This is a genomic window from Balneicella halophila, from assembly GCF_003096835.1.
In the GTDB taxonomy this organism is placed as follows: domain Bacteria; phylum Bacteroidota; class Bacteroidia; order Bacteroidales; family Balneicellaceae; genus Balneicella; species Balneicella halophila.
The window spans coordinates 1-54775 of record NZ_QENZ01000006.1; the positions used below are offsets into that span (position 1 = coordinate 1).

Consider the following 54775-nt stretch of genomic DNA (forward strand, 5'->3'; position numbering starts at 1 on the left):
AGCGCCGATGGTACTGCAGCAATGTGGGAGAGTAGGACGACGCCCTATTTTCAGCGAGGCTAATTCCAATTAGGAGTTAGCCTCGCTTTGTTTTTATACAAATACCGAAATATGTAGGTTTTACAACACAGTTTTATTATCATTTTTTGTACAGTAGATAAGTTTTATTTACTATCTTCGTGTCCGTTTTGAGAATGGTATATTTAGTTGTATTTTATTTATAATAATGTAATGAAAACATTTAAAAAAGGGAAGTGGAATACTTCAATTGATGTTAGAGATTTTGTGTTCAATAACGTAACTCCTTATGATGGAGACGCTAATTTTCTTAGTGAGGCTACAGATAGAACCAAGAAGCTTTGGGATATATGTCTAAATGCTATAAAAGAAGAGCGCGCAAACGGTGGAGTACGATCTATTGATACTGAAACAGTTTCTTTAATTACTAGTTTCGATGCAGGCTACATTGATAAAGACTTGGAGCTTATTGTTGGTTTGCAAACTGATGAATTATTGCGTAGAGCAATGAAGCCTTATGGAGGAATAAAGGTTGTTGAAAAAGCCTGTCAAGAACATGGATTAGAAGTTTCAGATAGAGTAAAAGACATCTTCAACAATTATGCAAAGACACATAATGATGGTGTTTTTGATGTATACACTGATGAAATAAGAAAATTCCGTTCATTGGGTTTTCTAACTGGATTACCAGATAACTACGCTAGAGGACGTATTATCGGTGATTATAGACGTTTAGCTCTATATGGAATTGATAAACTTGTTGAAGCAAAGAAAGAAGACTTAGCAAAGCTTTTAGGGCCTATGACTGATGAGCGTATTCGTTTACGTGAAGAGGTTCAGGAACAAATTAAAGCTTTAAAAGAAATAAAAGTTTTAGGTGATAAATATGGCTTAGATCTTTCTAAGCCCGCAGAAAGTGCTCAAGAAGCGGTACAATGGGTATATATGGCTTACTTGGCAGCAGTGAAAGAGCAAGATGGTGCAGCTATGTCATTAGGTAATGTGTCTTCTTTCCTTGATATTTATATAGAATACGACCTTAATGAAGGTAAAATAAGTGAAGAGTTTGCTCAAGAGTTAATAGATCAGTTTGTGATGAAGTTGCGCGTAGTTCGTCATCTTCGCATGAATGCTTATGATGAGATTTTTGCAGGTGATCCTACTTGGGTAACAGAGTCAATTGGTGGTCGCTTAATGGATGGTCGTCATAAAGTAACGAAAACTTCATTCCGATTTCTACAAACGCTTTATAACTTAGGTCCATCACCCGAACCTAATATGACTGTACTTTGGTCAAGTACTTTACCTGAAGGATTTAAAGAGTTTTGCTCTAAAGTGTCTATAGACACTTCATCTATTCAATATGAAAATGATGAGTTGATGCGTGAAAGCAGAAAATCTGATGATTATGGTATCGCTTGTTGTGTTTCTTATCAAGAGATTGGTAAGCAGATTCAATTTTTTGGTGCACGATGCAATCTGGCTAAAACTCTTCTATTGGCAATTAACGAAGGTCGTTGTGAGATGACTGGTAAGAAAATTATTGATGGAATTCCTGCTCTGAAGAGTGATGTGTTAGATTATGACGAAGTGATGGCTAATTATAAACTGTGTATGAAAGAGATGGCACGAGTTTATAATGAATCTATGAACATCATTCATTATATGCACGATAAGTACTATTATGAAAAAGCTCAAATGGCTTTCATAGACACTGATCATCAAATCAACTTAGCGTATGGTGTTGCAGGACTTTCAATAGTTGCCGATTCTTTATCAGCAATAAAAAATGCTAAAGTTACAGTTGTTCGAAATGAGATGGGAGTTTCTGATACTTTTAATATTGAAGGTGAATTTCCTTGCTATGGAAATGATGATGATAGAGTTGATTACTTTGCTGTAGAAGTACCTCGTTACTTTAATGAGCAATTGTCTAAACATCCTGTTTATAAAAATGCTGAACCTACACTTTCGATATTAACCATCACCTCTAATGTTGTTTACGGACATAAAACCGGAGCTACTCCAGATGGTCGAGCAAAAGGAATTCCATTTGCACCAGGTGCCAATCCAATGCACGGAAGGGATACTAAAGGAGCGATTGCTTCGTTGAGTTCAGTAGCTAAATTAGATTATACTGCATCTCAAGATGGTATTTCAAATACATTCTCTATAGTACCAAAATCATTAGGTCCTAACGAGGAAGAGAGAATTGAAAACTTATCTACGTTATTGGATGCATATTTTGGTAAGGGAGCACATCATCTAAATGTAAACGTATTGAACAGAGAGCTTCTAGAAGATGCTATGAAACGTCCTGAAGAATATCCTCAATTAACAATAAGGGTTTCAGGATATGCAGTTAATTTTGTAAGACTGACTAAGGAGCAACAAATGGAAGTTATCTCTAGAAGCTTCTTTGATAGTATGTAAAAAATATCTTTATAAGATTATTATATTTAAAAAAAAACTTGCTTGCTTTCATTACTTGAATGTGAGCAAGTTTTTATGATTTTTAATTATGCTAAGAGTACATTCTATAGAATCACTAGGCACCTATGATGGTCCAGGTATCAGATTAATTGTTTTTCTGCAAGGATGTAATTTTAAGTGTAGCTACTGTGCCAATGTTGATACTATACCTTTAGTAGGTGGTGATTTAATGCAAATAGAAGATATAGTAGCCATGGCTATCAACCAAAAACCATTTTTCGGGAAAAAGGGTGGTGTTACTATTTCCGGAGGAGAACCGCTATTGCAAGCAAAAGAACTCATTCCTCTCTTCAAACGCTTAAGAGAAGAAAATATCAATACATGTATAGATACAAATGGCAGTGTTTTCAATGACTCCGTAAAAGAACTCTTAGAATATACAGATCTTGTGCTACTGGATATTAAACATATCAATGAGAAAGATCATGTAAAGATTACAAGTAAGAAAAATCAGCCAACTCTAGAATTAGCTGAATATTTAAAATCTAAGGGTAAAAGAACTTGGCTTAGATACGTACTGGTGCCAACATTAACTGATAATGAAGAGGATTTGAATAAACTTGGTAAGCATTTTGAAAATTTTTCGAATATTGAAAAATTAGAAATACAGCCTTATCATAGCTTAGGTGTGCATAAATATGAACATATGGGATTGAACTACACGTTGAAGGATATCAAGAAAAATACACCTGAGCAATTAAATAAAGCACAAAATATATTGGAACAATATTTTAAAAATATTATTGTAAACTAAAAAATATGAATTTTTATAATTCAAAAGAAATAGTACAACAAGTCAACCAAGTTGCTACATCCAAAGCAAATACTCATTGGAGGAAGACATTTGTAGCCTCCTTGCTTGCAGGGGGATATATTGCCATGGGTAGTTTCTTGGCTCTAATGATTGGCGGAGCGATACCAGAGATTGCACAAACGAACCCAGGTTTACAAAAGCTAGTTTTCGGAGGCGTTTTCCCTCTGGGACTTATTCTAGTAGCTGTAGCCGGTGCAGACTTATTTACTGGAAATACCGCCTATTTTGTTCCTTCTGTGTTCTCTAAAAGAATGTCTTTCAAAGTACCTCTAAAGAACTGGGGCATTGTTTACATTGGTAATTTCATAGGTTCATTAGTCGTTGCCTGGCTATTTGCTTATTATACGGGAATGCTGAAAGATTCCATTACTTTAGAATCTACAATTGCTATTGGTGAAAAAAAAGTAGCTTATCCATTTATGGTTACGCTGGTAAAAGGAATTGTTTGTAATTGGATGGTTGCTTTGGCTATGTGGATGGCTTTTGCATCAAAGGACGTTGTAAGTAAAATCGTGGCAATATGGTTTCCAATTATGGCTTTTGTTGCTATGGGCTTTGAACACTGTGTTGCCAATATGTTTTTTATTCCTACTGCGATTTTTTATGGAGCAGATATCACTTGGACACAGTTTTTTATTGACAATTTAATTCCTGTAACTATCGGAAATATTATAGGTGGAGCCTTTTTTGTAGGTACTGCTTACTGGTATTTGTATGATAAAGAATAAAGCATATCATACTTTTTTCCTACTTTTAGGAAAGATATTGTAAAAGCGCTTGATATGGATTATTTTGAATCAAACTATGATTTCATACCATTAGAAGGTTATGAAGATTTTGAAGCTACTACTCAGTTAATTATTAAAGAACTGCTTAATAGAGATATTGAGTTTGAAGTCTTGAGTACTGCTCAGAATTTAATTGTAGTTTATCATGAAAATAAAGAATTTATCATTAAAGAAGGTACTATTTCTGATGCAAACTCACTGATATCCTTTTGGATTTCAAATGATAAATGGTTAACAAAGTTATTTTTAAAAAGGGCTGGAGTAAATGTAGCTGAAGGACAGCTAATAACTGACGAAAAATCTTTTGATAATTGTTCAATCGAATTTCCAGTTGTGGTAAAACCTAAAGATACTGACCACGGAATTGGTATTACAACTAATATTACAGACAAGGAGTCTTTTGAAAGAGCTGTTGCTAAAGCATTTCAATATGCTAATCAAGTTATTGTTGAAAGATATTTCACAGGAAGAGAATACCGCTTTTTAGTTGTTGAAAATGTGGTGAGGGCTGTTGCATATCGTATACCAGCTAATGTCGTAGGAGATGGTGAAAAGAACATTGGCGAACTTATAAAACAGAAAAATAAAAATAGAGGAAACGACTATCGCACTCCATTATTAAAATTAGAGGTTGATGATGAAGTGGAACGAGTACTGAAATCACAAAATTTGAATTTACATTCTATTCCTGATAAAAATACACTTGTTTCACTTCGAAATAATTCAAATCTAAGTACAGGAGGGGACAGTATTGACGTCACTGATGAAATGTCAGATTTCTATAAAGAGATTGCTGTTAAAGCAACTCAAGCTTCTGGTTTGAAAATAGCAGGAGTAGATATTATTATACAGAATATAGACGCAGAACCTTCTAAAACGAATCATATTGTTGTGGAATTGAATGCACCCGCGATGCTCTCTATGCATTCCTATCCTTACAAAGGGAAAAATAGACAAGTAGAAAAATACGTGTTGGATGCAATCCTAAATTCAAAATAGTCGGTTAGGAATAATCTTTGTTATGTACGATAGAAAAGAAGTTAATGAGCATATTGTCTAAAGAACAGTTGGTTTCCTACTTTGAAGAAGGGTGTACTCCAAAAGAAGCGTGGAAGGTTGGTGTAGAACACGAGAAGTTTTTATTTTATAAAGACAATCTTAAACGAGTTCAATATTATGGTGAGGATGGCATTGAGATGTTGTTGAAGAAGTTTATTGAAAATGGATGGAAAGGTAAATATGAAATGGGTAATTTGCTGTCTGTTTCTAAAGGCAATAGTAATATTACCCTAGAGCCTGGAGGACAGTTTGAGTTATCCGGAGCACCATTGACGACTGTTCATGATATTTCTCAGGAAACAAGGTCGCATTTTACCGAATTGAGCCAACTAGCATCATCGCTCAATATGCAACCACTATGCTTAGGTTTTGATCCTATTTCTACAAGAGATGATATTTCATGGATTCCTAAGCAACGCTACAATATTATGAGAAAACATATGGCTAACAAGGATATTCATGGATTGGATATGATGGGTCGTACTGCAACTATCCAAGTCAATCTGGATTATTCTAGTGAAGAGGATATGCGTAAAAAAATGTACGTAGGTCAGTTCTTACAGCCACTTGTTATGGCACTCTTTGCCAATTCCCCATTTGTCGAAGGAAAAGATAGTAGATTTTATTCCTATCGATCGCACGTATGGAACTACACAGATATAGATCGTTGTGGATGTTTACCATTTGTGTTAGAGAAAGATTTTTCGTTTGAACGCTGGGTTGATTATTTACTTCAAGTCCCCATGCTTTTTGTTACAAAAGATGATGTAACACAGCCAATTGACATGATGACTTTTGATGAATTTAGAAAAGGAAAATCTAAATTTGATCCGACTATGGAAGACTGGGAAACGCATATCTCTACCGTTTTCCCTGATATTAGATTAAAGCGGTATATTGAAATGCGTGGTGCCGACGGTGGATGTTCTTGTTTTGTTACTGCCTTAGCTGCGTTTTGGGTGGGTTTATTGTATGATGAGGATGCTTTGGAAGAAATATATCAATATGTTAACGGTTTTGCCAATGAGGAATTTTTAGAATTGAGAGATTTAGTCGCTAAGAAAGCAATTCATTCAAAAATTAAAGGCAATTTACTTATTGAGGTTGCGAAACTTGTATTGGCAATTTCAAAAAGAGGATTAACCAATAGAGCAAAACAATTGAATATTGAGAGCGAGGCAGTATATTTAAAACCTTTGGAAGAAATAGTTGACACAGCGAAGACTCGTGCACAAGTACTTGTAGAGCAATTCAATAGCACTTGGAAGAATAATATTCAAAAAGTGTTTGACTCTTGCCAATGTAAGATGATATAAATAATTTTGAGATTTTTCGCTCAGATTTTCTGTAAAAAACGATAGTTTTATTATCTTTGCAGTCGCATTTATAAAAGAATGGGGTCCAGTAGCTCAGTTGGATTAGAGCAGCAGCCTTCTAAGCTGCGGGTCACAGGTTCGAGCCCTGTCTGGATCACTCAAAAAGCCGTATCAATTTAAGGATACGGCTTTTTATTTATCCAAAGTTTTGAAGAATGAATGTTGATAGGGTAGTTATTCAAATAATTACCTGGTATTTTATTTGATAATTTTTTTACACCTTTAAAGACCGTTTAACTTTAGAGGTGTAAAAAATGCGTATTAAATTGACTATCGATCATCTACCTAATCAAAAAATCCCCATTAATTATCAATACAGCCATTGCAGTGGCTTCTGATCCTGTAGCTATGGCTAAGGCGTTTGAGCAAGCCGTAATCGCTGGTAGAACAGCCTTTATTGCCCAATTAGCACCCGTGAGAGAGAAAGCAGAAGCAAGTAGTCCACTAACTTCATTCTTAAAATAACGAATTATGGAAACATTTTCAGCAATTCATAAAGAATATGATTGGGAAGGGGAGCGAAAGCGAATCTATGCTAAAACGGAAGCAGATGTGCTTACTGCACTTGCCAAAAAAAGAAAGAATTTAGATGATTTTCAAGCTTTAATTTCTCCCGCAGAACAGCCTTATTTGGAAGCTATGGCACAGCAAAGTGCTCTTTTGACCAAAAAACGCTTTGGGAATACGGTGCAGATTTATGCTCCGATGTATTTGAGTAATATTTGTACAAACCAATGTACTTATTGCGGTTTTAGTATTCAAAATAAAATTCCTCGTAAGATTTTATCCGAAGAAGAAGTTCGTATAGAGATGGAATACTTAAAGGCGAAAGGTTACGAACATATTTTATTGGTGACGGGAGAGGCAAATAAAATAGCGGGAGTAGATTATCTGGAGAAAACGATAGAAATAGCAAGAGCGTTATTTGCTAATGTAAGTATCGAAGTGCAACCCTTGGAGACCAATGAATATAAAAGATTGGTCGATGCGGGTTTGTATGCCGTGATGGTGTATCAAGAGACCTATAATAAACACGAATATCCTAAGTATCATTTGCGAGGCAAGAAAAGTGATTTTCATTATCGTTTGGAAGCTCCTGATAGAATGGGAATGGCTGGAATGCACAAAATAGGATTGGGAGCTTTGTTTGGCTTGGAAGATTGGCGAGCAGACAGTTTTTTTACCGCTTTGCATTTTAAATATTTACAGAAAAAATATTGGCAGACGAAGTTCTCGATGTCTTTTCCACGGTTGAGACCTCACGAAGGCGATGTGCAACCAAAGGTAGAAATGATGGATGCTGATTTAGTTCAGTTGATTTGTGCTTATCGTTTGCTGGACGAAGATTTGGAACTATCTATTTCAACACGCGAGAGTGCAGATTTTAGAAATCACATCGTGCAGATGGGCGTTACGACTTTTAGTGCCGAATCTCGTACAAATCCTGGAGGCTATGCCGTAGCACCGGAGTCGCTAGAACAATTTTCTATAAATGATACACGTACAACTGCTGAGGTTAAGGAAACCTTGAAAACGCTTGGTAAAGAAGTCGTTTGGAAAGACTGGGAACATTTTCAACGTTGGTAAGTTATGACAGTAGTAGAAAAAGAACGCTATTCTCGACAGATAGTGCTCTCTGAAATAGGAGAACAATGGCAACTAAAATTGAAAAATGCTAAAGTTTTAGTTATAGGAGCAGGGGGATTAGGATGTCCTGTTTTGCAATACATAGTTGGTGCAGGAGTAGGAATTGTCGGCATTGTGGATAATGATGTAGTAAGTTTGAGCAATCTACCTCGGCAGATTCTTTACGGAAGCGATGATATCGGAAAACCAAAAGTGGAGGTTGCTACAAAAAAACTCAAAGCCAATAATCCAAATTGTAAAATAATACCCTACATTGGTTTATTGAATGAAGAAAATGCAGATAAGCTTTTTTTTAAATACGATATGATTGTCGATTGTACTGATAATTTTACTGCAAGATATTTAATTGATAAAACCGCATTAAAGCATAAAAAGATTTGGATTTATGGCTCTATTTTAGAATATGCTGGACAAGTTAGTGTGTTTGCCGGAGCAAAAGGGCAATCGTACCGAGCCTTGTTTCCGGAGGAAGATGGCGTAAGACCTTCGGCAAGCAACTATGGAGTGTTAGGGGTTTTGCCAGGAATTATTGGTTGCTTACAGGCAAATGAAGTCTTGAAATGGATATTAGGATCAGAGAATAGTCTCTCAGGCAAATTGCTTACTTATAATTTGAGAACGAATCAACAGCAAATTTTTGAGATATAAATACATTGATTTTACTCAATTAAAGACAAAAAAGCTTCTGATTCCTCAGAAGCTTTTTCTCTTTGTTGGCGGTCTGGACGAGACTCGAACTCGCGACCCCATGCGTGACAGGCATGTATTCTAACCAACTGAACTACCAGACCGTTTTGCTTAAATGCGTTGCAAATATAGGCGTTTTTTTTTTACCTGCAAATACTTTGATGAAAAAAATGCATTTTATTCAAAAAAACTGAAGTAAACACTGCCTCTTTTTACGATCCTTTCAAAGTGTGGGTGCTTTGAAAAGTCTTTATCTTCAGAGTGTTCAAATATGAAAATTCCATCAGTATTTAAAAGTGAATGATGGAAAATTAAATCAGGAAGTTTTATCGTTTCTTCCATATCAAAAGGAGGATCTGCAAATATGATATCAAATTTTTGATTGATTTTAGGGAGATAGGAGAATACATTTGCTTTAATCGTATTAATGCTATCTCCGAATCCTAAGGCTTCACTATTTTTTCGTATATATTCATAATGTTTGATATTTTGTTCAATCGAAAAAATAGGATTGGCACCACGTGATGCAAATTCGTAACTGATACCTCCTGTGCCACTGAAAAGGTCTAAGACAGCCAAATCAGTAAATTCATATAAATTTTGAAGGACATTAAATAATGTTTCTTTAGCAAAATCAGTGGTAGGACGTGCTTTGAATTTGCTGCCTACTTGAAAACGTCTGCCTTTATGGGTGCCACTGATGATTCTCATAAGTTAACTGTTTGATAGCAATAAATTGCCCATTGGAATTTTTGAAGTTAACCCACAGGCTGGTTCCATTATACGGATATCATTATGATATCTGGTTAATTCATTTTTCAGTAAAGGGAGATAGTCACGATTTCCAAAAAGTTGAATACTGCTGTTTGTCACAGGAATATCTAAATTGTCAAAAGTATAAAGCATATAAAAAAGTAAATCATCTTTTGTTAGGAATTGGAAACTGTTACACAATTGCACTTTATCATCTTTTATGACAATGATATGTAGCTTTTGATAAAGGATAACCACTCCGATATTCCATATTGTGCTTGTGTCGAGCATTTCTAATAAGAGAGTAGGGGTAGTTTTGACCTTTAACTTTGGAAAGTAATCTTTCACTAAATTATAATAGTCGCTAGTGATAGCAGACAGCATAGTGTAATTACCAACCATTTCAGATTCTATCATTTCTGTTTCCTCGAGCGGGAAAGTTAAAGAGAACAGTTCTTTTAGCTTTTTCTCTTCAATGAATACTGTTGGAACAAGGGTAAATTTCTCAGGAGTGTACAGTAAGTTAATGCTTTCATACTTTCTCCTCAATATCTCTTCCTTAGCTAGTTTTACTTTTAGCCAGTCATAGAACTTTTCTTGCTCTGTATATCTCACCTCCTTTTCTAGCTCAATAGAGTTCTTGTTCCTATTGTATAATAGAAAAGAAAATCCATCCAGAGCTAACTGAATGGATAGACTATATGTTGTATTATTGTTGGCTGTCATATACAGCTATTACTCCCAGTTTCCAGCACCGTCGTTTGCTTCCTCTAGGCTACCAATTTTCAGACCTATATATTTATTCAAACGGACTAGCTCCATAGTATCAGCACGATATTCTTCATTATACTCGCCTTCTCTTAAGTCTTGGAAAAGCTTGTCATAATGAACCTTTACCTCATATACCGGTACTAACAATCCAGACTCAGTAGGAAGTTCTTTAGCTGCCATATCGAAAGTTTCTTTCTTATCAGGGATAGGAAGATACTTCATATTCTCTACCTTAAAGTTTGGTCTTTTACCAAAAAGGCTATCCATCACTGGAACTTTTATTGTATCAATTTGAATTAAACCTTTTTTGATGGCTTTTTCTTCATTGATACCATCTGCAAGCATTTCATCAGTTAGTACACCTGTACGCTTAATCAAAGGAATATTTCCTGTTCTTATGAAATTCTCTAAAGAATCAAAACTACCTGTATATTTTCCATGAGACAATACATAGGCTCTTTGTGCTTCACGAATATCTTTTAATTTCGCAATGACTTCTCTATCTCGCTTATTTTTTATTTTCTCAAACTGCATAGGTACATTTATGCTTTGAAAAACCATATAGCCCAAGAAGACTATTGCTACTGCCAGTACAATCTGTAAAACAATTCTCATAGTTATAATATTTTTTTAATTTTATGTTTTCGGTTTATAAGATTAAATTAGCACCCGCTAACAGGTCGCTAATATAAAAAAAAATGTTGAATAAATATATTTCAGAATCAATAAAAAAGTTTTTCCCGCATACTCCAACTGACCTGCAATTAGATTTTTTTGATCGTATAAGTAACTATTTGCTAGACCGAAACTCCAATAAAGTATTCATTCTCAAAGGATATGCGGGGACAGGAAAAACTTCAGCAGTAGCAGCTCTGGTAAAAGCAATGAAGAAACAGAAAATGAAAATTATTTTGTTAGCTCCAACAGGTAGAGCAGCAAAGGTATTTTCTGGCTTTGCTAATACACCGACATGGACTATACACAAGCATATTTATAGACAAAAATCTGATGAAGATGGAATGGGAGACTTTGTCTTGAACTTTAATAAAGCGAGAAATACACTTTTTATTATAGATGAGGCGTCTATGCTTTCCGATGAAGATACCTATTCACCGTTTGGAAGCGGACGTCTTTTGACGGATGTTTTTCGATTTATATTTGAAACAGGAAACAATAACAAATTATTATTAGTAGGTGATACAGCTCAGTTGCCACCAGTCGGACTAGAATTAGGACATGCTTTAGATGCTTCTTATATTTATGAAACTTTTCATTATAGTGTGGAGGAAATAACGCTAAAAGAAGTCATTCGACAAGAATTTGATTCTGGGATTTTGGAGAATGCTACATCTTTACGTAAAAAACTCACTGCTAATGAGACCGATACGTTAAAACTGTCAGAATCTTTTGACGTAATGCACATAACCGGAGGAGAGTTGATAGAGAGGTTGTCAGATTCTTACAGTAAAGAAGGCGTTGAGGAAACGATTGTAATAACCCGTTCAAATAAAAGGGCTAACGGATATAATGAAGGCATTCGCAAAACAATTTTATATAGAGAGGACGAAGTCGCTGTTGGGGACTACCTGATGGTGGTAAAGAATAATTATTATTGGAAAGATGATGAGGCTAAGCTGGAGTTTATAGCCAATGGTGAGATTGCTGAAATAACAGCATTCAAAAGAATTGAAGAATTGTATGGATTTCGTTTTGCAGAAGTAAGTTTGCGCTTTGTCAATTATGATATTGAAATTGAGACTAAGATTTTGTTAGATACATTGACATCACAATCACCAGCATTGTCTCGAGAAGAAAACAAACAATTGTATTTGAATGTCCTTGAAGATTATGCCGATTTAACAAATAAGAAGAAACGCCAAAAGGCTATGCGTGAAAATCCGTATTTTAATGCATTACAGGTAAAATTTGCCTATGCTATTACCTGCCATAAATCGCAGGGCGGACAATGGGATGTGGTATTTGTAGATCAAGGATACTTGACAGATGATATGTTAGGTGATGATTATTATCGATGGCTTTATACAGCGGTGACTCGTGCTAAAAAGAAGTTGTTTTTTGTAAATTTTCAAGAAAAATACAGGACAACCACTGCCTCTTAACAGCATTTAATGAATAGGAAGTCTGTTTTCGGCTAAAAAACTGTAATTTTGTAAAAAATACGATTTATGATTCGCAATATTTTAGGAGCTCTTCTCTGCATGTTTTTTATAATATCTTGCAATAATGATTGTGAGGATAATCCTCCTGAACCCTTATCTTTTAAAATACAGTGGGTAGATTCTTTAGGCAATGATATGTTCGAAAAAAAAGGAGGTTTTGATGCTGACAGTATAGTTTCATTTTATAATAAAAACAGAGGTACAGTGCCGGTAGATGTTGAAGTTATAAGAGAGAAGGTAGATAGTAATTTATATTATAATTATATCGATGCAATGCCATTAGTTCGCAAGGCTTTCGAATTGCAACTAGACAGTGTGTTTTTAGGACCTGACAGTTTAGATATTGATACAATTACTCTAAAAGTTATAAGAGAAAAGAACGATTGTTTTTCTACCGTTTATCAATTTGTAAAATTGAAGTACAACGGAAAAACATTAACTGGTGTAGATTCGCTATACGTAATAGAAAAATAGAAAAGAACAGATGATGACGATAGAACAAAAAATAGAAGAGGCTGTAGTAGCCATTGTGAAAGAAAAGTACGGAGTAGAATTACCCGTAAGCCAAGTTCAATTACAAAAAACAAAAAAAGAGTTTGATGGAGATATTACGTTGGTAGTTTTTCCCCTATTACGTCATTCTAAGAAAAATCCGGAAACTACTGCTGAGGAAATTGGCGAAATACTGAAAGCACAACTTTCGGAAATCTCAGGATATAATGTTGTAAAAGGCTTTCTGAATCTTTCTGTTGCTTCGTCATATTGGTTGGGTGAGTTGTTGAAAGTTTCGGAAAATGAACACTATGGCATTGAAAAGGCAACTGATGATAGTGAACTTGTAATGATAGAATATTCTTCACCTAATACCAACAAACCTTTGCACTTAGGGCATATTCGCAATAACTTATTAGGATATTCTTTAAGTAAGATTTTTGAGGCGAATGGTTATAAAGTTGTTAAAACGAATATTGTAAATGACAGAGGGATTCACATCTGCAAATCGATGTATGCTTGGCAACGCTGGGGTAATGGAGAAACTCCTGAAAGTACAGGACAAAAAGGAGACAAATTGGTTGGAGATTATTATGTAAAGTTTGATCAAGAATACAAAAAAGAGCTTGCGGAGCTGCAAGAAAAAGGATTGAGCAAAGCAGAAGCTGAAGCACAGTCGCAAATAATGAAAGATGTGCGTGAAATGTTGCTGAAGTGGGAAGCGAAGGATAAAGAGGTTCGTGAGTTGTGGGAGAAGATGAACAACTGGGTTTATGATGGATTTGATGTCACCTATAAGCAGTTAGGAGTTGATTTTGACAAAATTTATTACGAATCGGATACTTACCTTGTAGGACGCGATGAAGTCTTAAGAGGACTAAATGAAGGCTTCTTCTTCAAAAAGGAAGACGGATCTGTTTGGGCTGATTTGACTGAAGAAGGTTTAGACGAAAAAATATTGTTGCGTGCTGATGGAACATCAGTCTATATGACACAAGACATAGGAACAGCACAATTGCGTTTCAAAGATTACGATATTGATAAAATGATCTATGTGGTTGGTAATGAGCAAAATTATCATTTTAAAGTGCTTTCTATTATCTTGGATAAATTAGGATTTGATTGGGGAAAAGAATTACAGCATTTTTCATACGGAATGGTGGAATTGCCAGAAGGAAAGATGAAATCAAGAGAAGGAACTGTAGTTGATGCCGATGACCTAATGGCTGACATGATAGATACCGCACGTAAAATGTCCGAAGAACTGGGTAAATTGGAAGACTATAGCCAACAAGAGGCAGAGAAAGTATATGAAACTATTGCACTGGGAGCATTAAAATACTTTATGCTCAAAGTTGATCCTCGGAAAAATATGACTTTCAACCCTAAAGAGTCCATTGATTTTAATGGAAATACAGGACCATTTATACAATATACCTATGCTCGTATTCAGTCTTTGTTGAGAAAAGCAAAGGAAGAAGGTATTGATTTGTCAATTGATTCAGACTCAATATCTCCTGACGAAAGAGAATTGCATCTAGTGCAAGAAGTGTTAGATTTTAAGACTATTGTAAAGAGTGCCTGCACTGAAAGCAGTCCTGCATTGATTGCAAATTATGTATATTCTTTAGCCAAGGAATTTAACCAGTTCTATCATGAATTTCCTATTTTAAAAGATGTAGAAGAACACCCTATGAAGTTTAGGTTATTACTTTCAGAGCAAGTTGGAAAAGTGATAAAGGAAGGAATGGGATTATTAGGCGCAGGTGTTCCTGATAGAATGTAAGTATATCATCGTTTCCCGATTTTTGTAGAAATTAAAGCAGTAGTTTTTGCTTTGATGTTTGGTCTAGGAGGAAGAGAGGCAACGGGAAACATGTAGCACATATTTTAGAAAAATTTGGAAGAGAAAAATAAGAGCATGTAGCTTATAAATTGTTATAAAGGTGAGGCTATTTCTTGTCTCACCTTTTTTGTACAAGAAAAAATTAGATATGGAAAATGATTTATTATTATCCTTGGTAGATAAATATGATAGTCCGCTCTATGTATATGATGCTGATAAAATTGAAGAGAAGTACAATATACTGATTGATGGATTCTCAAATGTTGAGAAATTGAAATTGAATTATGCGATGAAAGCATTATCTAATATTTCAATATTAAAAATCTTCAAAAAGTTGGGTGCAGGACTCGACACGGTTTCTATACAAGAAGTAAAATTAGGAATGAAAGCAGGATTTGCTCCTGAGGAAATTATTTTTACGCCCAATGGAGTAGGATTTGAAGAATTAGAACAGGCGGTAGAGCTAGGCGTACAAATCAATATTGATAATATTTCAATATTGGAACTTTTTGGTCAGAAATACCCAGAAGTCCCCGTTTGTATACGCATCAATCCGCACGTGATGGGTGGTGGCAATCGTAAAATTTCTGTAGGTCATATTGATTCAAAATTTGGGATATCTATCCATCAATTACCTCTGATGTTGAGGGTAGTAGAAAATACAAAGATGAGAATTAATGGAATCCATATGCATACAGGCTCGGATATATTGGATATTGATACTTTCATTATAGCTTCGAACATTTTATTTAATGCAGCTACTTCATTTAAAAACCTGGAGTTTATAGACCTAGGCAGTGGTTTTAAGGTTGCCTATAAAGACGGAGATATCAAAACGGACATAAAGCAGTTGGGCGAACAACTTTCAACTAGGTTTAATAAATTTTGCGAAGATTACGGTCGCTCGCTTACGCTGATGTTTGAACCAGGTAAATTTCTCGTAAGTGAGTCTGGGAAATTCTTGGCGAAAGTAAATGTGATTAAGCAAACAACATCAAGTGTTTTTGCGGGTGTAAACACGGGCTTTAATCACCTAATTCGTCCGATGTTTTACGATGCATACCATCACATTACCAATATTTCACATCCTAATGGGCGTAAACGATTCTACTCCGTAGTAGGATATATCTGTGAGACTGATACTTTTGCATCCAATAGACAAATTTCAGAAATTTCAGAAGGAGATATATTATGTTTTCATAATGCAGGAGCCTATTGTTTTTCTATGTCTTCTAATTTTAATTCCAGATACAAGCCTGCAGAGGTTTTACTTTACAAAGGGAAAGACTATTTAATTAGAGAAAGAGAAACATTTGAAGATTTATTAGCGAAACAAATTGAGATAGACTTAGATTAATTAATGAAGTATTTTAATTATCTTTGCAATAATCAGTTAATATGATGTCTAGTCTGTTTATGATAGAGGGAGAAGATTTTTATTGGAGTGAAGAAGGATATAAAATATTTACAGAAAAATATCTATTAAAAAGGGGATATTGTTGTCTCAATGGTTGCAAGCATTGCCCTTATGGATATGATGTAAAAACAGGAGAAGTTAAAACTACAAAAGAAAACTCTCACAAAGAATAACTAAATAGCAATAGAAAATGGAGCCTACATTTGATGATATAAGACCTTTTCGCACTGAGGAAGAAGTACAGCAAGCGATACAAAGATTGAAAGATGATCAATTTTTCTTTCAAATTGCTAACCAAGTTTTTAAAGGAAAAACTTTAGAAAAGAAGGTCTCAGAACTTTCTAAAGTAAAAACTACTGATGATTTTCAGGCAAATATTGCAAAACCACTCTTAAAGAAGCTGATTAAAAAAACCTCAGATGGCTTTACCATCACAGGCTTAGACAACTTGGAAAAAGATAAGGCTTATCTTTTTATGTCTAATCATCGTGATATAATCATGGATCCTGCATTACTAAGTTATGGATTGATGAAAAATGGATTCCTTACTACAGAAATTGCTATCGGGAGTAATCTTTTATTGCAACAGTGGATTATTGATTTGGTAAAGTTAAATAAGAGCTTTGTTGTGAAAAGAGGTGACCTCGGCATTAAAGAACAGCTTGTAAGTTCAAAAGCCCTTTCATCTTATATCTATGATTCGATAACTCGGAGAAATGCATCCATTTGGATTGCACAACGTGAAGGGCGTACAAAAAATGGCTATGATGAAACCCAACTTAGTTTACTGAAAATGCTCAATTTAGCAGGAAATGGTAACACTAGAAAGATATTCAAGGAGTTGAATATCGTACCAGTATCAATTTCATACGAATACGAGCCTTCTGATGGTCTAAAAACACGAGAGCTTTATATGAGAGATACACCTGAAGGATTTGTAAAAACTCCTCAAGATGATTTAGACAGTATGTTCTTAAGTTTGAAACAACCAAAAGGAAGAATTCATTTTGCCATAGGGGAGCCAATCGGAGAGGATGTAATTGATAGATTTGGTGAAGAACTTACAGATGCAGAAATTATTGAAAGATTAGCTCATCATATTGATAAACATATTGTTACAAACTATCGTTTGTTTCCTGATAATTATATAGCCTTAGATATGCTTAAAGGTTCACAGAAGTATAAAAACTACTATACCACAGCAGAGAAAGAGCAATTTATTAAGCACATGGAATTAAAGCTAGAGTCTATCAATGGCACAACGGGAATCCACCGAGAGTTGTTTCTAAAGATTTATGCAAATCCAATTTTACATAAAGAAGAGTACAAAAAAATTCAAGAATAGACTTTCAAAATTCTAAGCTTTTTAGGATTTTGATGATTAATAACAGAAGACAAAAAGAAATGAAAACAACAAAGAGCATAATTATTTTAGCAGCCTTTCTAATAATGGCAGCCGTAGTGGTCGATTTATATTTTTTATTAGATGTTGATACTCCAAATAAATACGTAGGAGCATATATCGGTATTGCAGCTATTGCTACTTTATTTATTCCACTGGTTTTAATACCTAGAACAGAGCAAAAAATCCGTAGACTAAAACAAAAAATTGAGGAAAAAGATCAAGAAATAGGACGACTCCAAAAGTCTTTAGAACAGAGTAATGAGGTTATCAATATTGTACCTAATAAAGGTAATGATGTAGAAATGTAACAAAGAATTTTGTGAATTAGAGAATTATTATTTTCTTTGGACTAATGAAAAATATGACAAACATAAATCGTTGGTGGTAATTGCACAATAATTAGATTGGCGCAGCGATGTTTGTTTGAAAGAAATATAAAGACAAAAATGGATAAGACCTACTGCGTAGCAGTAGGTCTTTTTTTCTTTAAAAGAAATCGTAAAAAAAACATGAATTTAGCAGTAATAGATAATTATGATTCGTTTACCTATAACTTAGTAGAATACCTGCATAAGATTGGGCAGAGTACTATTTCCGTTTTTCGTAATGATGAAGTTGAAACAAACGAATTAGCAAACTTTGATGCTATTATTTTGTCACCCGGACCTGGGCTTCCCAGCGAGGCAGGTATTTTAATGGAGGTAATTGAAACCTATAAAAAAGATAAAAAAATACTCGGTATTTGTTTAGGACATCAAGCAATTGTAGAGGTCTATGGAGGTAGCCTGAAAAATGCAGAGAATGTACAGCATGGTATTACTACATTAGCTACAAGAACAGCCACAAATAGAGGGTGTTTACACAATCTTCCTCGGCATTTTGAAATTGGACATTACCATTCCTGGCATGTTTGTAAGCAAGACTTACCATCTTGTCTAGAGGTAAGCTGTTATGATGAAAATGGAGTTATCATGGGAGTTTTACATAAAGAAGATAGGGTAGAAGGGTTACAGTTTCATCCAGAATCTGTTCTAACACCCTTAGGATTACAAATGTTAGAAAACTGGATACACAACAAATAAAAACAATCAATAAAAAAAAACACACTATGAAAAATTATCAAATTGACAGCAAAGGGTATTATGGAGAATTTGGAGGAGCCCTTATTCCATATGTTTTAAGTGGACCTATTAATAAGCTTGCTGAGGATTACAAGGAGATTCTGGAAAGTGATTCTTTCAAAAAAGAATATGAAGCTTTGCTGAAAGAGTATGTAGGTCGACCTTCACCACTATATCATGCTGCCAATCTTTCAGAAAAGTATGGTGCAAATATTTATCTGAAGCGTGAAGACTTGAACCATACAGGAGCACACAAAATCAACAATACATTAGGTCAAATATTATTAGCCAAACAGCTAGGTAAATCCAATGTAATAGCAGAGACAGGTGCAGGACAGCATGGTGTAGCTACAGCTACGGTATGTGCAAAGTTTGGAATGAAATGCACCATATTTATGGGAGCTCTTGATGTGAAAAGGCAAGCACCAAACGTAGGCAGGATTAAGTTTCTTGGAGCTGATGTAGTTACTGTCGAATCTGGCGGTGGAGCTTTGACCAGTGCAGTGGATGCTGCATTGGGTTACTGGATTGAAAATCCGGACTCTTATTTCCTTATTGGGTCTGCAGTTGGACCGCATCCCTATCCTGATATGGTTGCAAGATTGCAATCAATTATATCGAAAGAATTAAAAGTGCAAGTACCAAGACAGCCGGATTATATCATAGCATCAGTTGGTGGAGGGAGTAACGCCACAGGAGCATTTTATCATTTTTTTGACGATGAACAAGTAAAGCTTGTAGCTGCTGAGGCAGAAGGTAAAGGTATAGAAACCGGAAAGCATGCTGCAACTCTTACTGCGGGTAAAGAAGGCGTTTTGCATGGTAGTCGCACACTGGTTATTCAAGATGAAAAAGGAGAAGTTGTAGAACCTTATTCCATATCATCAGGTTTAGATTATCCGGGAGTAGGACCTTTGTATGCACATCTGCTGTCTATTGGTAGAATAGAAGCTCTTGCCATAAAAGATGATGAAGCATTAAATGCTGCGAAATTATTGTCTCAAAAAGAAGGTATTATTCCAGCTTTGGAATCTGCACACGCTTTGGCAGCTTTAGAAAAGATAAATTTTAAGAAAGATGATATAGTCGTAGTTAATCTCTCTGGAAGAGGAGACAAGGATATGAATACTTATTTGAATTATTTTAACTATTAAAAAGAACTCAGAAAATAGTTTATATGTATTAATATTCGTATTTTTGAAAATAGATTTATAATTAAAATAATTAACACTATGTTGAGAGACTTCAAAAAATTCCTATTAAAAGGTGATATCGTAGCTTTAGCAACTGCGGTAATCATTGGTGGTGCATTTAGCAAAATTATTGGCTCATTAGTCGCTGATGTTTTCATGCCAATCATTGGTTTATTAATGGGTGGTAAAAATGTAAATGACCTATTTATAACTTTAGATGGTAGCCACTATGAAACATTGGCAGCTGCACAAGAAGCTGGTGCTGCGGTTATGTCTTATGGTAACTTCATACAAGCTATTATTGACTTTATCCTTATAGGTTTAGTTGTATATTTAATATTGAAAGCATACGACAAAACTAAGAAAAAGGAAGAGGCTGTTCCTGTAGCACCGCCCAAAGAGGAAATTCTTCTTACCGAAATTAGAGATTTACTAAAGAAATAAATCTTGTATAAGAATTCAAATAATTTTAGTGCTTCATTCAAATAAGAATGAGGCACTTTTTTTATCCATTTGAAATATCCATAAGAAGTTCCCGATAAACAGAAAACATCTTTGATTTTGATACAAAACCATTATATTTCCCCCGGTCAACAACCGGTAAATTCCATGCATTTGAACGTTGAAACTTATCCATAACCGTTTGCATAGTGTCTTCTATGAAGATTAGTTCATCGGGCATGGTTGTAATAGACTGTATAGTCGTGGAGTCATAGAGACTACTATCAAACATAATCTCTCTGATATCATCTATATAAACTACCCCTTTAAATTGTTCTTCTTCATCCACCACAGGAAATAGGTTGCGTGAGGAGTGCTCAATCGCATTGATGACATCGCGCAGTGTGCCATCATAATTGACTGTGATAAAATTTGTTTCTAGAACCTTATCCATTTGCATAAACATCAGAACGACTTTGTCCTTATTGTGTGTTATTAGCTTGCCTTGTAATCCTAATTCTACTGTATATACTGAGTATTTTAAGAAATACTTTGTAAAGCTAAATGAAATGGCAGCTGTTATCATTAGAGGTATGAATAAATTATAACCACCAGTGAGCTCAGCAATCAAGAAAATAGCGGTAAGTGGTGCATGGAGAACTCCTGCTAGTAAACCACTCATCCCAACTAGAGTAAAACAGCTCTCCGATACATGCATTTTCAAAAAAGGAAAGTTATTAATAATCTTGGCTAAAATATTTCCCATGATACTTCCCATAAACAGTGTAGGAGCAAAAATTCCACCAACGCCACCTGCACCAAAAGTAATAGATGTAGCTATTACTTTAAAGAATACAAGTCCTGACAGGATAGCAATAACCAGCCAAATATTTTCAATATCAGCATCAAAAAATGGAGACATTAATGCGGTAGCAGTTTCTCCTTTTATTAAATCATTGATGGTTTGAAACCCCTCACCATAGAGTGGGGGCATTATATACACTAGCGCTCCCAAGGCTAAGCCTCCAATGATAAGTCTCTCGATTTGAGTATTTATACGACGAAACATTTTATGTAACGTGTCATATGCTTTTGCAAAATAAATAGAGCAAAGTCCTGCAATAATACCCAGAGCAATATAAAATGGAATCTCAGACACGAGAAATTCTTGACCAATGTAATAAGGCATAATACGCTCTGAACCAAAAAAGAAGTAAGAAGTTATGATTGCAGACACAGAAGCTAAAATTAAGGGTATCATAGAGACAAATGTAAGGTCAAGACTGAACACCTCAATAGCAAACAGGATACCCGCAATAGGTGCCTTGAAAATAGAAGACATTGTACCTGCTGCTGCACAACCTATCAATAATATTCGCGTGGATTGTTTTGTGTGAAATAGGCGCGCTAAGTTGGATCCTACAGCAGCCCCAGTTGCACAAGTGGGTCCCTCTAAACCCACTGAACCGCCAAAACCCACAGTTATAGGAGCGGTAAGCATACTCCCATACATTTGAAACTTATCCATAATTCCTTTTTTCTGAGATATAGCATACAGAGTAGAGGGAATACCATGACTTACTTTTTTCTTTATGATATATTTTAGAATTAAATAGACAATAAAACACCCAATCAACGGGAAGATGAAGTAAAAACCAATATAATAATTCTGAATAATACCCTCTCGTAATCGGGTTTGAATAAAAAAAGTAAGGTTCTTTAGAATAACAGCTACCATTCCAGAAGTAAACCCAACAACGATACTAAGAATAAGAACATACTGATGTTCTGTGAGGTGTTTTTGTCTTAGGTGAATAATCTGATCTATTATTCTTCTAAAAAAGCGTAGCATATTTGAGTCTAAATTATGTTGCCTTAAAGAATGTACTTAAAATCAAAGATACTATTTTTTAGCAACTTTCAATAATGGTAACAATCGACTGATTGTGCCACTTACCAGCCGACATTTGTTTGACCAGCTTTAATTAGTCGTTAGTAATATCTACGAGAAGTTTTCGGTAAACAGATAACATTTTAGATTTTGAAACAAAACCCACATATTTACCCATATCCACAACAGGAAGATTCCATGCATCAGAACGTTGAAACTTATCCATAACCGTGGGCATGCTATCATCATAATAAATAATCTCTCCTGGCATAGTTGTCAGTGATGCAACAGTTGTTTTGTCATAGAGCTTACTATCAAACATCATTTCACGAACGTCATCTAAGAAAATAACTCCTTTAAATTTATTATCATCATCAACTACGGGATAAATATTACGTGATGAGTGTGCGATTACTTCCACTAAATCTCCTAACATAGCATCATAATTGATAGTGACAAAGTTCTTTTCTATTACCTTGTCCAGTTGCATAAACATTAATACTACTTTATCCTTATTGTGAGTTACTAACTTCCCTTGTAGCCCAAGCTCAGCAGTATATACAGAATAATTGAGATAATATTTAGTGAGGCTGTAAGAGATTGCAGCAGTGAGCATTAGTGGTATAAATAAATTGTAGCCTCCTGTGAGTTCTGCAATAAGGAAGATTGCTGTAAGAGGTGCATGAAGGACACCTGCCATAAGACCACCCATACCTACAAGTGTAAAACTGCTTTCGTGCACACTAAGGTTTAGATACGGAATATTGTTTATAATTTTTGCTATAGTATTTCCCATAATACTGCCCATAAAGAGCACAGGAGCAAAAATACCACCCACACCACCGGCACCAAAGGTGATAGATGTTGCAATAATTTTCACAAAAACCAATCCTGAAAGCAACGCAATAACCACCCATACATTTTCTAGGTTGAAATTAAATATTGGGGCAACTAGTGCTACTTCTGGATTTCCTTTTATGAGACTATTTATCATATTGAAGCCCTCACCATATAACGGTGGCATGAAATAAACAATCACGCCTAATGCAAGCCCACCAATAATAAATCTTTCGACTGGCGTATTTATTCGGTTAAATATTCTATGTGTATAATCATAGACTTTCGCAAAATATATAGAAACAAAGCCTGCTATTATTCCCAAAACTACGTAGTAGGGAAGATCTGCAACCATAAAATTCTCCTCTATATGAAAGGGAATGATTCGTTCTGATCCAAAAAACATGAAAGAGGTAATAATGGCAGAAAGTGAGGCTAATAACAAAGGTACTAAAGACATCAGAGTTAGGTCTAAACTAAAAACCTCAATAGCAAATACGATAGCAGCTACCGGTGCCTTAAAAATAGATGAGAGCGCGCCGGCTGCGGCACATCCAATCAATAATGTGCGTGTATTTTGTTTGATTCTAAAAGCACTTGCCAAATTTGAACCAATGGCAGCTCCGGTAGCTACAGTAGGTCCCTCTAGCCCCACGGAACCGCCAAAACCAATAGTTACTGGTGCCGTAAGAATACTACCATACATCTGGAATTTTTTCATTATACCTTTACGTTGCGAAATAGCATATAGTGTGGAAGGAATTCCGTGACTTACTTTATGTTTGATGATGTATTTCATTATGAGATAAACCAGAAACAGACCTATAAGAGGAAATACAAAGTAAAAACCGATGTAATAATCTTGAATAATCCCTTCACGTAGACGGTATTGAATAAAGTGAGTAAAATTTTTGAGAACAACAGCACCAAGTCCAGAAGTTAATCCCACCACAATACTGAGAATATAGATAAATTGACGTTCAGTCAAATTCTTCTGTCTCCATTCAATAAAAAATTCTAATAGCTTACTTAGTTTCTGTAGCATATTATAAAATAAATTTTATCTCTAAATGAAAAGATTTTTTGTGACTACAAAGAAAGTCATTTTTTACGTGATTTTTTATTCCATCCGAGTTTTTCTTTATATCGTTGTATGAGTTCTTTAAATGTATTAAACTCTTCATTATAAACAATACCTACACCTTGTATATTTCTTTTGTTCTCATAATAATATAGATTGTCTTTTGCATGTGAAAATGCACGTAATTTAAGATTACCCTTTTTATTGAGTTTTATATCAAAGTCAATATCTCCAATAAAGTCATTAAATCTATTGGCTTCATCTTGAGACGAAAAACCGAAATTTCCAGAAATAATAACCCTGTCTTGCAATAATTCTGTAGAAATTGCTAATCCAAGTTCTTCTTGAGTCATGTCATCACCAGGCTTGTAGATGAATCCAATATTAACGTCATCACTAAATTGAGACAATATATTACTTATCTGCTGTGATAGAAGCTCGCTAGTTGTTGATGCTAATGCATTTGTATTGTTGTTTCCAGAGGCATTTGGATTATATTCAGGTACAGTGAATCTATTAAATATCAATAATGACAGCACCTGTTTTGTTATATCAGTAGTCTGGAGTGTAGCTTGTATATTCCCTTTTGTTGTATTGTCAAGATTTGGAAAATCAATCTCGAAGGTAAGTTTCGGATCTTCGAGCTGTCCTGTTATATGAGTTTTACAAACGACCAGTGTTTGTCGTTGTTTTACAGAATTATTATCTTGATTGAGTAGGGGTTGTAGGGATGTTTTTAGTTGATAAACTGCATCTAAATTCACGAAGGCTTTTTCTGGAGCACCATTCCACTGTATAGTACCACCTTCGTTCAGAATAAATTTTTTATTTACGATTCCCTCTAACGAGTAGTAAAAACTACCTTGAGAAACCGTGTATTGTCCCATTACATATTGTTTGCCCTCTCTGTCCCTTCTTACGAATAAGTCTGCACTACCTTGTGATTTTAAAGTACTACCATTATTGGCTTCTAAAACTACTTGAATTTCGGAAGTTGGGTCTATACTGAAATCAACATTGAAAGAAATAGGACTTTTGGCTCCAGTTGGAATGAAAAGGATGTCGTTGCTTTCTAGGTATTTGATGCTGTCTGCCGGATTTATAAATGTAATAAATTCATTGTCAGATACTTCACTAGCACTTCCATAAGGGACTATAATTTTCGATCTGCTGTCGGTTGATACGTCTCCTCTTACAGAGATATGTGAAAAATCACCAGTAATATTCAAATCTGAAGTTATTTTAGCATCACCGTAGGCTAGAGGCTGATAGGAATCTCTTAGTACTCTAAAGTTTTCAGTAGTTAATTTTAGATCTATTTCAGAGTTATTATTCATACCTAGTAAGACTTTACCATTTAGGGTAGCTGTTTTCTCACGTTCGTCAAATATTTTAAAATTTTCGAATAGCATTTGACTATTGTTTACCGTTATCGTTTCGTTCAGGTGATATGGTACACCTGTTTCAGTTATGGTAATGTTTGGAATATCAAAATTTAGTTTGCCATCAATAATAGGATTTTCTACGTTGCCTTTAGATGTAAGTTTCCCGTTTATTGTTCCCTCTATATTCGAAAGAAAATCATTAGTAAAAACTGAAAATAGTTTCAAGTCGAAATCATCTAAATTGAGAGCGTAATTTAGAGAATTATCATTCATTCCATATAGCCCATTTATAGTAAGTAGCTCCTTTTCTGCCAAGGTTAATGATCCTACAGTTTGTAGCGCTTGCTTTTCTCGAATCCAATCGGAATTGACATTTAGCATTCCAAAATTCTGATTCTCTACAATGAGCTTTGGAATACGTAAATCGGAATCTAATGTATAGGCATCATCGTTTTGTTGGTATTTTACGTAGCCAGACATTTTTGCCGAGAGCTTTATATCATCACTGACAAACATATTCCAAAGATATCCTGTTTCAAAAGCTTTGAGGTTAACATTCAGATAATCAGTCTTATTTTTAGACCAAAGTCCATCTACTTCAATTGATTCTTTCTTATTTTTAATTTTAAATTCTTTGATTGCTATATTTGTACTATCTATTACTAGCTTAGATTCAGTGATAGACCATTTTTTATTATTTAAAGTAAATTTTGTTGGTGCTATCTTATTTTCAACCGAAATTTGTTTGTTATCTATTTCTTTTAATATAGATGATAAAGATATGCTCCCATCGTAGGGTAATCTTTTATCTCCCCAATGTATGTTTGTTGTCATTTGATTGTTTGCAACATTATTATCAAGAGTGAAAAATAGAATATTATAATCATCCGTGAGGTTTATTCTGCTTATTGTAAGTTTATTATTGAGTGTATGATCACCAGTAGCACTGAAATTTATTTTGTGAAAGGCTTTATCGCCGAATTTCAAATAATCAGCGTTAAAATTCAACTGCATTTTAGTAGAGTTTCCAAGTGTATAATATGCTGATAATATCGCATTTTCACTTAGTGCATAATCGTCATAAAACAAATTCAGGACTGGATTTATATTTTTAAAATTAATTTTCACTTCACTGCTTTCGTCAATGTGTAGACTGTCAGCTAAATTTAAATACCCTACGTCAATGTAATTTGAAAGCAATCGCATGGGCAATGTTGGAATTTCTGTTGTTTTAAAGTCGCCACTAAGATGAGCTTCAATGTACTCAGAATTGAGATATAATGTGCGATTATTTTCATTTAAGGATGAAACAATACTGATAGTATCAGCTTGGAGTTTCCCTTTACTGTTTGCATAGGCAAAGTCATAAATGCGTATATCCCCTGTGGCATTATCAATATTTCCGCCATCTATATGAGATGTCACATTGAAGCTAACTGTAGCTAAACTGTCATGTGAAAGTCTGTTTAAGTTGAGTTTTGAAAGTCTTGCATGATCCAGAGCCAAGGAAAAGTTCATTTTGGGAATATCTTCATGGAGGTCTATATTCCCTTTGAAATCAAAAGTGATATGTTCATCATTCATTTTTACATTTCCATCGAATATTTTATCAGCTAAAAGTCCATCAATCTTTATATTCTCATAACTATAATTATTGACCTCCAATTTATTGACGGTTCCTTCAATTTCCGCATAGCTATTATAATTTTCATTAGCCATTGCATTGACGATATCTACGTTTAGTGAAATATCACCTAACATCTTATTTTCTAATAAATCGCCTATCTTGTAGTCTTCAGTGATTATTTTTCCACTCAGTTCCAACTGCTTAGTTTTTGCAGTGGGCTTGATAGAAATATCCGTTTTAACGTTGCCATACGAACTGAAAAGCTGACCATAGAAAACGAAATCAGAAAGAAAGCCTGTATATCGACCCTTAGCGGTAATAAGCCCCAATTTCTTAAATTTATCAGAAAAGGAAAGATGTCCATTTTCATAGTTGGGAATACTGATTTTTTCTAAATCATTTAAAGTGGTCTGTAAGTGATTGATTTTGGCGTCAACAAAAGTTTCATCTACATTTGGCAAGCCGTTCATCGACAATTCTCCAACGAATTCGGTATTCTCATAAGTTTTTAGATGTAAGTCTTCACAGAGCATATTTTCCACAGTCCCTGTTATATGACCTGAACCAATGAGGGTTTCATGATAGCCTTTCAAATTTTCGTTAAATATTGATATTTCATGTAGGTTAACTTTACTGTGATTAATCTTATAATCAATCATTACCGCACGAATAAAATTCTTCCAAGCCTTTGTCCCTGGAGTGTATGAGAAATTTAAGTACTCAGCGTCTAAACTGCTTTTTTGAGTGGCAATCTGCACATTATCCAGCCTAAGCAGATCATTAGCTACCGTAAGTTCTGTAGTTGTTTCATAAACTCGAAACCCACTTTTCTCTTCACCAACTAAAGAGTCTATATTCATTTTGATGACACCGCCTATTGTTCTTAGCCCATTAATAGCAGCATTGATATTAAAAAAATCGAGATCGTCGTAGTTCATTCCATAGGGGACATCCTGCTTTGCAATATCATAATACACAAACCGACCACTGTTGATAGTTGCGGTTCCAGAAGAAAAGAAGTAAGAAGTTGATACTTCCGTAGAATCGTGCTCATCATTTTCCAAAGCATCTAAAAAAGTGAATAAGTTCATCTCGTCACCGTAGTTGATGAGTTTGAGGTATGGATTCTCAATGTCAAGATCTCTTATACGGAAATTATTGCTCGATAGATTTATTCCAGCAATTTTAGCAGTAAGTTTATCCACATAGAGTAGCGTATCTTTATGGGTGTCTCGTATAAGAACATCTTTTACTTCTAAGTTATTAAAGAAAGAATAGTTGATTTTTCCGATTTTAATCTCTGAACCAGTCTTTTTTTCGATAGATTGAGCAAGGTTGCGGATAATAATAGTTTGTACTTTTTCATTGAATAATGAAATAGATATACCAATAAATAGAAGTGAAACTACTCCTATGCTAATTAAGATTATTTTAGTCCCTTTTTTTATAGTCTTAGTTGTTAATAGCTTTAACTTACAAAAATAGTAAAATTTAGGAGTATCTTTACTAACTTTGTCCGAATCTAAAGGGATTTAGAAATAATATTATACTTAAAATAAATGGCAAAATCGATATACATTCTAGGAATAGAGTCTTCATGTGATGATACTGCGGCTGCAGTGATTAAAGACACTGAGATTTTAACCAATATTATTGCCTCACAAAAAGTGCATGAAGAGTACGGGGGAGTAGTGCCTGAGTTGGCTTCTCGAGCACATCAGCAGCATATAGTTCCTGTCGTTGATAAAGCAATAAAAGATGCGGGAATTACGAAAGAAGAATTGAGTGCAGTGGCAGTAACCTCAGGTCCTGGTCTATTGGGTTCACTTATGGTGGGAAGTTCTTTTGCCAAAGCTTTTGCTCTTGGGTTGGACATTCCATTAATAACTGTGAATCACTTGCAAGCACATATATATGCTCATTTTATTAAGGAAGCAAATATTCAAGAACAAGTGCCAAGTTTTCCATTTCTTACGTTATTGGTTTCAGGTGGTAATTCTCAATTAGTATTAATGAAAGACCATTTTGAGATGGAAATTATAGGGAAAACTATCGATGATGCTGCCGGCGAAGCTTTTGATAAATGTGCGAAGGTAATGGGGATGCCATATCCCGGAGGACCATTGATTGATAAATTAGCCAAAGACGGTAATCCTGAAGCTTTTCAATTCAGTAAGCCACGAATAGCTGATTTGGACTATAGTTTTAGTGGTTTGAAGACATCATTCTTGTACTTTCTAAGAGACCAAATAAAAGAGAATCCTAATTTTATTGAAGAGAATAAAAAAGACTTGTGTGCATCTTTGCAAAGGACGATTGTGGAGATTTTGATGGATAAGTTGATAAAAGCAGTAAACCGAACAGGCGTAAAACACGTTGCCATTGCAGGAGGTGTTTCAGCAAACTCAGCTCTTCAAAGAGCGCTACAAGATGCCCACAAAAAATATGGTTGGCAGATTTATATTCCTAAATTGGGTTACTCCCTAGATAATGCAGCGATGGTTGCCGTTACAGGTTATTACAAATATTTAAAACAAGATTTTGCTACGCAAGATTTTGTTCCTTATGCAAAAGTAACAGTATAGATGCAAGAGTTTTCAGTTGCATTGCTGGGGTGGTATCATAAAAATAAGCGTGACTTACCTTGGCGTAAAACTAAAAATCCGTATAAAATCTGGCTTTCGGAAATTATCCTACAGCAAACTAGAGTTGATCAAGGTTTAAAATATTACTTAAGTTTCTTGGAGCATTTCCCAACGTTATTTGATTTAGCTAAGGCCTCGGAACAAGAGGTGCTTAAGTTGTGGCAGGGTTTAGGATATTATTCACGAGCCAGAAATCTTCATTTTACGGCAAAATTTATTGTTAATGAATTAGATGGAAAATTTCCTGACAATTATAATGAATTATTACAATTAAAAGGGGTGGGAAAATACACAGCAGCGGCAATTGCTTCATTTGCCTATGACGAAGCAGTTCCTGCTATTGATGGTAATGTCTATCGCCTGTTTTCAAGGCTATTTGGTATTTATACGCCTATTCATACAACCAAAGCTCAAAAAGAATTTTTTAAAATAGTTAGTGAATTAATTCATGAGAAGGAAGCAGGGTACTTGAATCAAGCAACTATGGAGTTGGGAGCAATAGTTTGTAGACCCAGGAATCCAGATTGCGAAGACTGTCCACTGGCTTTTAAATGTTGGGCTTTTGAAAAGAACAAACAGCATGAATTACCTGTAAAGAAAGCAAAAATTCAAATCAAACATCGCTATTTTAATTATTTCATCATTGAACAAGAAGAAGGTAAAATATTGCACCTAAGAGAACAAAAAGACATTTGGAGGCACTTATACCAGTTTCCTCTTTTAGAGAGGAAAAATCCTTTGTTAGAAGAAATTGAAAACTTTATTGTAGAGAGATTTGGTACCTCGCATCTTACACTATCTAAAATAAATGAAACACCTATAATACATAAGCTGTCTCATCAGCACTTGCACTTAACTTTCTGGAAAGTTACCACGGATAAAATTCAAGAACTGCCGAAATGGCATTGTTTTGTAAATGAGGATAATGTTTCTAAACTTCCTGTGCCTAAGTCTATTGAGTCATATATTTAATTGGATGTTTGTGCTGTTTAATGACAATGTGTCTTGGCGGTGAAGTTTTTACTGACGATATGTGTTTTTTTAATTATTGGCAATGATTTTGATGTAAATAGGTTGAATGAACAAAATAGAGAAGTTCAAAACATATTAATCATTAAAAATTAAGAATTATGTCAATAGTAAGATGGAATAAAAACGATTTTTTCCCCGAGTTTAATTCAATTTGGGATGATTTTTTCAACAAAGATTTCTTCAACAAAGGTATGGAGTTAGGAACTACAATACCTGCAGTGAATGTTTCTGAAACAGAGAAAAACTTCGAGTTAGAAGTAGCTGTGCCAGGACATAAAAAAGAAGACTTTAAAATTGATATGGAAAATGATGTCTTAACAATTTCTTCTGAAACTAAAAAAGAACACGAAGAAACTGAAGGGGATGAGAAAAAAGTAACTCGTAGAGAATATAGTTACTCATCATTTAGAAGAAGCTTTCAATTGCCTCAGGATGTTGATCAAGAGAATATTAAAGCATCTTATAATGATGGAATTCTCAAAATTGAACTACCTAAACAGGAACTCAATAAATTAGAAAACAAACGACAAATTGAAATTGAATAGATTTTCTAATAGCTGTTATAGCGTAGTGCATTAACTACAGAGCCTGTTGTACTATTAGACACTGTTGCAACAGGCTTTTTACCATTTTACCATGACAAAACACTAAAAAGAATATCGAATTATGAATATGAATAATTTAACTATAAAATCACAAGAAGCTTTGCAGGAAGCCTTGCAATTAGCTTCTTCGAATGGACAACAAGCTGTAGAAACAGCACATTTACTTAAAGCAATTCAACAAGTTGGTGAAGATGTGGTAGGCTTTCTTTACGGTAAATTGGGAATTAATACAGAGCTTGTAAATCAAGCATTGGATAAGATGATTGCTTCGTATGCGAAAGTGAGTGGCGGACAGCCATATCTTTCTGGAGATACGAATAAGGTAGTTTTGAAAGCAACAGACCATGCCCGAAAAATGGGGGATGAGTTTGTTTCTTTAGAACATTTTCTGCTAGGATTCCTTGATTTGAATGATTCTGTTGCCAAGCTGTTGAAAGATGCAGGCGTTAGCCGAGAACCATTAGAAGCCACAATAAAAGAATTGCGAGGAGGAAAAAAGGTTGACTCACAATCTTCAGAAGATACATATAATGCACTGAATAAATATGCAATAAACCTTAACGAACAGGCTGAAAAAGGGAAATTAGACCCTGTAATTGGTCGTGATGATGAGATTCGCAGAATATTACAGATTTTATCAAGAAGAACGAAGAATAACCCGATATTGATAGGTGATCCTGGAGTGGGAAAAACGGCAATCGCTGAGGGCTTAGCACACAGAATCATTCGTGGTGATGTGCCTGAGAATTTAAAGTCTAAACAGATTTTCTCTTTGGATATGGGAGCTTTAATTGCAGGAGCAAAATACAAAGGAGAGTTCGAAGAGCGATTGAAATCCGTGGTAAAAGAAGTAGTATCGGCAGAGGGAGAAATTATCCTATTTATTGATGAAATACACACCCTTGTAGGTGCAGGTAAATCCGATGGAGCCATGGATGCTGCTAATATCTTGAAACCGGCATTAGCTCGCGGAGAATTGCGTGCAATAGGTGCGACTACATTAGACGAATATCAAAAATATTTTGAAAAAGATAAAGCCTTGGAGCGTCGTTTCCAAAAAGTAGTTGTAGATGAGCCTGATAAAATGAGTGCTATCTCAATTCTAAGAGGTTTGAAAGAGCGATATGAGCAACATCACAAAGTGAAAATCAAAGATGATGCGATTATTTCGGCTGTAGAACTTTCACAACGATATATTTCGGACAGATTTTTACCCGATAAAGCCATTGACTTGATTGATGAAGCTGCATCAAAACTTCGCTTAGAGATAAATTCTGTACCAGAAGCTTTAGATGAATTGGAACGTCAGTTAAAGCAACTGGAGATAGAACGTGCAGCTATTGACAGAGAAGGAGATACTGCTAAGGTTAAAGAATTGGATGAAGAAATTGCAAATCTTGCAGAAAAGCGTGATGCTCAAAAAGCAAAGTGGGAGGAAGAAAAGAGACTAATAGAAGCAGTACAGCAAGACAAGGCAGAATTAGAAGAACTTCGATTGCAAGCAGAGCGTGCTGAACGTGAAGCTGATTACCAAAAAGTTGCAGAAATTCGCTATGGTAAGATAAAAGCTATTGAAGAGCAGATGAAAGAACGCGAAGAGCAACTTGTGAAAAAAGAAGGAACATCAATGGTTCGAGAGGAAGTGGAATCTGAGGATATTGCAGAGATTGTTTCTCGCTGGACAGGAATTCCTGTGAACAAAATGCTACAATCAGAACGTAAAAAGCTATTGCAATTAGAAGAAGAATTGCACAAACGTGTTGTGGGACAAGATGAGGCAATAGCTGCAGTTTCCAATGCTGTTCGTCGTAGCCGTGCGGGCTTGCAGGATTCAAAACGTCCGATAGGTTCGTTTATTTTCCTCGGAACTACTGGTGTTGGTAAAACGGAATTAGCTAAGGCGTTAGCGTCATTCTTATTTAACGATGAACACCAAATGACCAGAATTGATATGTCAGAATATCAAGAACGTCATTCTGTATCGCGATTAGTGGGTGCACCTCCGGGATATGTCGGTTACGATGAAGGCGGACAACTTACCGAAGCAGTGCGTAGAAAACCGTATTCTGTTGTGCTTTTAGATGAGATAGAGAAGGCTCATCCTGATGTTTTCAATATTTTGTTGCAAGTCTTAGATGATGGTCGTTTGACGGATAACAAAGGTCGGGTAGTAGATTTCAAGAATACGATAATCATCATGACTTCCAATATGGGTTCTCATCTTATACAAGAAGAACTAGATGGTTTAACGGACGAAAACCGAGGGGAGAAGTTGTGGAAAGCACAAGAGGAGGTGATGGAACTGCTCCGTAAGACTATCCGCCCGGAATTCTTGAATAGAATTGATGAAGTGATAATGTTTACTCCACTTTCAAAAGAAGAAATCAAGGAAGTTGCAGGATTACAATTTAAAAATGTGGCAAAGGCTTTAGAGGAGCAAGGCATTCATCTAGAAATCTCAGACGATGCCATTACTTGGGTTGCCAATGCTGGTTTCGACCCACAGTTTGGTGCTAGACCGATTAAGCGTGTTATACAGCGTAGAGTGCTCAATGAGCTTTCCAAAGCGATACTTGCTGGAAATGTACAACGAGATAGTAAGGTTTTCATAGACGTAAAAGACGGTGAGTTAACCTTTGAAAATAAATAATTTGGGTTGATGCTGAGAACGTAAAAAGCCACCTTTTTAGGTGGCTTTTTGTGTCATTAGAGTTTTTCTTTCGTTTATTTTATAATAAGTTCATATAACTCTTTTAGAGCTAAAATTATTACTATAGCGAAACTAATTCTTGCAAACCATTTTGTTCGTGGATATTCTTTGAGCATCTCTTGAGCTAAATTTAAATCTGTTTTCGTTTTTATTAATTCCATTTCATCTCTTTTTGCTTCTCGTTCAAACGTGTTTTGTAAATTAACTAAACCTCCTTTGTCTAAGAAACTAGTAAGTTTATAAGTTTTGTTTATGCAGATAAATAGATGATTTTCAGGTTTTCCAATTCAATCTATTAATCCTAAATTACTTAATTCCACACACAATGTATTAGCTCTATCTTGATTCCCGATGATTTCGTAAACTTCTTTTTTATCTAAGTTTTCTTTTTTAGCTAATTCTCGTAGTAATATATCTCCTTTTTCTGCTAAGTCTTTTGTTAATATATCTTTCATTTCTTATGTTTGTAAATATTATAATAATAAAATACTTTTACGAGATTCTCAATATTCCAAAATACCTACAGGTTGGAAACTTAAAACTTTACGGATGCCCATAAGTCTTAAAACAATAAATTTAATGAGTGACCATAATTTTTTGAGCCCTTTGTGAAATTCTATAAATTTCACCTTCTAAAGAAAGTTCTAAAACTATATCAACCTTCTTTTTTGTATCTAATTTTGGACCATTGTAATTTAATATAAGTTTTTCAGAATTACTTTTATTGAAAACTTTCTCAACGGCAACTTCGTTAATAGTTGTATCTTGGATTAAATAAATCTTATCAACAGATAAATCTTCAGGGATTGAATTGTCTGTTCGGTCAACAAGTGAAATGTTTATAAATAAAGAAGGCTTATGGTCTGGCTCAGGAGAAGGCATTAAATCTAAATGAAGCCTAGAATTTAAAGTTAAATAGCTTTTACCAAGCATTATGTTGCTAGGAGAGCTTTCTAGCGAATTGTATAGACTCGTTTCTTCATTCTCAACACCATTAGCATCGTGAACAATATTTTCCAGTTTATTAGAATTTTCATTTGATTTAGTTTGCTCAACAGTGTCAGTTTTATCAATTGATTGTTGGCTTACGTTCTCTTTTTGTGTTGCTTCATTTTTCTCTTTATTATTTTGATTATTGCATCCACTCCACGAAACAAGTGTGAGAAGTATTATAGATAGTGTCATTAATTTTATATTCATGATTAATATATTTTTTTAAGTGTTTAAGTTTAACTACAAATATGATACTAAAAAAGCTACCTTGTAAAAAGTAGCTTTAGTTTCGGTTGCAGACTTAGGATTTAAAAATCCTCATCTACTTCATCAAATTCATCGGAAACAGAGATATCATCCTCAAGGCTATCCTCATAGTCTTGCATACTGGATGCTAACCGCTTACTGACTTTTACTAAGTATTTGGTATCATCAGTACAAACTTCTACTGCCTCAATGGTCTCTCCAAGTGAGTTCTTAAAGGCAATAATATCCTTGTCTTCGTAGCCCTCAGGATATTTTTCAACCAATAGCGATAAAATTTCATCAGTGAGCTTTTTATAATCAACGATTTTTCGCTGTAAAGGAGTTGCTTTAGTTTCTTTTTTCATAACTATAATTACATTCCCAATAAATAAGCAAAAATAAGAGGTGCTACTATCGTGGCATCACTTTCTATGATAAACTTTGGAGTGTCAATGTCTAATTTTCCCCAAGTAATCTTCTCATTAGGCACAGCACCTGAATAGGAACCGTAACTGGTTGTAGAATCAGATATTTGACAGAAATAATTCCAAAATGGAGTATCTGTTCGCTCTAAATCTTGGTAGAGCATAGGAACTACGCAAATAGGAAAATCACCGGCAATACCTCCGCCAATTTGGAAGAAACCGATACCCTCTTTTGAGTTTTCAGTGTACCAATCAGCTAAGAATGCCATATATTCAATTCCTGATTTCATCGTACTTGCCTTCAGTTCTCCTTTGATGACGTAAGAAGCAAAAATATTTCCCATTGTGCTGTCTTCCCAACCTGGAACTACGATAGGTAAATTCTTTTCAGCCGCCGCAAGCATCCAGCTATTTTTAGAATCTATTTCATAGTATTGCTCTAATACTCCTGAATTTAACATCCGATACATAAATTCATGAGGAAATAGTCTTTCTCCGTTGTCTTCAGCATCTTTCCAAATCTTAAAGATATGCTTTTGTAAGCGACGAAAAGCTTCCTCTTCTGGAATACATGTGTCAGTAACACGATTGAGGCCTCCTTCGAGTAATTCCCATTCCTCTTTAGGCGTTAAATCCCTATAATGAGGGACTCTACGATAATGTGAGTGTGCAACAAGGTTCATAATATCTTCTTCAAGATTAGCACCTGTGCAAGACACAATCTGCACTTTATCTTGGCGTATCATTTCAGCAAAGATTTTTCCAAGCTCAGCAGTACTCATAGCTCCAGCTAATGATACTAACATTTTGCTTCCTTTGTTGAGTTGCTCTTCGTATGCTTTTGCAGCATCTACTACTGTGGCGGCATTAAAGTGCAAATAATATTTTTCAATAAATTCTGAGATGGGTTTGTTCATAGTATTATTATGGCTAAAACTAATTAATTAAAATCTTCTTCCAAATTTTTTAACTTAGCGAATGGGTTATCAATAATTTCTTCGCTTTCTTCAAGATGATGATATTCCTCATCAACATTAAGTTCTGCAAACTTATAGCTAAGCATTTTGTAATACAGCTTTGCCGCTAAAAAGTCTGAAGATTTCTCATGCTCATTAGGACATAATTCAACGATATCAAAACCGACAACATTTTTATGTTCAAAAACCTTTCGTAGGAAATCAAGAGTTTCGTACCATAATAATCCACCAGGTTCTGGTGTGCCTGTAGATGGCATTATGGAAGGGTCAAAGGCGTCCAAATCAAATGTAATAAAGACATCATCAGTCAGCTTTTCAATGGCGTCATCCATCCAATAATCATCTACTGCCATATCGTGTGCGAAATAGACCTTATCAGTATCCATAAATTGCTTCTCGCTCTTGTCCATGCTACGTATTCCTACTTGCACCAAGTTGGTTTCTTTGCTCGCTTCATGCACAGCACAGGCATGATTGTAAGGAGTACCTTCATAGGTTGGGCGCAGATCGGCGTGTGCATCTATATGCAGTACTGATAGATTATCAAAGCACTCATTAAATGCTCTAATATTTCCAATGGATATAGAATGCTCGCCACCCAAAATAGTAACAAATTTATTGCGGGTGATGTAGCTTTTCACTTCTGCATGTACGGTATTTACCATATCTTCAGGGGAGGAAAAGTTCGCTAAAGTTTCTCTGAGATAAATTCCTTGTTTGTAAACTTCTGTATCGGTTTCGATATCATAGATTTCCATGTTTTCAGAAGCTTCTAAAAATGCATCAGGTCCCTTATCAGCTCCTTTTTGCCATGTGCTGGTTCCGTCATACATTACAGGAATTAAAACAATTTTTGCTGCATCCGGTTTAGCATACTCATCAGGAATGCCCGCATAATTTTTTTTACTTTTCATTGGTAATTTTAATTTGCTTTGATTTTTTTAAATTAACTGTTATGTCTATGAAAATTATTTTATTTATTCTTCAGAATTGTAACCTAAAGTAATGAGCATATCTTGTGCATCTTGCTGAGGTGAAAACAATTCTGTAACTAAGTTGCCTTCATGGTCTTTCTGAATCAAAATATGCTTAGGTTGTGGAATTAGACAATGATGAATGCCTCCAAATCCTCCAATACTTTCTTGATAGGCTCCTGTATTGAAAAAGCCAATATAAAGTGGTTTGTCTTTACGATATTTTGGGAGATAGATAGCGTGCATATGTTGCTCACTGTTATAATAATCGTCACTATCGCAGGTAAGTCCGCCGAGTAGTACTCTTTCGTACTCATCATTCCAACGATTAACAGGTAACATTACAAAGCGTTTGTTGATAGCCCAAGTATCAGGCAGTGTAGTGATGAATGATGAATCTATCATATTCCACTTTTCTCTATCATTCTGTTGCTTTTGGTAAAGAATCTGGTATATAGCACCGGCACTTTCACCAACGGTAAAGCTACCAAACTCTGTAAAAATATGTGGCACAGGTACATCAGCCTCTTTACAGGTCATTTGTATTTGGTTGACGATTTCGTCAATCATATAAGCATGGTCATACTCAAAGGCTAATGAATTCTTCACAGGAAAACCACCTCCGATGTTAAGACTATCTAAAGAAGGACATATTTTCTTAAGACTCGTATAGACTTTCATACATTTTTGGAGCTCATTCCAATAATATGCTGTATCTCTAATTCCTGTATTGATAAAAAAATGAAGCATTTTCAAGGTAACTTGTGGGTTGTCCTTAACTTCACGATTGTAAAAAGGAACGATGTTTTTGTAACCAATACCTAAACGGCTGGTATAAAAAGCAAATTTAGGCTCTTCCTCAGAAGCAATACGAATACCTATGTTAAATGCGGTATTGATACCTTCTTGCAATAAATTTAATTCTTCGTAATTATCGATAATGGGGAAGCAATTCTTGTGACCTTCGTTGATTAATCGAGTAATGTTTTTAATGTATTTGTCGCGTTTAAAACCATTACAAAGTACATACGATTTATCTGTGAGTTTACCTTCCTTTTTTAAAGCCTCTACGATATTTATATCAAATGCTGATGAAGTTTCAATATGAATGTCATTCTTCAGCGCTTCTTCCAGCACATAACTAAAATGGGAGCTTTTTGTACAGTAGCAGTAATGATATTCTGCATTATAGTTATGCTTTTGCATAGCTTCTGCAAACCATTTTTTTGCTTTTTGAATGTTGTTGGAAATTTGTGGTAAATATGAAAATTTTAAAGGAGTTCCATATTGTTTTACCAGTTTCATTAAATCAATGCCGTGAAACAACAGCTGATTTTTATCAAGAGTAAATTCTTCTTGAGGGAAATAATACGTTTGATCGATTAAATCTATGTACTTCGTTTTCATTTAACTAACACGATAAACAATGAAACAAAAATAAATTGCTTTGAAAATATTTATAAATTCTGTTGTTAATTCACTATCAATTAGTAACTGGCATCAAAGGAAAACAATTTTTTGGAAATAAAAAGCATTTGGAAAAATATTTGAGTAAAATTTCACAAACTGCCGATAGCAGATGGGAGTAAAACACTTTATTCTTTTACAAAAAATCGTATCTTTGGGTAGAATTTATATAGATTCAAAATGCAAGAAAAATCATCTAAAAAAATTCTGTTTACGATAGTTGCTACCTGTGTGTTGATACTAATAGCCTATGGTATTCGCCAGTTTGTTCTGAATGATACGAAAAAATATTATTACCAATCAGGTAAGGTATTTGGGACTTTTTATCATTTGTCTTATGAGAGTGAAGTCGATCATCAAGATGCTATTGATTCGCTTTTTGTTTTTTTCGATTTCTCATTATCTACCTATAACAAGAACTCGATTATTTCTAAAGTAAATGCAAACAAAGACGTAAAATTAGATGATTACTTTATCCATGTGTTTAATGAGTCAATGAGATGTTCCAAGGAAACAGGCGGAGCTTTTGATATTACAGTAACACCATTGGTAGATGCTTGGGGATTTGGTTCTGGGGAAAAGTATGAACATTTGGAGCAAGAAATAATAGACAGTTTAATGCAATATGTTGGCTTGGACAAAGTGAAGCTAAAAGACGGCAAAATAATAAAAGCAAATCCTAAAATACAGTTTAATGTAAATGCAATTGCGAAAGGTTATGGTGTTGATGTTATAGCTGATTACCTTGAAGAGCAAGGGGTGAAAAATTATTTAGTAGAAATAGGAGGAGAGATTAGAGCATTAGGTGAAAATAGGAAACATCATACATGGAGAACTGCTATAAACCAACCAATTGATGACAGTACCCAAATGAATAATGACTTGCAAGATGAGATTGTTTTAATGTCGTCAGGAGGTATGGCGACATCAGGAAATTATCGTAATTTTTATATCAAAGATGGACAGAAATTCTCTCACACCATCAATCCTAAAACAGGCTATCCTGTATCGCATAATTTATTATCAGCTACGGTTTGTATGCCTACATGTTTAGAAGCTGATGCATTAGCGACAGCTTTCATGGTTTTAGGGCTTGAGGACGGTAAAGCGTTGGCAGAAAAGCTACAGGTACCAGTCTATTTTATATACGAACAAGATGGAAAGAATCTTGTTTATATGTCGGAGGATTTTAAAGAAAGAATACAAAAATAGCAAAATGAAAATAGGAATCATAGGAGCTATGCAAGTTGAGGTAGAAACCTTGCAGCAGCGACTCATAGATAGGAAGGATACAAAAGTTGGTACTTTTGTATTTTCAGAAGGGAAGATTGATAACGTTACGGTTATTGTATGTTTATCTGGAATTGGAAAGGTCAGTGCAGCTGTAGGCACTACATTTATGATAGAACGCTATACTCCTGATTATATTATTAATACTGGAACAGCAGGAGGCTTAGGTGTTGCTGATGTTCATGATATTATCTTAGCAACTGAAGTTCGTCACCATGATGTTGATGTTACCGCATTTGGTTATGAAATCGGACAACAAGCACAGCAACCGCCAGCATTTTTACCCAATGAAAGTTTACTCGAAGTAGCCAAGAGTGTCTGTGCAAAACATACCGATAAAGTCATTCACGGTTTGATTGTTAGCGGTGATGCTTTTATCAGTGATCCAGAGCGTGTTTCTTTTATTGTAGATAATTTCCCTACAGCATTAGCTGTGGAGATGGAAGCTGCTGCAATTGCTCAAGTCTGCTACCAACTTGATGTGCCTTTCTTAGTACTGCGTGCTATTTCCGATAAGGCAGGAGAGGGCGATGCAGAAATGTATGTCAAGTTTGTCGAGGAAGCTGGAAAACGCTCTGCAAAGATGAATATTGATCTCATTAGCACATTAGCCAGTAAATATTAGTTTTCTTACGGTGTTTGTTTAAACATTTTAGATAGATAGTCGTAGAGCTTTGGATGTTCTTTTTTGAATTTCTCAGGAGCATCAAAAAAATACTCGCTTACCACAGCAAGAAATTCTGCATTATTTTTTAGCGCATAAGCAGGAATGTCAGATTTTCCTTTTTCGATTTCTTTCATTTTTTCTTTAATAAGTTCTAACCAAGGAGCCACGAAACTATTTCTTATGAGAATTTCAGGAACACCATCAACGGCACCGTCCATTTTATCAACGAGATGTACAAATTCATGTATTCCCACGTTATCTTTTTGATTTTTAAGGTCATAAGAACGTAATAAATCTGGCTTAGAAAGAATCATTGTGCCATTCATAAAACGATTTCCCACCATGCCCGCTATATTTCGTTTATTGTCTTTGCTTTTTTCGGTATTAAATTCATGATTGAATCCATTCGGATAAATAAGAACTTCCTGTAGGTTTGGATAATCATAGTCTGGGAATGCAAACATGGGGATTATTGCACTCGAAGCAACCATTAGCCGAATTTCGTCATCTATTTCAGTATCCACGCCATTTATTTTCTTAGTAGCTATAAAGTGATGTACCCGTTGCTCAAATAGTCGTTTTTGTTGTACGTCTAAATCATCATAAAATTCTATAGTTTCTGTAAGTAATTCTCGCCATTGGTTAGGAAATGGTTTTCCTGTTTGAATTTTAACCTCTCTGTGTTTTTTGATATACAAATAATAAATGATGGCTAAGAATAGAATTAAAAAAATTGCAATAAGGAGCATTGAGAATACGGAGACCATAAGTTGTCGTTTTTATTTAATCATTAGCAAAAATACTTAAAAAATAAAAAAGGAAAAAAGGAGTATGATTTCAAATTTTGCAATGGGCTGTTTTTTAGCTATTTTCGTGACAAAATATTGAAGAGCAATTTATTATGGAAAAAATAGCAAGTTTTACGATAGATCATTTAAAACTCAAGCGCGGAATATATGTATCCAGAAAGGATAAAGTGGGAGAGAATGTTCTCACTTCTTTTGATATTCGAATGAAAGAACCGTATAGAGAGCCGGTTTTAGGTAGTGCAGAGACACATACTATAGAACACTTAGCAGCCACATACTTGCGTAATAGTGATTGGAAAGATAAAGTTATCTATTGGGGACCCATGGGATGCATGACGGGTAATTATTTGATTCTTTCAGGAGATTATACTTCTAAAGATATAGTGCCGTTGATGACAGATTTGTTTGAATTTATAGCTGATTTTGAAGGAGATATTCCCGGAGCCTCTGCAATGGAGTGCGGAAATTACTTTAATAATAATCTGCTTTTAGCAAAGTACGAAGCCAGAGAATATTTAAAAGTTTTGCATAACATCACTGAGGAAAATTTGGTTTATCCTGAGTAAATAAAGCTTTTACATGATTTTTCCTATAGGCGATGACAACATTAAAGGTAAAGTAAAACCTATCTTTACCTATGTTTTCATTGCAGTAAATATCTTTATCTATTTTATGTTCCAATCGGGGCTTTCAATGGAGCAAGAGGGCGTTTTCTTTGATGGTTATGCTGCCAACCCTTGTGAGATTACCCAATGGAATTCTCTGCATACGTTGATTACAAGTATGTTTTTGCATGGTAGCGTTACGCATTTGTTAGGCAATATGCTTTATTTGTGGATTTTTGGTGACAATATTGAAACAACCATCGGTAATTTTCGTTATATCTTATTTTATCTAGCAGGTGGAGTTGTTGCCGCGCTTTCTCATGTATTGATTGACGGCAATGCCGAGTGTATTCCTATGGTCGGTGCCAGTGGTGCTATTTCTGCATTAATAGGCGCGTATCTGGTTATGTTTCCTCGTTCTCGGATAAAGATGCTATTTATTCTTAGCCCAAGACCTTTTTTTATTCCCGCCTTTTTATTTATAGGATTTTGGATATACCAACAATTCTCTGGAATACTAGGCGCTCCTGATAGTGTGGCTTATTGGGCACATCTTGGCGGATTAGGATTTGGCGTGATTATGGGCTTTTACTTTAAAACAAGGTACCCAAAGATTGAGCCTGTTGTGCAAGGTCATCAAAAAATTCTTTATAAAACCGTAAAGAAAAATCCACAAAGGTTTAATAACCGTTTTTTTAATACATAAACAAATTAAAACCTTGAAATTACGTCTGCAACTGCACTTCGTACTCCATTACCAATAACACCAATGTCGTTGTTGGCTAGGTTAATTCCTGCTACAGTCTGACCGTGTAATTTCAAATTCTGCAATATTCCATAGCGCTGGGAAACGACGCTGAAATCTGGAAAGGTGACTTCAAAACAACTGTCGTTGTATTGCTGTAGTATGCGTTCATTCAGCATTGATTCAACTAATGGAAGTATTGGGGCATCGTGTCCTGCGTCTTTTGGTTGAAAAACAGGACCTGTACCATTGAGTATTGTTTCTATTTTTAGTGTGTCGGTTGTTGTTTCTACATGAAAATATTTACGCTTTTTCTCAATTCTGTTGATAAATGCTACAATATGAGTGCTACTAGTTTCTATTCCTTTAATGATTTTACGAGCACTCCTTAGTGGCATCGGACTTTTTATAAGTTGAAATATATCCAGATAGTCCTCAGCAAATGTATTTTGTTCTTCCAATGTAAATTGATTCCATACTGTTGGATAATCATCATGATATTTGAGCACCATATGTTGTAAAATTCCTAATTTTTCTAGGTGCTTTTCTTGGAACAGAAGTTCTGATAGTGGATGCCCATTGATTTTTGGAATGTAATGCTCCAAATCAATCTCAAAATGCTGAGCATCTGCTTTGAATGCAGTAAGAATGTCAGCAAGTCTGATGTGTTTCCTTCTCATGACTTTGTCTAAATGTGGTAGTGCGAGAGCATCAATGTCCTTAGCCCTTATTAGTGGAAAACGCTGTCCATGGCAGAGGAAAAATATGTGTCCTTTGTAGTTTTTTGTCTGTAGAAAAATAAAAAAATCTACTGCTGATAGGCCACAACCTACAATCCCAATATTCTTGCTTTTCAGAAGTTTGTTTTTTATTCTCGAGAGAGGATAGGGATTTCCATAATAACCTTTTTCATTTTTCAAATCATAAGGATCGCTGTAAGGCATCTGTCCAAAACAAAGATGGACTACATCAAAAGTGTGAGTCTTATTGTTCTCATCAACTAACGTGAAATACTCATCAGTTATCTTGAGATTATTTATCATGAGCGTATGATGATGCACGCGCTTATCTTCCAAATAAATGTCAAACAACTGTCGACTATATTCACCAAACCTCCAACGAGTAGTAAAGCGGTTTTTGGCTTCTTTAGGATGATGTTTTTCAATCCATTCTTTATAATGATTAGGCTCTTCAGTGAGACTCATTTGGTCTTGTGGTTGATTGAGAAGCAAAGACTTATCATCAGGAATGAATGGCAGACCATAACCTGAATGTTTTTTTGAGTCAAAAATATGAATCTCACAACTAAGATTGTCATTTTTCAAATAAGCGCCTAAAGCTTGTATTCCCGCCATACCGGCACCCACTATTCCTATGCGTTTTACGGTCATTCTATTTTTTGTTAAAACTTTGGATTTTGTCTTTAGCAAATTGTCTTAAGTTGACATCTATATCAGGATTTTCAGCAATCTTCTGATAATAAACTTTAGAAGTTAGTAAATCTTCTTTAAGCTCATAGACTTTAGCCATATTCGCAAGGACAATACCATCATTAGGATTTAGTCTTTCTGCCTTGTGCAAATATTCTAGAGCCTCGTCATAGTTTTTCCTAAAAATATGAGTGATAGCTAAGTTCGATAAACTAGCTACATGGTTTGGATAATGAGCTAGAACTTCTTGAGCTATTTGTTGCATATTATTCAGTAACTCATCATTGCCTGTTTCATAAAGTTGTTGTTGATACCTTTGTATTGAAGCGAGCATTACTTCCTTTGCCTCAGGAAGCGGTTCGTTATTTAGCCACAGCCAGCTGTTTTTATTTTGGCTGGAATGTTGAATGGTTTTAGTGATTTCATCAGTAAATAAATTCCAACTTTTTATTTTGCCTAAGGTGAAAATTTTGCCTAGTCGCATGTCTAGTCGGTTGGGATGTAGAGAAATACCTTTGTCTATTTTATCCATTCCTTTTTGTAGAATAGCTTTATCATAACTAACTTTTGCTCCTAGATAGCCGACTGTATTTTCTGTAGAATCTTTTGTTAAAGGTATTTCTTCTTCGGAATTTCCTGAAGTTATTTCAATGACCTCTTTTTTAGCTTTGGTAAAATAATAATTCAAATAGCTAATGTATATATCAGCATCATCGGGTTGATTCTTTTCCCATTCTCTAAGAATAGAGAGTTGTATTGTCGTATCCTGCTTAAGTAAAGCCTCTCTAAAATCCTTTTTATAATCCTGAGTAAAACAGATATTGGCTAAGAATAAAAAAATAATGCACAAAATGATTTTCTTCATGTACTTTGTTTAAATAATAAAGGTTTTACCCTGTTATAAGATTTGAAAAGAAACAGCTTCATTCTTTAATTTTGACGAGGTTTATTCTCATCTTTAAAAAGAATCGTGTAAATTAAGTAAAAACCGAGCAATGTTGCAATAGCAAATAAAATAATAGCTAAGCCCGGGTAGCCAAATATTTTAAAACTAGTTGGTACTTGAATGAGTAAAGCTGCTCCTACAATCATGGAGGCAATGATTAACCCAATAGTTATTCGGTTCGCCACTTTCTGAAATGTGGTAGCAAATAGATTTTCGTCAATAGCATCAACTTTTACTTTCAGGTTGTTGTTGGCTATATTGTCAGTTATTTTATTTAGTCTTTCCGGAAGATGTTCGGCAAACTTTTTCGTTTCAAGGATAAGCGTAAATAAATTTTCAGGTTTTAATTCTGCCAACATCCTTTTACGCATGAGTTCCTCTACATAATTATTAATGATTCTTTGGATGTTGAGTCCTGGAGCAAGAATGGCTACAATTTGATCCATATTTAGCAAAATTTTCCCAAGAAGATTTATTTCAACAGGGAGCTCAATACCACTTTGTGCAGCCAATTGGTTCATTTGTATGATTAGCCGACCTGTATGCATTTCGTCAGCAGTTTTGTTCTTGCTTTCCCATACCATGCGACTTATTTTCTTTTTAAAATCTTGTATGGCTATATGGTTTGGATCGTAAGTACTCATTGAAAGTAAAATTTCAGAGATTTTCTCTCCATCATAATTGCTAAGATTAATCATGAGTTTGAGAATATTCTCCTGCAGAGTATTACTAAACCGAGCAACCATTCCTAAATCCATTAAAACAAGCACATTCTCCTGCGTGATGAATACATTGCCAGGATGCGGATCAGCGTGTGCAAATCCATCCACAATAACTTGTTGTAAATAACTTTCTATAAGATCTTTTGCCAGTGGAGTGAGGTCTGCATCCATTTTCCTGTATGGGCTTACTTTAGTAACCTTTAGTCCCTCTACAAACTCCATAGTAAGTACTTTAGCGCTTGAATAATCTGTGATAGGCTGAGGTATTGAGATGTATTCGAAACGAGAAAGATTTTCTTTCAACACGATTAAATTTCGAGCTTCTTTATGATAATCTAACTCATTTAATAACGTATGCTTTAATTCTTCTATAATGTCTGTTAATGCGTACTTCTGCGCCTCTTTGGAAACGCTTATTGCAAACTCGGCTAACTTCTCTAAAGTTTTAAAATCGTCTAAAAACGTTTTTCGAATGCCGGGACGCTGTATTTTTACAGCCACTTTTTTTCCAGAAAGGAGCTTTGCTTCATGGACTTGACCAATGGAAGCACTTGCTATAGGCGTTTTGTTAAATTCTTCAAAGGCTTTAGAAATTCTTATGCTCAGTTCAGCTTCTATGATTTGTTCAACTTCATCATAAGGAATTTCTTCCACATTATCCTGAAGTTCTGCCAATGCAACTAAATAAGGTTTAGGAAGTAAATCAGGACGAGTAGAAAGCATTTGCCCCAGCTTGATGAAGGTAGGACCCATATCTCTGAAATCATCAGCAAGCTCTTGTGGTGAGTACTTAAAAGATTCAACACTGTTTTCGCATTCTTTATCCATAACTTTGGATGAGGCATACGAGATGATGTCGCTATTCCAATATTTTAAAATAAATACAAAGAACAGGCGCAGTTTTTCGATGTTTTCAGGAAGTATAGACATATGAAGATTATCTACATAATTGCTCATTGAGGTCGTGAAGCAATTATAGTATTAGCGTAAAAAAGATTCAATGTTTGTTTTCGGTGATTTATTTTTTCTTTCTTACCATAAATACACCAGCGATAAAAGCAACTAATGCTAATCCAAGATAGATGTAGCCTTGTTCTTTGCCAGATTCGTTAGAGAAGTCTAATTCTGCTCCGAATAATTCTATAGCATGATTGTTTTCAGATATTGTCGTAACTCCATAATAGGCTAAAATAATTCCAACAACAATTAAAATGATACCGATAACTTTTGAGATGTTCATAATCTTAGTTTTTTAAGGTTTATAATTGATTCTTTATAATTTGATAAAGTTAGCAAAAAATATGCAAATACCGATTTTAATGTTTTAAATATTTATCTAAATGTCTCAAAATTAACTGTAAGTATGCGTGAAAAGCTAAATTCGAAGTGTTTCATAAATCAGTCAAAAATTAAATAATATTTATGCTGCTAAACATTGTATATTTGTCTGAAAATCGCGTCTAAATCTCTTACTTTGTAGTGTATTTTTAAGATTCCAAAAAATAAAGATATTATGAAATTAAAATCACAAGCACAGGCAGGAACATTAGAATCCAGCGATTTGATGGTGCTTATAAAACCTTTAGAAGAAGGGAAAGGGCGCGTTGTTGCCATAGACTCCAGTGTGAAGATGCAATATCAAGAGTCTATCGAAAAAGCCATTGAGGAAGTTCTTGATGAGTTAGATGTCAAAGATGTACAATTGCATGTGAACGATAAGGGAGCATTGACACCCGTAATCAAAGCAAGAGTAGAGACAGCAATAAAACGCTCTGCTGGAACTGCTGAAGGAACTTTAGTTGAATAACTTCGAAAAAAGGAATAGAAATGGCTCAGAATAGAACTAGAAAAAGAAGAACAATGCTTTACATTCCAGGAAACAATCCGGGGATGTTGCAACAAGGTAGTGTTTATGGTGCTGACAGTGTTTTGTTAGACTTGGAAGATGCTGTAGCATTGAATCAAAAAGATGCAGCTCGTACACTGGTACGTAACATCGTAAAGTCAATTAACTTTTATAATTGTGAAGTTACTGTACGTCTAAACCATACCGACACGCCTTTTGGCGATGCAGATTTAGAGGAAATTGTTCCTTTACAGCCAGATGCTGTACGTTTTCCAAAAACAGAATCTGTTGAGGATTTAAAGAAACTCATCGATCGAATAGAAGAGATTGAAAACAAGCACAATCTTCCACATGATAAGATGAGCATTCATGCGATGATTGAAACAGCAAAAGGAGTTCGTAATGTTTTTGAAATTGCAGAATATTCTAAACGAGTTGATGCGATTACAATTGGCGGTCAAGACTTAACTGCTGACATGAATATTGTGAAAACAAAAGATAATGCAGGTATTGACTATGCGCGAAAGCAAATTGTAATGGCGGCAAAAGCAAATAGAATAGACTGTATCGATACTGTATATGCTGATGTAGATGACGATGAAGGTTTAAAAGAAGAAACACTATATATCAAGAAAATTGGTTTCACTGGTAAGGCTGTAATTAATCCACGCCAGATAGATATAGTGAACAATGTTTTTATGCCAACAGAAGCTGAAATTCGTAAAGCAGCGAAAGTCTATAGAGGCTGGATTGATGCTAAAAGACGCAACTTGGGCGTATTTGCTATTGATGGAAAAATGGTAGATGCTCCTGTAATGGCACGAGCAAAATACGTATTAGATATGGCAGAAATTGATTTATCTTCTTTTGAATAAAAAAACGACAAAACAATGATTAATAAATTAGGTAAAAATATTCCCGAGCAAGTTGATGGACTTGGGAAACTTCAAGCATTCCAAGGAGCATTCGAAAAAATCAAGAAAGGAGTAATGGAAGAACCCACAGTTCCTGCTCCGAACAGGGCAAAGATGCCACACCAATCAAAACTAGTCGATACGTTAAAAGAAGCTATCGAAAAATGCAATCCCAAGGATGGTCTTACGATCTCGTTTCACCACCATCTGCGTGGAGGTGATGAAGTCTTAGTACCAGTGATGAATTTGTTAGCTAACATGGGTATCAAGGATATCACATTGGCTTCATCGTCTCTTACGGGAGCACACGACCCAGTAGTACCTTTGATTGAAAACGGCACTATTACACGTATCTTCTCATCAGGTATTCGTAATGAATTGGGGAAAGCGATTTCACATGGTAAATTAAAGCACCCAGTAGTCATACATTCGCACGGTGGACGTGTACGCGATGTTCATACAGGAAGAATCAGTGTGGATATTGCAGTGATCGCCACTTCTGCTGCTGACTGCGAAGGAAATGCAACAGGTTCACACGGACCTTCTGCGTTTGGTTCTTTGGGATATGCCGCTATTGATGCGCGCTATGCAAAGAATGTGATTGTAGTAACTGATAATTTGGTTGATTTCCCATGTTTGCCTCCATCAATTACACAAAACTTTGTAGATCATGTAGTCAAAGTTGATAGTATCGGTGATGCTAAGAAGATTGCTACAGGAACTACGCGTATTACTAAATCTCCAATGGATTTGCATATTGCGAAAGTTGCTTCTGATGCTATCGTAAATTCAGGATATTTTAAAAACGGCATTTCTTTCCAAGTAGGGGCAGGTGGTGCATCTTTGGCTGTTGCTCGTTTCATTCGTGAAGAAATGAAGAAAAAAGAAATTAAAGGGAGCTATCTTTTAGGAGGAGTAACTTCTTACTTAGTAGATATGCTTGAAGAAGGTTTTTTCGATGCATTGTTCGATGTACAGTCGTTCGATGCTGCGGTAAGTCGTTCATTATATGAAAATAATAACCACGTTGAAATTTCTGGTGGTATGTACGCGAATCCATACAACTGCGGTTGTTTGACAAACAAACTGGATGTGGTGGTCTTAGGTGCTTTAGAGATAGACACAGACTTTAACGTAAATGTAATCACTGGTTCAGATGGTGAGATTCGTGGTGCTTCCGGCGGACACTCCGATACCGCAGCCGGTGCAAATCTTACCGTAGTAGTTTGTCCTTCTTTCCGTGGTCGTATTCCTATTGTTAAAAAACAAGTGAACACGATTGTTACACCTGGAGAAACAGTAGATATCTTAGTAACTGAGCGAGGTCTTTGTGTGAATCCTGCAAAACCAGAGTTAGAAAAGAACTTAAAAGAAGCAGGACTTTGGGTGCGTGATATCAAGGAATTGGAAGAAGAGGTTCGCGGTATTTGTGGCGAACCAAAGAAAATAGAATATACTGACAAAATCGTAGGCTTAGTGGAGTATAGAGATGGTAGCATTATTGATGTTATTTATGAAGTGAAGAACAAAGAGTAAATGCTAAAATGCCTATTATGAAGATACGGGATAAACTTTTATTTTAAGGTTTATCCCGTTTTTTTATTAGATTTTGTATTTTTGACAAGGAATGTAACTGAACAACGGAAGGCTACTTTATGACTACATCTAATAACGAAGAAATTTTAACAAATATTCTTAAAGACCGTGAAGAGCGTTTTGCATTAAGAAATTCCTTGGCAGAGCGTGGCTTAGCATCTATTAGCCTTAATTTTAATATTCCAGGATATCCTAAATCCTCTGAAATTTTAAAAAATGCATTTAATTGTGTGCAAAATGATTTATTGCGCTTCTTGGTCGCACATCGCATTCATAAAATTCCGAACACACAGCATTATCATCATTCCGATAATGGAAATTTCTTCTTGCAAGGTGTTGCTTATGTTTTTGAAGATGAGCAGGTTAAGAAATTTCTTGAGGACTTTGAACAAACTCATCCATTAGAGCGCCTTCTGGATGTTGATTTAATGAACTCCGAAGGAGAAATGATTTCTTCAGGCAAAGACAAAAAATGTTTTTTATGTGATCATCCCGCCAAAAAATGTATGAAAGAAAAACGTCATAGTTTTGAGGAATATAATAATTACGTAAATGAGCACACTCAAAATTATTTGGCAACAATAAAAAAGAACCTCGTCATTTCAATAATTACAGAGAAAGCAATTGTTGCCAGTCTGTATGAAGTTTCAGTAGAAGATAAACCCGGTTTAGTTTGTCCATCATCTAACGGTGCACATACAGATATGGACTTTTTTACTTTCTTGAGCTCCTCTGGTTCACTTTCTAATTATTGGCGACAGACTGCAAAATATGGGTATAAGACAGGGAGAAAGGCTAAAGAATCTGTAGATTTCAAAGAGATCAGGAAGAATTTACGTCTTATGGGCTTAGAAGCTGAAGAGGCAATGTACACTGCAACCAACGGAGTAAATACTCAAAAAGGGATGATTTTCTTAATAGGTCTAGCAAGTTTTGCTTCAGCAGCCGTTTTTGCAAATAGTGAGAAATTTTCTCAGGAAGCCTTTCAGGCATGGGTGCAGAAGATCATGAAAGGTATTGTAGATGAGGATTTTGACAAAGGACATGCTCAACATGGAACTCATGGGGAAGAAGCTTTCAAAAAGTATGGAAAGCATTTAGCAGGAGGTGCAAGACATGAAGCAGAACAGGGATTTCCGACGGTCTTTAATTATGCTATAGGTTATTTGAATGCTCAAATAGGTGATGATTATCGCGTATTAACCAAAGAAGATTGGCAAGAGGTATTGACAAATCTATTAATGCTTATCATTTCTAAAAGCAACGATATAAACATTCTTTACAGAAAAAATCAAGAAGCTCTAAGACAGGTGCAATGCCATGCTGCTCGAGTGCTCACTACCCCCATCGGATATCATAGAAATCAATCTTTAAAAAACTTCGGAGAGTATTGTATGTTTAATAACATATCACCTGGAGGGGCTGCAGACTTGCTCGCTTTAAGTTTGTTCGTTTACTTTATCGAAAATTTGGATTTTACGCACTACAGCCTAGGCGAACGATAAAGGAATGGAGTTATATGCATATTGAAAACACAGATTACAGAGAGGAAGTCATGGACTTAAAAAGTCCTTATGATGTTAAGTTGTTGAGAGATTTTCTTGAACCCATGGGGTTTGACTTTGATGAGAATGAAGTCGATTATTCTGTAATGATATTCAATCTTAATAATGAAGTCTTAGGCGTAGCTTCTTCTCAGGCTAATGTCTTAAAATATATTGCTGTAGCACCTAAATATAGGGAAACGGCTGTTTTTGCAATGCTTATTACTCATCAATTGGGTCGATTAATCGAGAAATACGATAAGATATTTGCATTTACCAGACCTCGGAACATTATGATTTTTGAGGGAATGGGATTCAAGAAGATTGCGGTTGCTGAGCCACTGTTCTGTGTCTTGGAATATGGGCTTATAGGCATTAATGATTATGTCACCAATTTGAAAACTTATAAGATAGAAAAAGAAGGAGCGGATGATATTGCATCCTTAGTCGTTAATTGTAATCCGATCACCAACGGACATCTTTATCTTATTGAAAAAGCTTCAGTTGAGAGCGATTGGGTGTATCTTTTTGTAGTGCAAGAGAATCGTTCAGCTTTCCCGTTTGAAGTTCGGTTGCAATTGGTGAAAGAAGCAACCAAACACATTCAGAACCTAACCATTATCCCCGGGGGTGATTATATTGTTTCAGGAAAAACCTTTCCACATTACTTTTTGAAAGGAGTGAATACTACAGACATCACTACAAAGCAGGCAGAACTCGATGTCACCATCTTTCGCGACTATATTGTTCCTGCTTTAGGTATCAAGAAAAGATACGTGGGCGAAGAGATGTACTGCCAAACTACTGCCGCTTATAACCGAGCTATGAAAAGACTTTTGGTACCTGTAGGTGTAGAGGTGATTGAGGTAGAGCGCAAAAAAAATGCTGATACCAAAGAATATATTAGTGCGAGCAATATCCGTGATGCCATTCGCAGAGATGAACTTGAGGTGGTAAAAAATAGTTTGCCAGAGGCTACCTATAATTACTTAAAATCAGATGAGTCTGCCTTTATTCGTGAGAAAATAAAAGCTACGAATACAAGACATTAGTAGGATATGTCTTTTGTTTTGTAGCGGTAGGTTTTCGGCATTTTGTAAACAAATTCCCGCTTTCCGTTACTATCTTTTTTTCGCCCTCACACTGATTTCCCAACCAAAAAAAAGGATAACCACTGCAATCGGGGCTAATTATTGAGACTTTGTTACTTGTATTTATGCACACAGCGAACAATCTCTTAGTCATACTGTGCGATAGCGAAGTATCTCACGTTATTATTTTCTTAAGTGAAAAGTTAAAAACGAAAAAGTAAAATTAAACGAAATTCTCACTCATCCGAAGTTGACGATAATGTCATTTACGCTTTCGCAAATGTCCTGATGTGGCGAAGTCCTTCGGACGAGCCACAGTGCGGAAATCCCCCTACCGATGTGCAAAAGCCGAAGGATTTTGAACATCGGTCTGGCTATGCGCAGTGTCCCGCAGGGCATTGCGTATAGGTTTTGTTGTGCTTTCGTTATTTTTTATAATTTGTTTTTTTCAATCCATAGTTTTTTATTACATAAAGAAATCCAAATCCTAAGAACACTCCTAGTATCCCAAATACGGCATCAGTTTTGTCAGGCGTATTTAAAAATGGTATTAGAAGTTCTATAATTAGAGTTAAGAATAAAATAAATGCCCCAATTAAAATTAAGTGTTTAAATGTCATACCGAACATTACACCAACGTACCCAATAGTTATGTAAATAATAAAACAAAGTGAAAAATTCGAGATGTGATTGTAAAAATCAGGCATTATCTTTAGTAGTGAGCCTATTCTAATATTCTCAAAGTTCCTTCCGAAGAATAACGTTAAGTTAATTAATAGAAGTAGTAGAAAACTTAATGCAGTCCAAATTTTTGGAAAGAATTTTAGAGATTTAATTATTTTATCTAATTCCATCTATTTATCCGTTATGTCTTGAGTTTTTAATGAAGCACAACGCAGTGCTATGTGTAGTTGTCTGTTTTTTTGTGAAGATAATTAAAATCGTTAGATTTTATGTTTTTGGGAACAAAAAAATAGCAACCAATTGCATATAGCAAATGATGTGTAGCGTAAATCTCGCCTTGGCGGCGTTGTTTGATGATAGTGTTTTTTTTAGCTAATAGAGGTATATGTAATTGTCATAGCACTGCGATGATATAGCATTTACAAAAGGACGGGAATTTGAGTGAAGCGAAAATGTAGGAATTTTGTTCGCCGCAGGCGAATGCTATATC

General features: G+C 35.2%; 49 protein-coding genes, 2 tRNA genes and 1 pseudogene. 32 read left to right on the plus strand and 20 right to left on the minus strand.

Going from position 1 to position 54775, the window contains the following annotated elements; genetic code table 11:
* The first annotated feature begins 231 nt into the window (after positions 1 to 231).
* From pflB to C7377_RS08785, 9 genes and pseudogenes are all read left to right on the plus strand, one after another.
* Entirely contained in the window at positions 232 to 2451 is a 2220-nt protein-coding gene (gene pflB / locus C7377_RS08745) for a formate C-acetyltransferase (protein WP_116496982.1), read from the plus strand.
* An 88-nt stretch (positions 2452 to 2539) separates the two neighbouring features.
* A complete protein-coding gene (gene pflA / locus C7377_RS08750) occupies positions 2540 to 3265 on the plus strand; it encodes a pyruvate formate-lyase-activating protein (RefSeq protein ID WP_116496983.1) in 726 nt (241 codons plus the stop codon).
* A 5-nt stretch (positions 3266 to 3270) separates the two neighbouring features.
* Positions 3271 to 4053 (plus strand): formate/nitrite transporter family protein, encoded by a 783-nt coding sequence (locus C7377_RS08755; protein WP_116496984.1) that lies wholly within the window; start codon positions 3271 to 3273, stop codon positions 4051 to 4053.
* A gap of 54 nt (positions 4054 to 4107) precedes the next feature.
* Positions 4108 to 5112, plus strand: a complete 1005-nt coding sequence (locus tag C7377_RS08760) for a glutamate ligase (protein WP_116496985.1) — start codon at positions 4108 to 4110, stop codon at positions 5110 to 5112.
* Between the two features lie 44 nt (positions 5113 to 5156).
* Positions 5157 to 6488 carry a glutamate--cysteine ligase gene (locus tag C7377_RS08765; RefSeq protein WP_116496986.1) on the plus strand — a complete coding sequence of 444 codons (1332 nt, stop codon included), beginning with the start codon at positions 5157 to 5159 and terminating at the stop codon, positions 6486 to 6488.
* Positions 6489 to 6570: 82 nt separating this feature from the next.
* Positions 6571 to 6645 (plus strand) — tRNA-Arg (locus C7377_RS08770).
* Between the two features lie 206 nt (positions 6646 to 6851).
* A pseudogene (locus C7377_RS08775) lies at positions 6852 to 7013 on the plus strand (thiazole synthase); the annotation flags it as partial.
* A 6-nt stretch (positions 7014 to 7019) separates the two neighbouring features.
* Positions 7020 to 8135 (plus strand): 2-iminoacetate synthase ThiH, encoded by a 1116-nt coding sequence (gene thiH / locus C7377_RS08780; RefSeq protein ID WP_116496987.1) that lies wholly within the window; start codon positions 7020 to 7022, stop codon positions 8133 to 8135.
* 3 nt (positions 8136 to 8138) lie between these two features.
* Positions 8139 to 8843 carry a HesA/MoeB/ThiF family protein gene (locus tag C7377_RS08785; protein ID WP_116496988.1) on the plus strand — a complete coding sequence of 235 codons (705 nt, stop codon included), beginning with the start codon at positions 8139 to 8141 and terminating at the stop codon, positions 8841 to 8843.
* Between the two features lie 66 nt (positions 8844 to 8909).
* On the opposite strand, the gene C7377_RS08790 is transcribed toward C7377_RS08785, so the two are convergent.
* The 4 genes from C7377_RS08790 to C7377_RS08805 all read right to left on the minus strand — a co-directional run bounded on the left by C7377_RS08790 (position 8910) and on the right by C7377_RS08805 (position 11021).
* Positions 8910 to 8986 (minus strand) — tRNA-Asp (locus C7377_RS08790).
* A gap of 73 nt (positions 8987 to 9059) precedes the next feature.
* A complete protein-coding gene (locus C7377_RS08795; protein WP_116496989.1) occupies positions 9060 to 9593 on the minus strand; it encodes an RsmD family RNA methyltransferase in 534 nt (177 codons plus the stop codon).
* 3 nt (positions 9594 to 9596) lie between these two features.
* Positions 9597 to 10361, minus strand: coding sequence for a DUF3822 family protein (locus C7377_RS08800; protein WP_116496990.1), 765 nt, complete (start codon positions 10359 to 10361; stop codon positions 9597 to 9599).
* A 9-nt stretch (positions 10362 to 10370) separates the two neighbouring features.
* Positions 10371 to 11021, minus strand: coding sequence for a PH domain-containing protein (locus tag C7377_RS08805; protein WP_116496991.1), 651 nt, complete (start codon positions 11019 to 11021; stop codon positions 10371 to 10373).
* Positions 11022 to 11104: 83 nt separating this feature from the next.
* On the opposite strand from C7377_RS08805, the gene C7377_RS08810 reads away from it, so the two are divergent.
* The 10 genes from C7377_RS08810 (at position 11105) to mscL (ending at position 20504) form a co-directional block, all read left to right on the plus strand.
* Positions 11105 to 12526 carry an ATP-dependent DNA helicase gene (locus C7377_RS08810; protein WP_116496992.1) on the plus strand — a complete coding sequence of 474 codons (1422 nt, stop codon included), beginning with the start codon at positions 11105 to 11107 and terminating at the stop codon, positions 12524 to 12526.
* Positions 12527 to 12592: 66 nt separating this feature from the next.
* Positions 12593 to 13060, plus strand: coding sequence for a hypothetical protein (locus C7377_RS08815; protein ID WP_116496993.1), 468 nt, complete (start codon positions 12593 to 12595; stop codon positions 13058 to 13060).
* A 13-nt stretch (positions 13061 to 13073) separates the two neighbouring features.
* Positions 13074 to 14864 carry an arginine--tRNA ligase gene (gene argS, locus C7377_RS08820; protein ID WP_116496994.1) on the plus strand — a complete coding sequence of 597 codons (1791 nt, stop codon included), beginning with the start codon at positions 13074 to 13076 and terminating at the stop codon, positions 14862 to 14864.
* Between the two features lie 208 nt (positions 14865 to 15072).
* Complete coding sequence (gene lysA / locus C7377_RS08825) at positions 15073 to 16281, plus strand: diaminopimelate decarboxylase (protein ID WP_116496995.1); 1209 nt, start codon at positions 15073 to 15075, stop codon at positions 16279 to 16281.
* Between the two features lie 41 nt (positions 16282 to 16322).
* Positions 16323 to 16514 (plus strand): DUF5522 domain-containing protein, encoded by a 192-nt coding sequence (locus tag C7377_RS08830; protein ID WP_207778475.1) that lies wholly within the window; start codon positions 16323 to 16325, stop codon positions 16512 to 16514.
* 17 nt (positions 16515 to 16531) lie between these two features.
* Positions 16532 to 17686, plus strand: a complete 1155-nt coding sequence (locus C7377_RS08835) for a 1-acyl-sn-glycerol-3-phosphate acyltransferase (RefSeq protein WP_116496997.1) — start codon at positions 16532 to 16534, stop codon at positions 17684 to 17686.
* Positions 17687 to 17745: 59 nt separating this feature from the next.
* Positions 17746 to 18054, plus strand: coding sequence for a hypothetical protein (locus C7377_RS08840; protein ID WP_133241484.1), 309 nt, complete (start codon positions 17746 to 17748; stop codon positions 18052 to 18054).
* Between the two features lie 201 nt (positions 18055 to 18255).
* Positions 18256 to 18828 carry an anthranilate synthase component II gene (locus C7377_RS08845; RefSeq protein ID WP_116496999.1) on the plus strand — a complete coding sequence of 191 codons (573 nt, stop codon included), beginning with the start codon at positions 18256 to 18258 and terminating at the stop codon, positions 18826 to 18828.
* Positions 18829 to 18854: 26 nt separating this feature from the next.
* Entirely contained in the window at positions 18855 to 20021 is a 1167-nt protein-coding gene (gene trpB, locus C7377_RS08850) for a tryptophan synthase subunit beta (RefSeq protein ID WP_116497000.1), read from the plus strand.
* 78 nt (positions 20022 to 20099) lie between these two features.
* On the plus strand, positions 20100 to 20504 hold the full coding sequence (mscL, locus tag C7377_RS08855) for a large conductance mechanosensitive channel protein MscL (protein ID WP_116497001.1): 405 nt from the start codon (positions 20100 to 20102) through the stop codon (positions 20502 to 20504).
* 61 nt (positions 20505 to 20565) lie between these two features.
* Here the strand turns inward: mscL and C7377_RS08860 are convergent, their stop codons facing one another.
* From C7377_RS08860 to C7377_RS08870, 3 genes are all read right to left on the minus strand, one after another.
* The gene (locus tag C7377_RS08860) at positions 20566 to 22353 is read right to left on the minus strand and encodes a chloride channel protein (protein ID WP_116497002.1); all 1788 of its coding nucleotides are present in this window, start codon (positions 22351 to 22353) and stop codon (positions 20566 to 20568) included.
* Positions 22354 to 22486: 133 nt separating this feature from the next.
* Positions 22487 to 24274: a chloride channel protein gene (locus C7377_RS08865; protein WP_116497003.1), complete on the minus strand. Its 1788-nt coding sequence runs from the start codon at positions 24272 to 24274 to the stop codon at positions 22487 to 22489.
* Between the two features lie 56 nt (positions 24275 to 24330).
* Positions 24331 to 28527, minus strand: coding sequence for a translocation/assembly module TamB domain-containing protein (locus C7377_RS08870; protein WP_116497004.1), 4197 nt, complete (start codon positions 28525 to 28527; stop codon positions 24331 to 24333).
* 354 nt (positions 28528 to 28881) lie between these two features.
* On the opposite strand from C7377_RS08870, the gene tsaD reads away from it, so the two are divergent.
* From tsaD to clpB, 4 genes are all read left to right on the plus strand, one after another.
* Complete coding sequence (gene tsaD, locus C7377_RS08875; RefSeq protein ID WP_116497005.1) at positions 28882 to 29907, plus strand: tRNA (adenosine(37)-N6)-threonylcarbamoyltransferase complex transferase subunit TsaD; 1026 nt, start codon at positions 28882 to 28884, stop codon at positions 29905 to 29907.
* On the plus strand, positions 29908 to 30939 hold the full coding sequence (gene mutY, locus C7377_RS08880; RefSeq protein WP_116497006.1) for an A/G-specific adenine glycosylase: 1032 nt from the start codon (positions 29908 to 29910) through the stop codon (positions 30937 to 30939).
* A gap of 158 nt (positions 30940 to 31097) precedes the next feature.
* Positions 31098 to 31544 (plus strand): Hsp20/alpha crystallin family protein, encoded by a 447-nt coding sequence (locus tag C7377_RS08885; RefSeq protein WP_116497007.1) that lies wholly within the window; start codon positions 31098 to 31100, stop codon positions 31542 to 31544.
* Positions 31545 to 31665: 121 nt separating this feature from the next.
* The gene (clpB, locus tag C7377_RS08890) at positions 31666 to 34254 is read left to right on the plus strand and encodes an ATP-dependent chaperone ClpB (RefSeq protein ID WP_116497008.1); all 2589 of its coding nucleotides are present in this window, start codon (positions 31666 to 31668) and stop codon (positions 34252 to 34254) included.
* Positions 34255 to 34328: 74 nt separating this feature from the next.
* On the opposite strand, the gene C7377_RS09410 is transcribed toward clpB, so the two are convergent.
* The 7 genes from C7377_RS09410 to C7377_RS08915 form a co-directional block, all read right to left on the minus strand.
* Complete coding sequence (locus tag C7377_RS09410; RefSeq protein WP_165806887.1) at positions 34329 to 34475, minus strand: hypothetical protein; 147 nt, start codon at positions 34473 to 34475, stop codon at positions 34329 to 34331.
* A 126-nt stretch (positions 34476 to 34601) separates the two neighbouring features.
* The gene (locus tag C7377_RS09415) at positions 34602 to 34769 is read right to left on the minus strand and encodes a hypothetical protein (protein WP_165806888.1); all 168 of its coding nucleotides are present in this window, start codon (positions 34767 to 34769) and stop codon (positions 34602 to 34604) included.
* A 121-nt stretch (positions 34770 to 34890) separates the two neighbouring features.
* Entirely contained in the window at positions 34891 to 35514 is a 624-nt protein-coding gene (locus tag C7377_RS08895; RefSeq protein WP_116497009.1) for a hypothetical protein, read from the minus strand.
* Positions 35515 to 35615: 101 nt separating this feature from the next.
* On the minus strand, positions 35616 to 35918 hold the full coding sequence (locus C7377_RS08900) for a hypothetical protein (protein ID WP_116497010.1): 303 nt from the start codon (positions 35916 to 35918) through the stop codon (positions 35616 to 35618).
* Between the two features lie 8 nt (positions 35919 to 35926).
* Positions 35927 to 36895 carry a deoxyhypusine synthase family protein gene (locus tag C7377_RS08905; protein WP_116497011.1) on the minus strand — a complete coding sequence of 323 codons (969 nt, stop codon included), beginning with the start codon at positions 36893 to 36895 and terminating at the stop codon, positions 35927 to 35929.
* A 23-nt stretch (positions 36896 to 36918) separates the two neighbouring features.
* Positions 36919 to 37869 (minus strand): agmatinase, encoded by a 951-nt coding sequence (gene speB / locus C7377_RS08910; RefSeq protein ID WP_116497012.1) that lies wholly within the window; start codon positions 37867 to 37869, stop codon positions 36919 to 36921.
* 63 nt (positions 37870 to 37932) lie between these two features.
* Positions 37933 to 39336, minus strand: a complete 1404-nt coding sequence (locus C7377_RS08915) for an arginine decarboxylase (protein WP_116497013.1) — start codon at positions 39334 to 39336, stop codon at positions 37933 to 37935.
* A 240-nt stretch (positions 39337 to 39576) separates the two neighbouring features.
* Between C7377_RS08915 and C7377_RS08920 the strand changes: the two genes are divergently transcribed.
* Positions 39577 to 40608: an FAD:protein FMN transferase gene (locus C7377_RS08920; protein WP_116497014.1), complete on the plus strand. Its 1032-nt coding sequence runs from the start codon at positions 39577 to 39579 to the stop codon at positions 40606 to 40608.
* Positions 40609 to 40612: 4 nt separating this feature from the next.
* Positions 40613 to 41311 (plus strand): 5'-methylthioadenosine/adenosylhomocysteine nucleosidase, encoded by a 699-nt coding sequence (locus tag C7377_RS08925; protein WP_116497015.1) that lies wholly within the window; start codon positions 40613 to 40615, stop codon positions 41309 to 41311.
* A 5-nt stretch (positions 41312 to 41316) separates the two neighbouring features.
* Here the strand turns inward: C7377_RS08925 and C7377_RS08930 are convergent, their stop codons facing one another.
* Positions 41317 to 42120, minus strand: a complete 804-nt coding sequence (locus C7377_RS08930; RefSeq protein ID WP_116497016.1) for a M90 family metallopeptidase — start codon at positions 42118 to 42120, stop codon at positions 41317 to 41319.
* 134 nt (positions 42121 to 42254) lie between these two features.
* On the opposite strand from C7377_RS08930, the gene C7377_RS08935 reads away from it, so the two are divergent.
* Positions 42255 to 42728, plus strand: coding sequence for an S-ribosylhomocysteine lyase (locus C7377_RS08935; protein ID WP_116497017.1), 474 nt, complete (start codon positions 42255 to 42257; stop codon positions 42726 to 42728).
* A 13-nt stretch (positions 42729 to 42741) separates the two neighbouring features.
* Entirely contained in the window at positions 42742 to 43473 is a 732-nt protein-coding gene (locus C7377_RS08940) for a rhomboid family intramembrane serine protease (RefSeq protein ID WP_116497018.1), read from the plus strand.
* Between the two features lie 5 nt (positions 43474 to 43478).
* Here C7377_RS08940 and C7377_RS08945 read toward each other — a convergent pair whose 3' ends face one another.
* The 4 genes from C7377_RS08945 to C7377_RS08960 form a co-directional block, all read right to left on the minus strand.
* Positions 43479 to 44903: an FAD/NAD(P)-binding protein gene (locus C7377_RS08945; RefSeq protein ID WP_116497019.1), complete on the minus strand. Its 1425-nt coding sequence runs from the start codon at positions 44901 to 44903 to the stop codon at positions 43479 to 43481.
* Position 44904: 1 nt separating this feature from the next.
* Positions 44905 to 45807: a tetratricopeptide repeat protein gene (locus C7377_RS08950; protein WP_116497020.1), complete on the minus strand. Its 903-nt coding sequence runs from the start codon at positions 45805 to 45807 to the stop codon at positions 44905 to 44907.
* A gap of 65 nt (positions 45808 to 45872) precedes the next feature.
* Positions 45873 to 47567 carry an ABC1 kinase family protein gene (locus tag C7377_RS08955; protein WP_207778476.1) on the minus strand — a complete coding sequence of 565 codons (1695 nt, stop codon included), beginning with the start codon at positions 47565 to 47567 and terminating at the stop codon, positions 45873 to 45875.
* Positions 47568 to 47628: 61 nt separating this feature from the next.
* On the minus strand, positions 47629 to 47850 hold the full coding sequence (locus tag C7377_RS08960) for a DUF3185 family protein (RefSeq protein WP_116497021.1): 222 nt from the start codon (positions 47848 to 47850) through the stop codon (positions 47629 to 47631).
* Positions 47851 to 48123: 273 nt separating this feature from the next.
* Between C7377_RS08960 and citD the strand changes: the two genes are divergently transcribed.
* The 5 genes from citD to C7377_RS08985 all read left to right on the plus strand — a co-directional run bounded on the left by citD (position 48124) and on the right by C7377_RS08985 (position 53562).
* A complete protein-coding gene (citD, locus tag C7377_RS08965) occupies positions 48124 to 48417 on the plus strand; it encodes a citrate lyase acyl carrier protein (RefSeq protein ID WP_116497022.1) in 294 nt (97 codons plus the stop codon).
* A gap of 20 nt (positions 48418 to 48437) precedes the next feature.
* The gene (locus tag C7377_RS08970) at positions 48438 to 49331 is read left to right on the plus strand and encodes an HpcH/HpaI aldolase/citrate lyase family protein (protein ID WP_116497023.1); all 894 of its coding nucleotides are present in this window, start codon (positions 48438 to 48440) and stop codon (positions 49329 to 49331) included.
* A 15-nt stretch (positions 49332 to 49346) separates the two neighbouring features.
* Positions 49347 to 50906, plus strand: coding sequence for a citrate lyase subunit alpha (gene citF, locus C7377_RS08975; RefSeq protein WP_116497024.1), 1560 nt, complete (start codon positions 49347 to 49349; stop codon positions 50904 to 50906).
* A 119-nt stretch (positions 50907 to 51025) separates the two neighbouring features.
* The gene (locus C7377_RS08980; protein ID WP_116497025.1) at positions 51026 to 52471 is read left to right on the plus strand and encodes a triphosphoribosyl-dephospho-CoA synthase; all 1446 of its coding nucleotides are present in this window, start codon (positions 51026 to 51028) and stop codon (positions 52469 to 52471) included.
* Between the two features lie 14 nt (positions 52472 to 52485).
* On the plus strand, positions 52486 to 53562 hold the full coding sequence (locus C7377_RS08985) for a nucleotidyl transferase family protein (protein WP_116497026.1): 1077 nt from the start codon (positions 52486 to 52488) through the stop codon (positions 53560 to 53562).
* Between the two features lie 464 nt (positions 53563 to 54026).
* On the opposite strand, the gene C7377_RS08990 is transcribed toward C7377_RS08985, so the two are convergent.
* The gene (locus C7377_RS08990; RefSeq protein ID WP_116497027.1) at positions 54027 to 54455 is read right to left on the minus strand and encodes a hypothetical protein; all 429 of its coding nucleotides are present in this window, start codon (positions 54453 to 54455) and stop codon (positions 54027 to 54029) included.
* Positions 54456 to 54775 lie beyond the last annotated feature (320 nt).

Coding starts and splice junctions, on each gene's coding strand:
- C7377_RS08830 (WP_207778475.1), top strand. CDS start 16,323: ATGATGTCTAGTCTGTTTATGATAGAGGGAGAAGATTTTTATTGGAGT.
- C7377_RS08990 (WP_116497027.1), bottom strand. CDS start 54,455: ATGGAATTAGATAAAATAATTAAATCTCTAAAATTCTTTCCAAAAATT.
- C7377_RS08980 (WP_116497025.1), top strand. CDS start 51,026: ATGACTACATCTAATAACGAAGAAATTTTAACAAATATTCTTAAAGAC.
- citD (WP_116497022.1), top strand. CDS start 48,124: ATGAAATTAAAATCACAAGCACAGGCAGGAACATTAGAATCCAGCGAT.
- C7377_RS08815 (WP_116496993.1), top strand. CDS start 12,593: ATGATTCGCAATATTTTAGGAGCTCTTCTCTGCATGTTTTTTATAATA.
- C7377_RS08925 (WP_116497015.1), top strand. CDS start 40,613: ATGAAAATAGGAATCATAGGAGCTATGCAAGTTGAGGTAGAAACCTTG.
- mutY (WP_116497006.1), top strand. CDS start 29,908: ATGCAAGAGTTTTCAGTTGCATTGCTGGGGTGGTATCATAAAAATAAG.
- C7377_RS08945 (WP_116497019.1), bottom strand. CDS start 44,903: ATGACCGTAAAACGCATAGGAATAGTGGGTGCCGGTATGGCGGGAATA.
- C7377_RS08900 (WP_116497010.1), bottom strand. CDS start 35,918: ATGAAAAAAGAAACTAAAGCAACTCCTTTACAGCGAAAAATCGTTGAT.
- C7377_RS08840 (WP_133241484.1), top strand. CDS start 17,746: ATGAAAACAACAAAGAGCATAATTATTTTAGCAGCCTTTCTAATAATG.
- mscL (WP_116497001.1), top strand. CDS start 20,100: ATGTTGAGAGACTTCAAAAAATTCCTATTAAAAGGTGATATCGTAGCT.
- C7377_RS08885 (WP_116497007.1), top strand. CDS start 31,098: ATGTCAATAGTAAGATGGAATAAAAACGATTTTTTCCCCGAGTTTAAT.
- C7377_RS08940 (WP_116497018.1), top strand. CDS start 42,742: ATGATTTTTCCTATAGGCGATGACAACATTAAAGGTAAAGTAAAACCT.
- thiH (WP_116496987.1), top strand. CDS start 7,020: ATGGAAACATTTTCAGCAATTCATAAAGAATATGATTGGGAAGGGGAG.
- C7377_RS08950 (WP_116497020.1), bottom strand. CDS start 45,807: ATGAAGAAAATCATTTTGTGCATTATTTTTTTATTCTTAGCCAATATC.
- pflB (WP_116496982.1), top strand. CDS start 232: ATGAAAACATTTAAAAAAGGGAAGTGGAATACTTCAATTGATGTTAGA.
- C7377_RS08800 (WP_116496990.1), bottom strand. CDS start 10,361: ATGACAGCCAACAATAATACAACATATAGTCTATCCATTCAGTTAGCT.
- C7377_RS09415 (WP_165806888.1), bottom strand. CDS start 34,769: ATGAAAGATATATTAACAAAAGACTTAGCAGAAAAAGGAGATATATTA.
- C7377_RS08810 (WP_116496992.1), top strand. CDS start 11,105: ATGTTGAATAAATATATTTCAGAATCAATAAAAAAGTTTTTCCCGCAT.
- C7377_RS08860 (WP_116497002.1), bottom strand. CDS start 22,353: ATGCTACGCTTTTTTAGAAGAATAATAGATCAGATTATTCACCTAAGA.
- C7377_RS08895 (WP_116497009.1), bottom strand. CDS start 35,514: ATGAATATAAAATTAATGACACTATCTATAATACTTCTCACACTTGTT.
- C7377_RS08985 (WP_116497026.1), top strand. CDS start 52,486: ATGCATATTGAAAACACAGATTACAGAGAGGAAGTCATGGACTTAAAA.
- pflA (WP_116496983.1), top strand. CDS start 2,540: ATGCTAAGAGTACATTCTATAGAATCACTAGGCACCTATGATGGTCCA.
- C7377_RS08865 (WP_116497003.1), bottom strand. CDS start 24,274: ATGCTACAGAAACTAAGTAAGCTATTAGAATTTTTTATTGAATGGAGA.
- C7377_RS08835 (WP_116496997.1), top strand. CDS start 16,532: ATGGAGCCTACATTTGATGATATAAGACCTTTTCGCACTGAGGAAGAA.
- C7377_RS08915 (WP_116497013.1), bottom strand. CDS start 39,336: ATGAAAACGAAGTACATAGATTTAATCGATCAAACGTATTATTTCCCT.
- C7377_RS08935 (WP_116497017.1), top strand. CDS start 42,255: ATGGAAAAAATAGCAAGTTTTACGATAGATCATTTAAAACTCAAGCGC.
- C7377_RS08905 (WP_116497011.1), bottom strand. CDS start 36,895: ATGAACAAACCCATCTCAGAATTTATTGAAAAATATTATTTGCACTTT.
- C7377_RS08920 (WP_116497014.1), top strand. CDS start 39,577: ATGCAAGAAAAATCATCTAAAAAAATTCTGTTTACGATAGTTGCTACC.
- C7377_RS08805 (WP_116496991.1), bottom strand. CDS start 11,021: ATGAGAATTGTTTTACAGATTGTACTGGCAGTAGCAATAGTCTTCTTG.
- C7377_RS08970 (WP_116497023.1), top strand. CDS start 48,438: ATGGCTCAGAATAGAACTAGAAAAAGAAGAACAATGCTTTACATTCCA.
- speB (WP_116497012.1), bottom strand. CDS start 37,869: ATGAAAAGTAAAAAAAATTATGCGGGCATTCCTGATGAGTATGCTAAA.
- citF (WP_116497024.1), top strand. CDS start 49,347: ATGATTAATAAATTAGGTAAAAATATTCCCGAGCAAGTTGATGGACTT.
- C7377_RS08785 (WP_116496988.1), top strand. CDS start 8,139: ATGACAGTAGTAGAAAAAGAACGCTATTCTCGACAGATAGTGCTCTCT.
- tsaD (WP_116497005.1), top strand. CDS start 28,882: ATGGCAAAATCGATATACATTCTAGGAATAGAGTCTTCATGTGATGAT.
- lysA (WP_116496995.1), top strand. CDS start 15,073: ATGGAAAATGATTTATTATTATCCTTGGTAGATAAATATGATAGTCCG.
- trpB (WP_116497000.1), top strand. CDS start 18,855: ATGAAAAATTATCAAATTGACAGCAAAGGGTATTATGGAGAATTTGGA.
- clpB (WP_116497008.1), top strand. CDS start 31,666: ATGAATATGAATAATTTAACTATAAAATCACAAGAAGCTTTGCAGGAA.
- C7377_RS08755 (WP_116496984.1), top strand. CDS start 3,271: ATGAATTTTTATAATTCAAAAGAAATAGTACAACAAGTCAACCAAGTT.
- C7377_RS08960 (WP_116497021.1), bottom strand. CDS start 47,850: ATGAACATCTCAAAAGTTATCGGTATCATTTTAATTGTTGTTGGAATT.
- C7377_RS08955 (WP_207778476.1), bottom strand. CDS start 47,567: ATGAGCAATTATGTAGATAATCTTCATATGTCTATACTTCCTGAAAAC.
- C7377_RS08765 (WP_116496986.1), top strand. CDS start 5,157: ATGAGCATATTGTCTAAAGAACAGTTGGTTTCCTACTTTGAAGAAGGG.
- argS (WP_116496994.1), top strand. CDS start 13,074: ATGACGATAGAACAAAAAATAGAAGAGGCTGTAGTAGCCATTGTGAAA.
- C7377_RS09410 (WP_165806887.1), bottom strand. CDS start 34,475: ATGGAATTAATAAAAACGAAAACAGATTTAAATTTAGCTCAAGAGATG.
- C7377_RS08795 (WP_116496989.1), bottom strand. CDS start 9,593: ATGAGAATCATCAGTGGCACCCATAAAGGCAGACGTTTTCAAGTAGGC.
- C7377_RS08845 (WP_116496999.1), top strand. CDS start 18,256: ATGAATTTAGCAGTAATAGATAATTATGATTCGTTTACCTATAACTTA.
- C7377_RS08930 (WP_116497016.1), bottom strand. CDS start 42,120: ATGGTCTCCGTATTCTCAATGCTCCTTATTGCAATTTTTTTAATTCTA.
- C7377_RS08760 (WP_116496985.1), top strand. CDS start 4,108: ATGGATTATTTTGAATCAAACTATGATTTCATACCATTAGAAGGTTAT.